At 65.4% G+C, this 55292-nt stretch carries 55 protein-coding genes, 1 tRNA gene and 1 pseudogene (1 of these 57 running past the window's edge); 25 read left to right on the forward strand and 32 right to left on the reverse strand.

The window, feature by feature from the left end:
* Positions 1-203: 203 nt before the first annotated feature.
* The gene (locus C722_RS0117385; protein WP_017641737.1) at positions 204-485 is read right to left on the reverse strand and encodes a pyrimidine/purine nucleoside phosphorylase; all 282 of its coding nucleotides are present in this window, start codon (positions 483-485) and stop codon (positions 204-206) included.
* 83 nt (positions 486-568) lie between these two features.
* Positions 569-1120, reverse strand: coding sequence for an exonuclease domain-containing protein (locus C722_RS0117390; protein WP_017641738.1), 552 nt, complete (start codon positions 1118-1120; stop codon positions 569-571).
* 185 nt (positions 1121-1305) lie between these two features.
* Here C722_RS0117390 and C722_RS0117395 point away from each other — a divergent pair, with 185 nt between their 5' ends.
* Together C722_RS0117395 and C722_RS0117400 are read left to right on the forward strand one after the other, a co-directional pair.
* Entirely contained in the window at positions 1306-1560 is a 255-nt protein-coding gene (locus C722_RS0117395; RefSeq protein ID WP_026083919.1) for a YkgJ family cysteine cluster protein, read from the forward strand.
* 50 nt (positions 1561-1610) lie between these two features.
* Positions 1611-2210, forward strand: a complete 600-nt coding sequence (locus C722_RS0117400; protein WP_017641740.1) for an START domain-containing protein — start codon at positions 1611-1613, stop codon at positions 2208-2210.
* 167 nt (positions 2211-2377) lie between these two features.
* Here C722_RS0117400 and msrQ read toward each other — a convergent pair whose 3' ends face one another.
* Both msrQ and msrP read right to left on the reverse strand, forming a co-directional pair.
* Complete coding sequence (gene msrQ / locus C722_RS0117405; RefSeq protein ID WP_017641741.1) at positions 2378-2989, reverse strand: protein-methionine-sulfoxide reductase heme-binding subunit MsrQ; 612 nt, start codon at positions 2987-2989, stop codon at positions 2378-2380.
* Entirely contained in the window at positions 2989-3999 is a 1011-nt protein-coding gene (msrP, locus tag C722_RS0117410; RefSeq protein WP_017641742.1) for a protein-methionine-sulfoxide reductase catalytic subunit MsrP, read from the reverse strand. The genes msrQ and msrP overlap by 1 nt, the downstream gene beginning before the upstream one ends.
* Before the next feature lie 211 nt (positions 4000-4210).
* Between msrP and C722_RS0117415 the strand changes: the two genes are divergently transcribed.
* The gene (locus C722_RS0117415) at positions 4211-5908 is read left to right on the forward strand and encodes a dihydroxyacetone kinase family protein (protein WP_017641743.1); all 1698 of its coding nucleotides are present in this window, start codon (positions 4211-4213) and stop codon (positions 5906-5908) included.
* Here C722_RS0117415 and C722_RS0117420 read toward each other — a convergent pair.
* Entirely contained in the window at positions 5905-6558 is a 654-nt protein-coding gene (locus C722_RS0117420; protein ID WP_017641744.1) for a DUF2238 domain-containing protein, read from the reverse strand. The two genes, C722_RS0117415 and C722_RS0117420, sit on opposite strands and share 4 nt — an antisense overlap.
* Before the next feature lie 199 nt (positions 6559-6757).
* Here C722_RS0117420 and C722_RS0117425 point away from each other — a divergent pair, with 199 nt between their 5' ends.
* Positions 6758-8020, forward strand: coding sequence for a cytochrome P450 (locus tag C722_RS0117425; protein WP_017641745.1), 1263 nt, complete (start codon positions 6758-6760; stop codon positions 8018-8020).
* 53 nt (positions 8021-8073) lie between these two features.
* Here the strand turns inward: C722_RS0117425 and C722_RS0117430 are convergent, their stop codons facing one another.
* From C722_RS0117430 to speB, 3 genes are all read right to left on the reverse strand, one after another.
* Positions 8074-9453 (reverse strand): sodium:solute symporter, encoded by a 1380-nt coding sequence (locus C722_RS0117430; RefSeq protein WP_017641746.1) that lies wholly within the window; start codon positions 9451-9453, stop codon positions 8074-8076.
* A 63-nt stretch (positions 9454-9516) separates the two neighbouring features.
* The gene (locus C722_RS0117435) at positions 9517-11022 is read right to left on the reverse strand and encodes a cytosine permease (RefSeq protein ID WP_017641747.1); all 1506 of its coding nucleotides are present in this window, start codon (positions 11020-11022) and stop codon (positions 9517-9519) included.
* A 137-nt stretch (positions 11023-11159) separates the two neighbouring features.
* Positions 11160-12110: an agmatinase gene (gene speB / locus C722_RS0117440; protein WP_017641748.1), complete on the reverse strand. Its 951-nt coding sequence runs from the start codon at positions 12108-12110 to the stop codon at positions 11160-11162.
* 136 nt (positions 12111-12246) lie between these two features.
* Between speB and C722_RS0117445 the strand changes: the two genes are divergently transcribed.
* From C722_RS0117445 to C722_RS26465, 5 genes and pseudogenes are all read left to right on the forward strand, one after another.
* A complete protein-coding gene (locus tag C722_RS0117445) occupies positions 12247-13149 on the forward strand; it encodes a LysR family transcriptional regulator (protein ID WP_017641749.1) in 903 nt (300 codons plus the stop codon).
* Between the two features lie 104 nt (positions 13150-13253).
* Positions 13254-13535, forward strand: a pseudogene (locus C722_RS27140) (PAS domain-containing protein); the annotation flags it as partial.
* Positions 13536-13688: 153 nt separating this feature from the next.
* Positions 13689-14819: a methyl-accepting chemotaxis protein gene (locus C722_RS0117450; RefSeq protein WP_371099813.1), complete on the forward strand. Its 1131-nt coding sequence runs from the start codon at positions 13689-13691 to the stop codon at positions 14817-14819.
* A 62-nt stretch (positions 14820-14881) separates the two neighbouring features.
* Positions 14882-15493, forward strand: coding sequence for a tRNA-uridine aminocarboxypropyltransferase (locus C722_RS0117455; RefSeq protein WP_017641751.1), 612 nt, complete (start codon positions 14882-14884; stop codon positions 15491-15493).
* 57 nt (positions 15494-15550) lie between these two features.
* Positions 15551-15727 carry a hypothetical protein gene (locus C722_RS26465; protein ID WP_017641752.1) on the forward strand — a complete coding sequence of 59 codons (177 nt, stop codon included), beginning with the start codon at positions 15551-15553 and terminating at the stop codon, positions 15725-15727.
* A 63-nt stretch (positions 15728-15790) separates the two neighbouring features.
* Here the strand turns inward: C722_RS26465 and C722_RS0117465 are convergent, their stop codons facing one another.
* Together C722_RS0117465 and C722_RS0117470 are read right to left on the reverse strand one after the other, a co-directional pair.
* On the reverse strand, positions 15791-16189 hold the full coding sequence (locus tag C722_RS0117465; RefSeq protein WP_017641753.1) for a YbaN family protein: 399 nt from the start codon (positions 16187-16189) through the stop codon (positions 15791-15793).
* A 3-nt stretch (positions 16190-16192) separates the two neighbouring features.
* Positions 16193-16777, reverse strand: coding sequence for a YecA family protein (locus C722_RS0117470; RefSeq protein WP_017641754.1), 585 nt, complete (start codon positions 16775-16777; stop codon positions 16193-16195).
* A 162-nt stretch (positions 16778-16939) separates the two neighbouring features.
* Between C722_RS0117470 and recQ the strand changes: the two genes are divergently transcribed.
* The 3 genes from recQ to C722_RS0117485 all read left to right on the forward strand — a co-directional run bounded on the left by recQ (position 16940) and on the right by C722_RS0117485 (position 22034).
* Positions 16940-19078, forward strand: coding sequence for a DNA helicase RecQ (recQ, locus tag C722_RS0117475; RefSeq protein ID WP_017641755.1), 2139 nt, complete (start codon positions 16940-16942; stop codon positions 19076-19078).
* Positions 19079-19151: 73 nt separating this feature from the next.
* The gene (locus tag C722_RS0117480) at positions 19152-19586 is read left to right on the forward strand and encodes a MarR family transcriptional regulator (RefSeq protein WP_017641756.1); all 435 of its coding nucleotides are present in this window, start codon (positions 19152-19154) and stop codon (positions 19584-19586) included.
* Positions 19587-19826: 240 nt separating this feature from the next.
* A complete protein-coding gene (locus tag C722_RS0117485; RefSeq protein WP_017641757.1) occupies positions 19827-22034 on the forward strand; it encodes a FimV/HubP family polar landmark protein in 2208 nt (735 codons plus the stop codon).
* Here C722_RS0117485 and C722_RS0117490 read toward each other — a convergent pair whose 3' ends face one another.
* Positions 22035-24233 carry a patatin-like phospholipase family protein gene (locus C722_RS0117490; RefSeq protein ID WP_017641758.1) on the reverse strand — a complete coding sequence of 733 codons (2199 nt, stop codon included), beginning with the start codon at positions 24231-24233 and terminating at the stop codon, positions 22035-22037. It abuts the gene before it with no gap.
* Between the two features lie 71 nt (positions 24234-24304).
* Here C722_RS0117490 and C722_RS0117495 point away from each other — a divergent pair, with 71 nt between their 5' ends.
* Positions 24305-24625, forward strand: coding sequence for a SelT/SelW/SelH family protein (locus C722_RS0117495; RefSeq protein WP_017641759.1), 321 nt, complete (start codon positions 24305-24307; stop codon positions 24623-24625).
* A 2-nt stretch (positions 24626-24627) separates the two neighbouring features.
* Here C722_RS0117495 and cspD read toward each other — a convergent pair whose 3' ends face one another.
* Positions 24628-24903, reverse strand: a complete 276-nt coding sequence (gene cspD, locus C722_RS0117500; protein WP_017641760.1) for a cold shock domain-containing protein CspD — start codon at positions 24901-24903, stop codon at positions 24628-24630.
* 221 nt (positions 24904-25124) lie between these two features.
* On the opposite strand from cspD, the gene clpS reads away from it, so the two are divergent.
* Complete coding sequence (clpS, locus tag C722_RS0117505) at positions 25125-25481, forward strand: ATP-dependent Clp protease adapter ClpS (protein ID WP_017641761.1); 357 nt, start codon at positions 25125-25127, stop codon at positions 25479-25481.
* A gap of 48 nt (positions 25482-25529) precedes the next feature.
* Entirely contained in the window at positions 25530-27800 is a 2271-nt protein-coding gene (gene clpA, locus C722_RS0117510; RefSeq protein ID WP_017641762.1) for an ATP-dependent Clp protease ATP-binding subunit ClpA, read from the forward strand.
* 71 nt (positions 27801-27871) lie between these two features.
* On the opposite strand, the gene infA is transcribed toward clpA, so the two are convergent.
* The 3 genes from infA to aat all read right to left on the reverse strand — a co-directional run bounded on the left by infA (position 27872) and on the right by aat (position 29617).
* Positions 27872-28090 (reverse strand): translation initiation factor IF-1, encoded by a 219-nt coding sequence (infA, locus tag C722_RS0117515; RefSeq protein ID WP_002553999.1) that lies wholly within the window; start codon positions 28088-28090, stop codon positions 27872-27874.
* Positions 28091-28184: 94 nt separating this feature from the next.
* Positions 28185-28892, reverse strand: coding sequence for an arginyltransferase (locus C722_RS0117520; protein ID WP_017641763.1), 708 nt, complete (start codon positions 28890-28892; stop codon positions 28185-28187).
* Positions 28893-28927: 35 nt separating this feature from the next.
* Positions 28928-29617: a leucyl/phenylalanyl-tRNA--protein transferase gene (gene aat, locus C722_RS0117525; protein WP_017641764.1), complete on the reverse strand. Its 690-nt coding sequence runs from the start codon at positions 29615-29617 to the stop codon at positions 28928-28930.
* Between the two features lie 255 nt (positions 29618-29872).
* On the opposite strand from aat, the gene C722_RS0117530 reads away from it, so the two are divergent.
* The 5 genes from C722_RS0117530 to cysG are packed head-to-tail and all read left to right on the forward strand — an operon-like array spanning position 29873 to position 37054.
* Positions 29873-32356: a DNA translocase FtsK gene (locus C722_RS0117530; RefSeq protein ID WP_017641765.1), complete on the forward strand. Its 2484-nt coding sequence runs from the start codon at positions 29873-29875 to the stop codon at positions 32354-32356.
* Between the two features lie 17 nt (positions 32357-32373).
* The gene (gene lolA / locus C722_RS0117535; RefSeq protein WP_007162303.1) at positions 32374-32997 is read left to right on the forward strand and encodes an outer membrane lipoprotein chaperone LolA; all 624 of its coding nucleotides are present in this window, start codon (positions 32374-32376) and stop codon (positions 32995-32997) included.
* Between the two features lie 9 nt (positions 32998-33006).
* The gene (locus C722_RS0117540) at positions 33007-34335 is read left to right on the forward strand and encodes a replication-associated recombination protein A (RefSeq protein WP_017641766.1); all 1329 of its coding nucleotides are present in this window, start codon (positions 33007-33009) and stop codon (positions 34333-34335) included.
* Positions 34336-34382: 47 nt separating this feature from the next.
* Positions 34383-35660 carry a serine--tRNA ligase gene (gene serS, locus C722_RS0117545; RefSeq protein ID WP_017641767.1) on the forward strand — a complete coding sequence of 426 codons (1278 nt, stop codon included), beginning with the start codon at positions 34383-34385 and terminating at the stop codon, positions 35658-35660.
* Complete coding sequence (gene cysG / locus C722_RS0117550; protein WP_017641768.1) at positions 35660-37054, forward strand: siroheme synthase CysG; 1395 nt, start codon at positions 35660-35662, stop codon at positions 37052-37054. Before serS ends, cysG begins: the two co-directional genes overlap by 1 nt.
* A 3-nt stretch (positions 37055-37057) precedes the next feature.
* Here cysG and C722_RS0117555 read toward each other — a convergent pair whose 3' ends face one another.
* From C722_RS0117555 to C722_RS0117585, 7 genes are all read right to left on the reverse strand, one after another.
* Complete coding sequence (locus C722_RS0117555; protein WP_017641769.1) at positions 37058-38059, reverse strand: glutathione S-transferase family protein; 1002 nt, start codon at positions 38057-38059, stop codon at positions 37058-37060.
* A gap of 65 nt (positions 38060-38124) precedes the next feature.
* Positions 38125-39108, reverse strand: coding sequence for a glycosyl transferase family protein (locus tag C722_RS0117560; protein WP_017641770.1), 984 nt, complete (start codon positions 39106-39108; stop codon positions 38125-38127).
* Positions 39105-39419, reverse strand: a complete 315-nt coding sequence (locus tag C722_RS0117565) for a TusE/DsrC/DsvC family sulfur relay protein (protein ID WP_037064277.1) — start codon at positions 39417-39419, stop codon at positions 39105-39107. The genes C722_RS0117560 and C722_RS0117565 overlap by 4 nt, the downstream gene beginning before the upstream one ends.
* Positions 39420-39421: 2 nt before the next feature.
* Entirely contained in the window at positions 39422-39721 is a 300-nt protein-coding gene (gene tusB, locus C722_RS0117570) for a sulfurtransferase complex subunit TusB (RefSeq protein WP_017641772.1), read from the reverse strand.
* On the reverse strand, positions 39718-40074 hold the full coding sequence (gene tusC, locus C722_RS0117575; protein ID WP_017641773.1) for a sulfurtransferase complex subunit TusC: 357 nt from the start codon (positions 40072-40074) through the stop codon (positions 39718-39720). The genes tusB and tusC overlap by 4 nt, the downstream gene beginning before the upstream one ends.
* Position 40075: 1 nt before the next feature.
* Entirely contained in the window at positions 40076-40471 is a 396-nt protein-coding gene (gene tusD / locus C722_RS0117580; RefSeq protein ID WP_017641774.1) for a sulfurtransferase complex subunit TusD, read from the reverse strand.
* Positions 40472-40520: 49 nt separating this feature from the next.
* Positions 40521-41189 carry a Bax inhibitor-1/YccA family protein gene (locus C722_RS0117585; protein ID WP_017641775.1) on the reverse strand — a complete coding sequence of 223 codons (669 nt, stop codon included), beginning with the start codon at positions 41187-41189 and terminating at the stop codon, positions 40521-40523.
* Positions 41190-41316: 127 nt separating this feature from the next.
* Here C722_RS0117585 and C722_RS0117590 point away from each other — a divergent pair.
* Positions 41317-41404, forward strand: a tRNA-Ser gene (locus C722_RS0117590).
* 447 nt (positions 41405-41851) lie between these two features.
* Here C722_RS0117590 and C722_RS26275 read toward each other — a convergent pair.
* From C722_RS26275 to C722_RS0117640, 10 genes are all read right to left on the reverse strand, one after another.
* The gene (locus tag C722_RS26275; RefSeq protein WP_143075217.1) at positions 41852-42073 is read right to left on the reverse strand and encodes a hypothetical protein; all 222 of its coding nucleotides are present in this window, start codon (positions 42071-42073) and stop codon (positions 41852-41854) included.
* Between the two features lie 395 nt (positions 42074-42468).
* Positions 42469-43050 (reverse strand): hypothetical protein, encoded by a 582-nt coding sequence (locus tag C722_RS0117600; RefSeq protein ID WP_017641777.1) that lies wholly within the window; start codon positions 43048-43050, stop codon positions 42469-42471.
* A 267-nt stretch (positions 43051-43317) separates the two neighbouring features.
* Positions 43318-43581 (reverse strand): hypothetical protein, encoded by a 264-nt coding sequence (locus tag C722_RS0117605; RefSeq protein ID WP_017641778.1) that lies wholly within the window; start codon positions 43579-43581, stop codon positions 43318-43320.
* A gap of 112 nt (positions 43582-43693) precedes the next feature.
* Complete coding sequence (folE2, locus tag C722_RS0117610; RefSeq protein WP_017641779.1) at positions 43694-44593, reverse strand: GTP cyclohydrolase FolE2; 900 nt, start codon at positions 44591-44593, stop codon at positions 43694-43696.
* A gap of 14 nt (positions 44594-44607) precedes the next feature.
* On the reverse strand, positions 44608-45843 hold the full coding sequence (gene zigA / locus C722_RS0117615) for a zinc metallochaperone GTPase ZigA (RefSeq protein WP_017641780.1): 1236 nt from the start codon (positions 45841-45843) through the stop codon (positions 44608-44610).
* A 199-nt stretch (positions 45844-46042) separates the two neighbouring features.
* Positions 46043-46777, reverse strand: a complete 735-nt coding sequence (locus C722_RS0117620; protein WP_017641781.1) for an SDR family NAD(P)-dependent oxidoreductase — start codon at positions 46775-46777, stop codon at positions 46043-46045.
* Positions 46778-46905: 128 nt separating this feature from the next.
* Entirely contained in the window at positions 46906-47859 is a 954-nt protein-coding gene (locus C722_RS0117625) for a LysR family transcriptional regulator (RefSeq protein ID WP_017641782.1), read from the reverse strand.
* A 92-nt stretch (positions 47860-47951) separates the two neighbouring features.
* Positions 47952-49472: a tripartite tricarboxylate transporter permease gene (locus C722_RS0117630; protein WP_017641783.1), complete on the reverse strand. Its 1521-nt coding sequence runs from the start codon at positions 49470-49472 to the stop codon at positions 47952-47954.
* Complete coding sequence (locus C722_RS0117635) at positions 49469-49987, reverse strand: tripartite tricarboxylate transporter TctB family protein (RefSeq protein WP_017641784.1); 519 nt, start codon at positions 49985-49987, stop codon at positions 49469-49471. The genes C722_RS0117630 and C722_RS0117635 overlap by 4 nt, the downstream gene beginning before the upstream one ends.
* Before the next feature lie 28 nt (positions 49988-50015).
* Complete coding sequence (locus C722_RS0117640; protein WP_017641785.1) at positions 50016-51014, reverse strand: tripartite tricarboxylate transporter substrate binding protein; 999 nt, start codon at positions 51012-51014, stop codon at positions 50016-50018.
* 291 nt (positions 51015-51305) lie between these two features.
* Between C722_RS0117640 and C722_RS0117645 the strand changes: the two genes are divergently transcribed.
* From C722_RS0117645 to C722_RS0117660, 4 genes are all read left to right on the forward strand, one after another.
* Entirely contained in the window at positions 51306-52628 is a 1323-nt protein-coding gene (locus C722_RS0117645) for an MFS transporter (protein ID WP_017641786.1), read from the forward strand.
* Positions 52621-53571 carry an amidohydrolase gene (locus tag C722_RS0117650; protein ID WP_017641787.1) on the forward strand — a complete coding sequence of 317 codons (951 nt, stop codon included), beginning with the start codon at positions 52621-52623 and terminating at the stop codon, positions 53569-53571. The genes C722_RS0117645 and C722_RS0117650 overlap by 8 nt, the downstream gene beginning before the upstream one ends.
* Positions 53568-54581, forward strand: coding sequence for a 4-hydroxythreonine-4-phosphate dehydrogenase PdxA (locus tag C722_RS0117655; RefSeq protein WP_017641788.1), 1014 nt, complete (start codon positions 53568-53570; stop codon positions 54579-54581). Before C722_RS0117650 ends, C722_RS0117655 begins: the two co-directional genes overlap by 4 nt.
* Positions 54582-54673: 92 nt before the next feature.
* Positions 54674-55292: the 5' portion of an L-rhamnonate dehydratase gene (locus C722_RS0117660; protein ID WP_017641789.1), read on the forward strand. The gene runs 557 nt beyond the window's last position; 619 of the gene's 1176 nt are visible here — the first part of the coding sequence; the start codon lies at positions 54674-54676; the stop codon falls past the right edge of the window.

A 55292-nucleotide genomic window follows, 5' to 3' on the forward strand; every position in this document is an offset into this window, starting at 1 on the left:
CCCATGCGTCGGGAGATTCCGGGGCTGCTGCTCGAAGGGGCGGGTGTGGCTCGGCTGGCGAGTGCCCTGGGCTGCGACTGGCGACATGGCGACGACTCCGAAAGCGGCGGTGTCGCTTAGGACCGAGGCGGAGCGGAAGCGTTCAGGCAGGACAGCGGCCCCCGCCAGTCGGCCTGGATGGCCGAGAGACGGGACGCGCGAAATCAGTGGTATTCGCAGAGGTAGGCGGTGTCTTCCGCGACCTTGAGCTGGAACTTGGCGTTGGCCGGCACGGTGAACTGGCTGCCCGCGGCGAAGGTTTCCCAGCTCTCGCTGCCCGGCAGCTTGACGGTCAGGGCGCCGGCCACCACATGCATGATCTCCAGCTGGCTGGTGCCGAATTCGTATTCGCCAGGGGCCATGACGCCGAGGGTGGCCGGCTTGGACTTGAGGCTGAAGGCGATGGATTTGACGGTGCCGTCGAAGTATTCGTTGACCTTGAACATCGGATTTCCTTGTGCGAGAGCGGTTAGAAGCGTCCGCGAGTATGCCCAAGGCCGTCCCCGGCTGTCACCGGTCCACACGGCGACTAGCGAGCGAAGGCGGGCAGGCTGGCCGGCAGCAGCTTGGCGGTATTGCGCGCATCGGTCTCGGCACGGTGCAACACGCCGGTAAAGGCCAGCCCCGCCGACTCCAACGCGGCGGTGAGACCCAGCGGGCGCGCCAGGCCGCGGGCCTTGGCGAAGGCCTGTTTGAGATTGCGGTGCGGTACCCGCGCCAGATGGGTGTGCAGATCATGCTCGCGCCAGGCGCGCTCCAGCAGGCGGCGGTCGAAATCGCCCCAGCTGCACCAGCCGGCCAGGGTGGTTTCATAGGCGCCCAGCCAGCGCTCGAAGCCCAGCCAGGTGCCTGCCAGCGGCTCGGCGCCATCGACATCCGCCTGGCTGATGTGGGTGAGGTTGCGGCAAAAGGGCGTCAGCAGCGGCAGGCGCTCGGGCTGGACGAAGCTCTGGTAGCGATCCAGCTCCTGCCCCTCGGCGTTCACCATCACCGCGCCGATCTCGATGATTTCCATCAACTCCAGCGGCCAGCCGCCCTCGTCGGTGGTCGCCTCCAGGTCCAGCACCAGCCAATGCTTCATCGTCACGCCCTCGGGCCAGCCGCCCCGCTCATCGCAGATATGACGGCCGAAAAATCTCTGGGTTGCGTAGCATCGTGCGAATGAATGTTACATTCATGACTCGATAGCGACATCTGGTCACGATTTGCTTGTGAGGCGCCAGCCTTGCTTTTAAGCTTCAAGCCTCTTCTCCAGCGAGTTTCACCATGGAATGCCGTCCGGGCTGTGGCGCCTGTTGCATCGCGCCGTCGATCTCCTCACCGCTGCCACGCATGCCCCAGGGCAAGCCTTCCGGCGTGCGCTGCGCCCACCTGGACAGTACCAATCGCTGCGATCTGTTCGGCTCTCCGCTGCGCCCGGCGGTGTGCGGCGGCTTCCGGGCCGAGCTGGCCTTCTGCGGCAGCAACAGCGCCGAGGCCATGGCCATCCTCTTGCGCCTGGAGGGTGAAACCGCCGCCTGATCCGGTTCTGAACTGCGCTCTCCGACAATCACAACAACAAGGGACGTCCCATGCACAAGCCGCTTCGCTCCATCCTCGCCCTGACCCTGCTCGTCGCCACTGGTCTGGCCCAGGCCGAAGACTGGCAACTCGCCAAGCAGGAAGACGGTATCCAGGTCTATACCCGCGCCGTCGCTGGCTCCAAGTACAAGGCCTATCGCGGCGTGGTCCAGATCAAGGCCGATCCAGCCACCATCGCCAAGCTGCAGGACGATCCGGTGGGCTCCTGCAAATGGATCTTCCGTTGCCAGTCGCTGCAGGTGCTCAAGCGGCAGGACAACCAGGCCTGGACCTACATGCGCATCGAGATGCCCTGGCCGGTGACCGCGCGCGACGTGGTCTTGCATATCACCGAGCAGAAGACCCCCGACGGCGGCTTCACCCGCACCCTCGAAGGCCAGCCCGACTATCGTCCTGCCGCCGATGGCTATGTGCGGGTGGCGAGCTTCCAGGGCCAGTGGCGCGTGGTGCCGAAGAACGGTGGCTCGGAAGTGACCTACGAGGCCCAGAGCGAGCCCGGTGGCAACGTGCCGTCCTGGCTGGCCAACAGTTTCGTGGTGGATGCCCCGCTCAACACCCTGAAGGGTCTGCGCCAGGCCGCGCAGCGCTGATCCGGCGTCTCTAGGCAAAAGGCCTGGCTCCCATGGCGCCAGGCCTTTTTTATACCACCCCTGTGCCGGATCTTGCCGGCCCAAGGTATTCCCTGGTAGCCTTTTTTAATACCACCCCTATAGCGCTGAAGCAGAGGGGATTCACCTCTCTGCTTCAGCGGTGGTAATCAACGAGCCGGGTTGGCTGCCGAATGACTGCGTTTCTTGCGCCGCCAGCCGTCCACCAGGCGGAAGGCCAGCAAGGCGGCGCCGATGGCTGCGTAGATCGACCACTCTTCGAGATCCGAGCGCACGATCCAGAGATAGTGCAAGAGCCCCAGGCCCAGCACCAGGTAGGCCAGCCGATGCAGTTCCTTCCAGCGCTTGCCCAGGCGGCGCATGGCGGGGCGGTTGGAAGTGACGGCCAGGGTCAACAGGATCAGCAGCGCTGCGGCACCCACGATGATGTAGGGCCGGCGCTGCAACTCCACTCCCAGTTGCGACAGGTCGAAGCCCAGCACGAACGCCAGGTAGCCGAGGAAGTGCAGCAGGGCATAGGTGAAGGTCCAGAGGCCGAGCTGGCGGCGGATCACCGGCCAGAGCTTCCAGCGGGTGAGGCGCGACAGCGGCGTCAGACTCAGCGTCAGCAGCAGCAGCACCAGGGCGCCGGTCCCCAGCTTGTCCACCAGCGCCTTGCCCGGATCCGGACCGAGGGCGAAGATCCAGGCCAGGTACAGCCACCACAGCGGCGGGCAGAGTGCGGCGACAAACACCGCGACCCGCCAGAGCAGCAATCCCATCAGTAGTTTCTCCGCAGATCCATGCCGCTGTAGAGCGAAGCCACTTCCTCGTCATAGCCGTTGAACATCAGCGTCGGCCGCACGTTGGGGCTGAACAGGCCACTGGGCAGGCGCCGTTCGCGGGCCTGACTCCAGCGCGGGTGGTCCACTTCCGGATTGACGTTGGCATAGAAGCCGTACTCGTTGGGCGCCATGCCCTGCCAGGTGGTGCGTGGCTGCTCGGCCACCAGGCTGATGCGGACGATGGACTTGATGCCCTTGAAGCCGTACTTCCAGGGCACGATCAGCCGCAGCGGCGCGCCGTTCTGGTTGGGCAGCACGCGGCCGTACATGCCCACCGTCATCAGCGTCAGCGGATGCATGGCCTCATCCAGGCGCAGGCCTTCCACATAGGGCCAGTCCAGCAGGGCGAAGCTGGAGTTCATGCCGGGCATGTGCTGCGGGTCCTTGAGCGTCTCGAACTTCACGTAGCGCGCCTTGCCGGTGGGTTCGACGCGCTTGAGCAGGCTGGCCAGCGGAAAGCCAAGCCAGGGGATGACCATGGACCAGGCCTCGACGCACCTCATGCGGTAGATGCGCTCTTCCAGGGTGTCGGGGCCGAAGAGGTCTTCCAGCCCGTAGGTGCCGGGCTTGCCCACCTCGCCATCGACTACCACGCTCCAGGGCTGGGTGGGCAACTGCGCAGCATGGGCGGCGGGATCGCTCTTGTCCGGCCCGAATTCATAGAAGTTGTTGTAGTGGGTAGCGTCCTTGAAGGGCGTGATGTCCTCGCCCTTGACCGTGGCCGCCTGCCAGCGGGTATCAGGCAGCTTGCGTTCGAACCAGTCCGGGCCCTTGGCGGCTTCGACGTCGCCATAGCTGGAAGCGGCCGCCAGCGCCCAGCCGGGCAGGGCGGCGCCGGCGAGCAGGGCGCCGCTGGCACCGAGCAGCTGGCGCCGGGACAGGTAGACGGCTTCGGGGGTGATCTCCGACCCACGACAGGCAGAGCGTGGAACGATCTTGATCGGCATGACGGACCTCGACGGGGAGCGCGCAGGAGCGCGGCTGGCTAACAGCGTGAGACATCCCGGTCGTGAAAAGCTTCCCGGGCCAACGATAGCCTGCCGTCCCGGTCCGGCGGAAGGCCGTTGCGCGCCTGTCAGCCGGCCGTTCAGGTCGCTGCCAGGCAGGCACGGGACCCCGTGCCATACTGCGGCGACCTCTCGCCCTCAGGAGTCCCCGATGAAGAAGCTGATCAATAGCCCCACCATGGTGGTTCGCGAACTGCTCGAAGGTCTCGTCAGCCTGGATCCCGGCCTGGCCCTGCTGGCCGAGGAGCAGGTCATCCTGCGCCAGCCCCTGGCCGCAGCGGGCGAGCGCCCGGTGGCGGTGATTTCCGGCGGCGGCAGCGGCCACGAACCGGCCCATGCCGGCTATGTCGGCGAGGGTATGCTAACCGCGGCAGTGGCGGGAGACGTCTTCACCTCGCCGAGCGTGGATGCCGTGCTGGCCGCGATCCGGGCCGCGGCCGGTCCTGCCGGCGCCCTGCTGGTGGTCAAGAACTACACCGGCGACCGGCTCAACTTCGGCCTGGCCGCCGAACTGGCGCGCAGCGAAGGCATTCCGGTCGAGACGGTGCTGGTGGCGGACGACGCGGCCCTCCGGCACACCGTGGCGCCGGAAAGGCGCCGCGGCATCGCGGGCACCGTGCTGATCCACAAACTGGCGGGCGCGGCGGCCGCCGCCGGACGTCCCCTGGCCGAGGTGGCCGCCCTGGCCCGCGCCGCGAGCGCCGAGGTGCGCAGCATGGGCGTGGCCCTGGGCGCCTGTACGGTGCCGGCGGTAGGCTATCCGGGTTTCCAGCTGGCGGACGACGAGGTGGAATGGGGCCTCGGCATCCATGGCGAGCAGGGCGTCGAGCGCGGCCCCCGGCTGGGCGCCGACGCCACCGTGGCGCGGCTGCTGGATACCCTTATTGAAGACGGCGGCTATCCAGAGGGCACGCGCCTCGCGCTGCTGGTCAATGGCCTGGGCGCGACGCCGCCGCTGGAACTCGCCCTGGTGGCGCGGGCGGCAGTGAGTCAGCTGCGCCAGCGCGGTCTGGTGGTGGAACGCGCCTGGACCGGTACCTTCCTCAGCGCCCTGGACATGCCCGGCTGTTCGCTGTCGCTGCTGCCGGTGGATGAGGCGCGCCTGGCGCTGCTCGATGCGCCGACCCAGGCGCGGGCCTGGCCGGGTGAAGGCCGGGTCCCGGCGGCGCCCACCCTGTTGCCCGCACCCGCGGCGGCAGCCGAAACGATCCCTCGCACCCCTGGTCCCCTGGCCGAGCGTCTGCAGGAGGCGGCAGATGCGATCATCGCCAGCCTGCTGGCCAACGAAGCTCGCCTCACCGATCTGGACAGCCGCGCCGGGGATGGCGATCTCGGCACCAGCCTGGCCCGTGGCGCCGAAGCGATGCGCGCCTTGCCAGCCAGCGCCTGGTACGCCCCGGCCAGTGCCCTGGCAGCCATGGGGCAGGCTCTGCGCCGCGCCATCGGCGGCAGCTCCGGACCCTTCTACGCCTGCGCCCTGGTCCGCGCCGCCCAGGTGCTGGACGGGGTGGAGCGACCCACGCTGGCTCAATGGGCCGAAGCGTTCGATGGCGGCGTCCAGGCCCTTGCCGAACTCGGCGGCGCCCAACCGGGCCAGCGCACCATGCTCGATGCCTTGCGACCGGCAGCGGATGCCCTGTCGGACGGTGCCCGGGCTGGTGCCAGCCCGGCGCAGGCCTTTGCCACGGCCCTCGCTGCCGCTCGCGAGGGCGCCGCGGCTACCGCCGAGATGCTGCCGGCCCAGGGTCGCGCCAGTTACCTGGGCGAACGGGCCCGCGGCATTCCCGATGGCGGCGCCGTGGCGGTGGTCTGCTGGCTGGAAGCCCTGGAACCCGTGATCGCCCGCTAGGGCGAGTCAGCGCCATGGCCGGTCCCGCGGCGACCGGGCCAGCCATGGCGGCAGACCAGCGACAGCAGGGCGCCAACGAAGGCCAGGGCCATGTCCTTTTGCGCGTCCCAGGGGTCGCCCTGGGCGCCGACGAAGGCTTCCGCGGCGTCGCCCGCCAGCAGATCGGCGCCCAGCCATTCCATCAATTCGTAACCGGCTGAGGAGGCCAGGATGAATTCCAGGGCCACATAGGCGCTCCGCCAGCCGCGCAGCCCGGTCAGGCCCTGGACCACTTCCCGAATTGGCCGGGCCAACAGCAGGCCATAGGCGAGGTGGACCAGCCGGTCGTAGTGGTTGCGCTGCAGATCCAGGACCTCGGTCAGCCGGTAACCGGTCAGGGCCTGCCAGGCGTCGTCGTAGGGCACCCGGGAATAGGTGTAGTGGGCGCCGATCTGGTGCAGCACCAGAAAGCCGAAGAGTTGCAGGCTGGCGCTGGCCGACAGCCGAAGCCGTCGCTGGACCAGGGCCACGCCCAGCACGGCGATGATCACCAGTAGCTGCTCGATCGTCCAGGTGAAACGGTCCAAGGGGGACCAGCCGAGCGCCAGGGTAAGGACGGCCAGGGTCAGCAGAAGAAGGAGTTGCAGACGGGAACGACGGGTGGGGTTCAAACGCGAGAGCCTTGTCCGGAATGCGGAGCGTCGCGACGACGGCCCCTGCTGCGTGGACCTCCGCTCGACCGCCAGCGTTCGAATGCGGCGACCCGATATCGTCGCGGCGTCGCTGCAAAAACAGCAAGCGCAGCGGAGGCACCGGCGCCGCTTGCCCGCGGTCCCACGGGCAGGACCTTTCCCTCCCCTGGAGCTCTCGATGTCCATCCTGCCACCGCTCTCGGCTTTCGATTCGAGCCTGGCACTGTTGCGCGAAGGCTATGCCTTCATCAGCAATCGCTGCGATCGCCTGGATAGCGATGTCTTCGCCACCCGGCTGTTCCTGCAGCCCATCCTCTGTCTGCGTGGCCAGGCGGCGGTGGAGCTCTTCTATCGTGAGGAACGTTTCACCCGAGTGGATGCCGCGCCCCGGTCACTGCGCCAGACACTGTTCGGCGAAGGCGGCGTCCAGGGCCTGGATGGTGCGGCTCACCGCCAGCGCAAGGCGCTCTTCCTTGAGATTACCCGGCCGGCGCGGGTGGAGGCCTTGATCACCCGGGTGGAACGGGAGTGGCGCGCCAGGCTGCCCAGCTGGCAGAGCCGCGGCGAGATTATCCTGCTGGACGAATTGCATCGCCTCTATACCCGCGCGGTCTGCGACTGGGCGGGCGTCACCCTGGCCCCGGAAGAGGAGGGGCAGCGCTGTGCCGACCTGGTCGCGCTGCTCGAAGGCGCCGGCAGCCCAGGCCTGGCCAACCTGGGCGCTCGCCGGGCACGTCGGCGGCTGGAGCGCTGGCTTGGCGGGCAGGTCGAGCAGGCCCGCAAGCAGCCGGCACCGACTGGCAGCGCCCTGGCGCTGATCGCGCAGCACCGGGAGCCGGATGGTCAGCCGTTGTCGCCACGGGTGGCCGCGGTGGAGCTGCTCAATGTGCTGCGGCCAACGGTGGCCGTAGCACGCTTTTCCACCTTTGCCGCCCTGGCGCTTTACAAGCAACCGGCCTGGCGCGAACGGTTGCGGGCCGATCCCGCCGCCCGGTTGCCTTTCGCCCAGGAGGTGCGACGCTTCTACGCCTTCTTTCCCTTCACCGTGGCGCGAGTACGGGAAACCTTCGAATGGCACGGCGTCGCCTTCCGCCGCGGCACCTGCGTCCTGCTGGATCTCTATGGCACCAATCGCGATCCGCGCAGCTGGGAGCGTCCCGAGGTGTTCGAGCCCACGCGCTTTGTCGCCGAGGCGATCCCGGCCGCCGCCTTCGTACCCCAGGGCGGCGGCGATGTGGCCCATCAGCACCGCTGTCCGGGCGAAGGCATCGCCCTGGCGCTCATGACCTCCGCCCTGCGCCTGCTGCTGCAGGACATGACCTACCAGGTGCCAACCCAGGATCTGCGCATCGATCTGGCGCGGATGCCGATGCGCCCCGCCAGCGGCCTGATCCTGAGCGAGGTCCAGGCAGTGCAGCGCACCCGCAGTTCGGTGGCCTAGCTTGCCACAGGTGTCAGAGCGCCTCGTCATGGCGCTCGCGCAGCAGCGGTCGATCACGCAGGCCGCGGCGCCACCTGGGTACGCGCCGTGAGCAGACTCACCAGCACGAAGCTGACCAGACTCAGGCCGAGGCTGAAATAGATCGGCGTATTCGCCTCCAGGCCGTCCTTGAGCATGAAGACGATGGCCGCGATCGAGCCCAGCAGCATGCTCGCCAGCGCTCCGGCCGTGGTCGCGCGCGGCCAGAGGATGGCACCGAGCAACGGCACCAGGATGCCGCCCACCAGCAGGTTGTAGGCCAGGGTCAGGGCGCCGATGACGTCATTCACCAGTAAGGCGACGGCGAGCACGGCCAGGCCGGTCAGCAGGGTGAAACCACGTGCCATGCCCAGGGTCGAGGCCTTGCCGCCACGCAGCCGGGGCAGGAGGTCCTCGGTCAGGGTAGTGGAGGCCGCCAACAGTCCGGCACTGGCGGTGGACATCATGGCGGCCAGCGCGGCGGCGATCACCAGGCCGCGGATGCCGTCCGGCAGGGTACTGCGGACGATGGCGGCGAAGGCGTTGTTGGCATCGCCCAGGTCCGGCAGCAGCACCCGGGCGCACATGCCGATCAGCGCACCTACCAGACCATAGAGTACGCAATAGACGCCGGCCAGGCTGCCCGCCACTCGCGCCACGCCTTCGCTGCGCGCGGTGAAGACGCGCTGCCAGATGTCCTGGCCGATCAGGATGCCGAAGAAGTAGATCAGGAAATAGGTGAAGATGGTGTCATAGCCAAGGGTGGTCAGGGCGAAGGCGCTGGCCGGCAGCTTGGCCACCAGGGCGTCCCAGCCGCCGACCCGGGTCAGGCAGATGGGCAGCAGCACGAACATCAGGCCTGCGGTCTTGATGACGAACTGGACGATGTCGGTCAGCGTCAGGGACCACATGCCGCCGATGCTGGAATAGATCACCACCACGCTGCCACCGAGCAGGATGGCGCTCCAGAAGGGCAGCTCGAACAGCACCTGGATCACCGTGCCCATGGCCAGCACCGAGACCACGCTCAGCATCAGCGCATAGACGAACATGATGGCGGCGCTGGCCTGCCGGGCCAGGGGCGTATAGCGCCGTTCCAGCACCTGGGTCACGGTGTAGATACGCAACTTCAGCAGGGGTTTGGCGAGAAACAGATTGAGCACCAGGATGCCACCACCCAGCATGGCGCACAGCCAGAAGCCGGACAGCCCGTGGACGTAGCCCAGGCGCACCGTGCCCACGGTGGCGGCGCCACCCAGCACCGTGGCGGCCATGGTGCCCAGGTAGCAGGCCGGGCCGAGGTTGCGACCGGCGACGAGGAATTCTTCCTGATTACGGGCGCGGCGCATGCCGTACCAGCCGAGCAGAAGCATGGCCAGGGCGTAGGCCAGGACGACGGAAATATCCAGGATCATTGACGGGATCTCTTGTAGGGCTGAGCAAGGCCGGGCGCGCTGGCCCCGTGACAGGGTTCGGGATCAGGCGGCGCGGATGCCTGGAGGTGTTGCGCGGGCACGCCGGCGTCTGGGGCGTCGCGGGCCGGTCGGGCCATAGACGGCCGCCGGTTCCGGGAACAGCAGGAGCAGCAGCAGATAGAGCAGGGCGGCGCTGCCCAGGGCCAGCGGCAGGCTCAGGTCGATGCCGCCCGCCAGCTCACCGAGGGGCCCAACGAACTGACCGGGCAGATTGACGAAGGCGAGGCCGAGCAGGGCGCTGGGAATCCAGGCGCCCATGCCGCGCCAGTTCCAGCCATGGTGGAACCAGTAGCGGCCACCCTGCTCGCCCCGGGTGAACACCTGCAGATCGTCCGGGCAATAGAAGCCGCGGCGGACCACCAGCCCGAGGATCATGATCACCATCCAGGGGCTGGTGCAGGTCACGATCAGCACGGCAAAGGTGGAGACGCTCTGCACCAGGTTGAAGCTGAAGCGCCCGACGAAGATGAAGGCGATGGCCGCCAGCCCGATCAGCAGGGTCGCCCGCACCCGGGTCAACAACCGGGGCAGCACGCTGGAGAGATCCAGGCCGGTGCCATAGAGCGCCGTGGTGCCGGTGGACAGGCCACCGATGACCGCCAGCAGGCACACCGGCAGGAAGTACCAGGTGGGGCTTATGGCCAGCAGGCCACCCACATAGTTGTTCTGCGCGATATAGGCGGGGGCCTGCACCGCCACCAGGGAGGCGGTGGCCAGGCCGAACAGGAAGGGAATCAGGGTGGCGGTCTGAGCCGCGATCACCGCCAGCAGGATGCGTCGGCGCGGCGTCTGCCGGGGAATGTAGCGCGACCAATCGCCGAGAAAGGCGCCAAAGGACACCGGATTGCTCATGGCCACCAGCGCCGCGCCGATGAAGGCGGCCCAGAAGCCCGGTTGGCCCAGTTGCAGGGTGCCTTCGTAAGCGGCGTCGAAGCTGCCGGCGAAGGCCGGGATGCCGAGCAGGAACAGCAGGCTGGCACTGATCACGGCGATCTTGTTGACCCACAGCATGAAGCGAAAGCCATAGAGGCAGACCGTCAGCACCAGCACGGCGAACAGTCCGTAGGCCAGGCCCAGGGTCAGGGCGTTCTCCGGCAGCCCGACCAGGCGCTGCGCCCCGCCTATTAGGGCATCGCCGGAACTCCACACCGACAGCGAGAAGAAGGCGATGGCGGTGAGCAGGGAGAGAAAGGAGCCGACGATACGCCCATGCACGCCGAAGTGAGCGCCGGAGGAGACGGCATTGTTGGTGCCGTTGAGCGCGCCGAACAGACCCATGGGCGCCAGGATCAGCGCCCCACACAGGACCCCGCTCGCGATGGCCAGCACCCCGGCCTGGAACGACAAGCCAAATAGGATCGGAAAACTACCCAGGACGGCGGTGGCGAAGGTGTTGGCACCGCCGAAGATCAGGCGGAAGAGATCGAAGGGGGTGGCATGGCGTTCGTGGTCGGGAATCTGCTCGACCCCGAAGGTTTCGATACGGGTGATGCCGTCATGATGGTCCATGGATGACGCCTCGACACGGTTATACGCAGGCTGAACCCGCGTTCTTGTTGTCGGCAGACCAGGCGATCCGCCGGTGTTCGGCAGCGAAAAGACAGCGGGTGGGTGACCGTCATGGCGGGTCACCGCACCTTGGAGGGTCAGCGGTAGGCGACCCCCGGCAGCACACAGAGCATCTCGTAGAGCAGATTGGCGCCAAGCAGGGCGGTATTGCCGGTGGTGTCATAGGGCGGCGACACCTCCACCAGGTCGCAGCCCACCAGATCGAGGCCGCGGCAGCCGCGGATGATTTCCAGCGCCTGGATGGTGGTCAGCCCGCCGATTTCCGGCGTGCCGGTCCCCGGTGCCCAGGCCGGATCGATGCTGTCGATGTCGTAGGACAGATACACCGGCCCGCCGCCCACCCGCTCGCGCACCTCGGCCATTAGCGGGGTCAGGGACTGATGCCAGCACTCCTCGGCCTGCACCACCCGAAAGCCCTGTTCGCGGCACCAGTCGAAGTCGTCGGCGGCATAGCCCTGGGCCCGCAGGCCGATTTGCACCACCCGGTCGCAGTCCAGCAGGCCTTCTTCCACGGCGCGGCGGAAGGTGGTGCCATGGGCGATCTTCTCGCCGAACATGTGCTCGTTGACGTCGGCATGGGCATCCACGTGCACCAGGCCGATCTTGCCGTATTTCTTCTTCATGGCCCGCAGGATGGGCAGCGTCAGGGTGTGATCGCCGCCCAGGGTGAGGGGGATGACATCGTGCTCCAGCACCCGGTCGTAGTGCTCCTCGATCAGCCGCACCGTGTCCAGCAGGTTGAAGGTGTTGATGGCGACGTCGCCCAGGTCGGCGACGCTCAGGGAGTCGAAGGGCGCCGCGCCGGTGGCCATGTTGTACGGACGGATCATCACCGATTCGCTGCGCAGCTGCCGCGGACCGAAGCGGGTGCCGGAGCGGAGTGAGGTACCGATGTCCAGCGGTATGCCGATGAAGGCGGCGTCGAGTCCGGCCGGGGAAGCGAGGTGGGGCAGCCGCAGCATGCTGGCGATGCCGCCGAAGCGGGGCATCTCGTTGCCGCCCAGCGGCTGGTGCAGGATCTTTTCCACGGGTCATCCTCGTTGTGCTGATGACCCGATTGTGCAAAGTCCCTGACAGGCGAAGAATCGGCGCGGGCAAAAAATCACTTCAGAGATTTCTGAACTGATGGCTAGACTGCCGGGCCGCGTCCACCGGGAGTCCGCCATGGCCAATGCCCTCCACGACATCCGCCTGCTCAAGCTGTTCGCCTGCGTGGTACGCCACCAGGGCTTCGCCGCGGCGCAGCAGGAACTGAACCTGTCCACCTCGGCCATCAGCACCTACATGAGCCAGCTGGAAGGTCAGCTCGGGGTCACCCTCTGTCATCGCGGCCGTGGCGGCTTCGCCCTGACCAGCAAGGGCGAACTCTTTCACCAGGAGACGCTGCGCATCCTGGGCGAGATCGAAGGCTTCGAACGCTATGCCACCACCCTCAAGGGCGAGTTGAGCGGCACCCTCAACCTGGGCGTGCTGGATTCACTGTCCAGCGAGCCGGCGCTGCCGCTGGCCGATGTGATCGGCAGCTATACCCACGACTATCCCGGCGTCCACCTGCATCTGGCGGTGACCAGTCCCTACGAGTTGCAGCTGGGCGTGCTCGAAGGACGGCTGGACCTGGCGGTGGGTGCCTTTTCCGCGCGCATGAACGGGGTGGTCTACCAGCCACTGTATCGCGAGCAGCACTGGCTCTACTGCAGCGATCGTCATCCGCTGTTCCCGGAACGGCGCATTCCCGCCGAGGTGATCACCCGCCAGCGCATGGTGCGGCGCGGCTACTGGAGCCAGGCTGAGCTGGCACGCCATGGCTTCAAGGAAAGCGCCGCCACCGTGGAAAGCATGGAGGCCCAGCTGATCCTCATCCTCTCCGGCGCCTATATCGGCTACCTGCCGGAGCACTATGTCCATGCCTGGGTCGACCAGGGGCGCCTCAAGGCGCTGCAACCGGCGACCTTCGGCTATCAGGCGCCGTTCTCCCTCATCACCCGCCGAGGGCGGGGTCGCGAGCCACTTATCCAAAGTTTTCAACGCATCCTTAAAGCCCAGATGCAACATGCCGATAGCGACTAGGACGATAACCAAGGGGTTACCGTTTTCACCTGTGCGGGCAATTAGCCACCATTTAAATGGTTGATGTCCCACGGAGTAGATAACCTGCTAGATAAGGCACCCGCATGCGCACGAATTTGCCGGTCACCCAACAGGGCCGTACCTTCAAGGAAGAAGAACGACTCATCTCCACCACCGACCTGCAGGGGAACATCACCTACTGCAACGAAGCGTTCATCGCCATCAGTGGCTATACGCGGGAGGAGCTGATCGGCAGTCCGCACAACCTGGTGCGTCATCCCGACATGCCGCCGCCCGTATTCGGCCACATGTGGGCGACCCTCAAGGAGGGCAAGCCGTGGATGGGCATCGTCAAGAATCGCTGCAAGAACGGCGACTTCTACTGGGTCAGTGCCTACGTCACGCCGATCCTGGAACAGGGGCGGGTGATCGGCTACGAATCCGTGCGTTCCCTGCCTAGTGCCAATGAGGTGCGCCGCGCCGGCGAGCTCTATGCCCGGATCAATGCCGGCAAGGCACCCGTGCCCCGGATCCGTCGCCTGACCAGCGCCATCTCCGCCTGCTGGTCGACCGTGGCGGCCGCCGGCGGCATCCTGGGCGGTCACTTCCTCCTGGACGACACCGCTCAGGTAGCCCTTATCGTCGCCGCCCTGCTGGGCGTCAGTGCCCACCAGCTGTATCGCCAGCGCGCCAGTATCGAGCGCATTCTCGCGGATCATCCCAAGATGTTCTCCAGCGATGTGGTCGCGCCGACCTACAGCGACCAGATCGGCGCCCCGGCGCGTCTGGATCTCGCGTTGCACAGCGAAGCCGCGCGCCTGCAGACCGCCTTGACGCGTCTGGCCGACGTTGGCGACAGCGTACGCCAGAAGGCCCGCGAGTCTTCCCAGCTGTCCCAGTCCGGGGCCGAGCTGCTGGAACAGCAGCGCCACGAGACCGACCAGTCCGCCGCCGCCATCACCCAGATGACCTCCACCATCCACGAGGTCTCGCAAAACGTCCAGGAGACCGCCCAGGCCGCCGCCAACGCGGAGAACATGGTGCATTCCGGACGCGACAAGGCTGAAGAAAGCCTGATGTCCATGCGCGAACTCGGCACGGCGGTCAGCGACATCGGCCAGGCGGTGGGCGAGCTGGCCAGCTCGACCCAGAGCATCGGCAGCGTCGCCGACGTCATCACCGCCATCGCCGAACAGACCAACCTGCTGGCGCTCAACGCCGCCATCGAGGCCGCCCGCGCCGGTGAGGCCGGTCGCGGCTTCGCCGTGGTGGCCGACGAGGTGCGCTCGCTGGCCTCCCGTACCCGCGAGTCCACCGAGCAGATCCACCAGATCATCGCCAATCTGCAGGCCAATGCCGACCGTGCCGTGGCCACCGCCAGTCGCGGCGAGGAGACCTCGCGCCAGAGCGAACGCCATTCGGCAGCGGTACGCGAATCCCTGGAAGGCATCAGCGAATCGGTCAGCCTCATCACCGCCATGAGCCAGCAGATGGCCACCGCGGTGGAAGAGCAGAGCCACGTGTCCGAAGACATCAACCGGCAGATCAGCCGCATCGCCGATCTCTCGGACCACAGTTCCGCCCAGGCCCGGCGCGGCTCGGAACTGAGTCGCGAGCTGGAAGGCATGGCCGACTACCTGCACGATCTCACCGCCCGCTTCAATCGCTGAGTCGCGGGGAGGGCGGCGGCGATCCGGTATGATCGCCGCCTCGATTCGCTCTGGAAGCCCTGATGTCCCGTCCCGCTTGCGCGCGCTGCCAGCGTCCCCTGTCGCTCTGCCTGTGCGCGCTGATCCCTGCGCTGGCCAGTCGCACGCGGGTGCTGTTGCTGCAGCATCCCAGCGAGCGGCGCCATCCCCTCAACACCGCACGTCTGGTCGCCCTCGGGCTCAGCAATGCGCAACTGGAGATCGGCGAGACCTTTGCCGACCTGCCGCTCTGGCTCGCCGATCATGATGCCTGGCTGTTGTTTCCCGGCCCCGAAGCGCTCACGGTGAACCTCGTGCCACCCCCGGCTAAGATCGAGTCGAAACGGCTGCTGGTGATTCCCGACGGCACCTGGCGCAAGGCACGGCTGCTGCTGCACGCCAATCCGCTATTGGCCGCGCTGCCCAGGCTCACCCTGCCGCCTGGCGCCCCTTCGCGCTACCGGGTGCGCAAGGCCCCGGCGCCGGATGCGCTATCGACCGTGGAGGCCGTGGTGACGGCGCTGAATGCGCTGGAGGCTCCACGCCGCTTCGATGCGCTGCTCGCGCCTTTCGAGGCGCTGATCGACGGCCAGATCGCCGCCATGGGGCCGGAAACCTTTGCACGCAATCATGGCGGACCGGAGCAGCGTGACTAGGGGAATTACCCGGGTGTCGGACCACTCTACCTAGAGAGTCAGCAGAGGAGTCACGCCATGTCCCGCTTCCCGATCCATTCGCACGACGAATTCGCCAGCCTTGCCGCCTTTGGCCTGCCCCGCGCGGGCGGCGAGCCCGATCAGCCCGATCCGGCGCCCATCCAGCCCAGCGAGCCGGGCGAGCCCACCGTCCCCGATCAGGCGCCGCCAACCCCCATGGCCAGCGCCGCCTGACGCCACGGCGTCACCCATGAAAAAGGGCGATCATCTCTGATCGCCCTTTTTCATGCCTATCGGCTAGCGCCGGGTCTTCTGCTTGAGCAGGTAGACCGTTACCGCCGCACAACTGGTGAAGGCCGCCACCCGTGCCCAGACATAGGGCACCAGCCAGCAGGAAAACCCCACGCTGATCCACATGGCGACGATGGCGTAGACCTTGCCCTTGAGCGGGATGCCGTCGCCTTCCAGGTAGGGTTTGACCCAGGGTCCCAGCCACCTGTGGTTGATCAGCCACAGGTAGAAGCGCTCCGAACTGCGCATGAAACAGGCCGCGGCCAGCAGCAGGAAGGGCGTGGTGGGCAGCAGCGGCAGAAAGGCGCCGATGATGCCCAGCGCCACGCTGAGCCAGCCGAGGCCCAGCAGCAGGTAGCGGACCCAGCCCTTGCGCTGGCGGGGTCTGGGAGTGGCTTGGTCCATCGCTCAGTGACGCGGCTTGAGCAGCGCCGGCTTTTCTTCGGGGGAATGGCAGAGCAGGAACAGCTGGGTCAGCAATTCCGGAATCTGCACCATCATGTCGGCCACCAGGCGGCGGTCCTGGGCGATCTCGGCGAATTCCGGCTGTTCATCGAACAGGCCCGAACCGACCATGATCGGCAGCAGCAGCTCGCTGACCTCGTCTTCGGCGTCTTCGAACCACACGGCTTCGCGCAGGAACACGCCTTCCATGAAGCCGATGCACCAACCGCGCAGCTCGGATTCGTCCGGCTCGGGGCCGAGATCCAGGTCGCAGGGCAGGTCCAGCTCTTCGTCACTGCCCAGCACGCGCAGGATGTGCGCCTTGAGCTGCACCAGGGCGCGCTCGATCTCTTCCTGCTGGGCGGCATCGCGATACTGCGGCGGTTCGGCGAAGAGGGCATCGATCCACTCGCGTTCGGGAACCTCTTCCGGGCAAATGGACAGGGCGGTCAGGTAGCCATGGGCGGCTACGTAGTCGAGCGCTTCTTCGTGCAGATCGTCTGCATCGAGAAAATCGCGCAGACGGGTCAATTGTTCGGCGAAGGACATCGGCTACTTACCTCGGAAAGGATTCGAAAGGGCAGAACGGCCGGAATTGTAGACGAGCGCCCGGGTCACGTCGAACCTGACGGCCCGGGGCCGGCCGACGGAAAAGCACCGCCGCAGCGACCTCGGCATCCGTATAATGGCCTTTCCATTCGAGGAGGCTTCATGTCAGAACCTGCGCTGCGCATCCTTAAAGACGTCTTTGGCTACGACGCGTTCCGTGGCAACCAGGCCCGGATCATCGAGCGTGTGGCCAGCGGTGGCGATGCGCTGGTGCTGATGCCCACGGGCGGCGGCAAGTCCCTGTGCTACCAGGTGCCGGCCCTCCTGCGGCCCGGCGTGGCCGTGGTGGTCTCGCCGCTGATCGCGCTGATGGACGACCAGGTCGCCACCCTGCTGGAACTGGGCGTGTCAGCGACCGCGCTCAACTCCACCATGACCGGCGAACAGCAGAGATCCGTCGCCGCGCAGCTGGAGCGCGGTGAGATCAAGCTCCTCTATCTAGCGCCCGAGCGCCTTGTGCAGCCGCGCATGCTGGATTTCCTCAAGCGCCTGCCCATCGCCCTGTTCGCCATCGACGAAGCCCACTGCGTGTCCCAGTGGGGGCATGACTTCCGCCCGGAATACATGCAGCTCGGCCAACTGGCCGAACACTTCCCCGACGTGCCGCGCCTGGCGCTCACCGCCACCGCGGATTCCCGCACCCGTGAGGAGATGGCCAGTCGCCTGCACCTGGAAGAGGCCGAGCGCTTTCTCTCCAGCTTCGATCGCCCCAACATCTTCTACCGCATCGTGCCCAAGGAAGCGCCGCGCAAGCAATTGCTGGCCTTTCTCGCCGAGCGTCGCGGTGATGCTGGCATCGTCTACTGCATGTCGCGCAAGAAGGTGGAGGAGGTGGCCGAGCAGCTCAGCAATCAGGGCTTCCCCGCCTTGCCCTATCACGCTGGCCTGCCCAACGACGTCCGCGCCGCCAACCAGAAGCGTTTCCTCAACGAGGAAGGGTTGATCATGGTGGCCACCATCGCCTTCGGCATGGGTATCGACAAGCCCAACGTGCGCTTCGTCGCCCACCTCGATCTGCCCAAGAGCCTGGAGGCGTACTACCAGGAAACCGGTCGCGCCGGGCGGGATGGCCTGCCCGCCGACGCCTGGATGGCCTACGGCCTGCAGGACGTACTGCTGTTGCGGCAGATGATGCAGAACTCCGAAGGTGACGAGCGCCACAAGCGCATCGAGCGGCACAAGCTCGAAGCCATGCTGGCCCTGTGCGAAGAAACCCGCTGCCGGCGCCAAGTGCTGCTGGCCTATTTCGACGAGCACCTGCCGCAGCCCTGTGGCCATTGCGACAACTGCATCGACACCGTCGAGACCTGGGATGCCACCGAGCCGGCGCGCCAGGCGCTGTCGGCCATCTACCGCAGCGGTCAGCGCTACGGGGTAGGGCACCTGGTCGACATCCTGCTCGGTCGCGAGACCGAGAAGATCGTCAGTCTCGGCCATCAACGCCTGGCGGTCTTCGGCCTGGGCAAGGCGCGCGGCGAAGACGAGTGGCGCACCCTGTTCCGCCAGTTGGTCGCCCGTGGCCTGGCCGAGGTGGACGTCGACGGCTATGGCGGCCTGCGCCTGACCGAAAGCTGCCGACCCCTGCTGCGCGGCGAAGTCCGCATCGAATTGCGTCGTGATCCCAAGCCTCAGCGCGGGCGTGGCACGAGCAGCGGCTCTTCGGCCAGCGCCGCCAGCCAGCTGGTACGTGCCGACGAACGCGAGCAGTGGGAAGTGTTGCGCACCCTGAGACGCAAGCTGGCCGAAGAGCACTCGGTACCGCCCTATGTGATCTTTCCCGACGCCACCCTGCTGGAGATGCTGCGCAGCCAGCCGCGCTCGCTGGACGAGATGAGTCGCGTCAGCGGTGTGGGTGCCCGCAAGCTGGAGCGCTATGGCCAGGCCTTTCTCGACGCTCTCAATGACGGTGGCGCGGCGCCGGCTCCGGTCGCCGACGTGCGTCACGAGGTGCTGACGCTGGTACGCGCCGGCATGACCCCGGAGCAGGCCGCGCGCCAACTGAATTGCTCTGAAAAGAATGTCTATGCACTATTGGCCGAAGCCATTGCCCAACAGCAGATCGCTCTGGAGCAGGCCCTGGACCTGCCGGAGGAGCTGCTGGCGGAAATCCAGGATGCCTTCCTCGAAGACGAAGGCGAATTGCCGCCGGTAGCCCAGATCGCCCCGCGTTTCGAAGGGCGGGTGACCAGTGGCGCGCTGTACTGTGTGCGGGCTGCCCTGCAGGCCGAGTTGGCCGACTAGCTGAGGACGGCGGTTGCTCCGCAGGGCCTACACCCAGAATAATGAGAAAATCCAAGTACAAGGTTTAGCCTGAATGACTACCGATCCACACCTGTTCGGCCGCCAGATCTTTCATGTCTCCCGTGCCTGGCGCGCCGAGCTCGACCGTCGCCTGAGTCACCTGGGGTTGTCTCAGGCGCGCTGGCAGGTGTTGCTGAACCTGGCGCGGATGAAGGGGGTCCAGCCCACCCAGCGTGAACTGGCCCAGAGCATCAGTATCGAGGGGCCGACCCTGGCCCGCTTGCTGGATGGCCTGGAAAAGCAGGGGCTGGTCAAGCGCCTGGCGGTCACCGAGGACCGTCGTGCCAAGCGCATCATGCTGACCCAGGAAGCCGGTCCGCTGATCGAGAAGATCGAGACCATCGCCGAGGCCCTGCGCAAGGAGCTGCTCAGTGGTCTCGACGATGAAGAGATCGCCATCTGCCAGCAGGTGCATCAGCGCGTCCTCGCCAATCTCGAGCGCGGCTGACCGCCGTCTGGCGGCTCGCTCCGTCCGGGTACCTCCACCCAGCACAGGTACTGGATCTGGCCGGAGCGTCTGGCATCGCCGCTAGCGCTCCATCCCATCCGCAGCCGTCCTTTTCGCGCTGCTGGTCATCGGTTTGCCGTCTGTCGGTATCGATGCTACGTTCCAGCGTGGCGGAGGCGATTTTTGTGAGCCACCGCGCTAAAACACCGGTTTCTTCGAATACCTGACGCAGCGGTATCCATGGTCGCGAAACGCCGTCCCCTTGCCTTTGTCATCCTGTCGGCCGCTGCGCTGACCACTCTTCCTCAAGCGGCGCTCGCGCTCGGCCTGGGGGGCATCACCCTGCAGTCAGCTCTCAACGAACCCCTGCGTGCACGGATCGAGCTGGTCAACCTCGGCGATGCCGATGCCGGGGACTTCCGCATCCACCTTGCGGCGAACGAGGCGTTCGCACAAGCCGGTGTGGATCGTACCCAGTTCCTCGACGATCTGAAGTTCACTCCGCACCTGCGCACGGCGGCGGGCAGCTATGTCGAAGTGACCTCCCGCCGCTCACTGGTCGAGCCCTATCTGGGCTTCATCGTTCAGCTCGAGCAGCCGGGTGGCAAGCAGCTGCGCGAATTCACCCTGCTGGTGGATCCACCGCGCAGTGGTGGCACGCCCACCAGCGTCGCCAGTACCGCCCCGGCGCGCGTCCAGGCGGCGTCCGCTCGCGCCGCTGCCCCGGCCGCCGATCCGGTGGTCCGCCAAACCGTATCTGCACCGCGCCAGGGGCTGGCGCCCTCGCCAGACCTATCCGCTGGGGAGGGCGTTTACCAGACGCGTCCCAGGGATACCCTCTGGAGCATCGCCAAGCGCCTGGGGCCAATGGCCAATCGATCGGTCGAGCAGCTCATGGCCGATCTGTTCGCCCTCAATCCGGCGTCCTTCGCCAACAATGATCCCGGACGACTCAAGGCCGGTCAGCGCCTGCGCCTGCCCGTGGGTGTCAGCGAACCTGCGCCGCGGCAGCGGGTAGTCGCCAGGACCACGCCGCCCGCACCCAGCCCGGTACCCGCCGCACCAGTCGCCACGGCGCCCGCCCTGGCACCGGGACCTGCACCTGCTGCGCCAGCACCGGCCGCAGCACCCGTCGCTGCGCTGGCACCGGCACCGGAATCAGTGGCGCCTCCAGTAGCGGCGCCGCAGCCGGCCGGAAGCTCTGCCGAAGACACCAAGCCCCTGCTGGTGACGCAGGACCTCGGGCGTCAGGTTGGCGACCTGGAAGGTCAGCTGACCCAGCTGCAGGAGCGTTACGACGCATTGCTGGCACAGAAAGAGGTGATGATCGAGCAGCTCCAGCAGGACCGTGAAGGTCTGCAGCAGCAATTGAAGCAGGCGCGTTCGGTGGCCCTGGCCACGCCGACGCCCGTACCCGCGACGCCGGCACCGGAAAGCCCTGCCGCTCAGGCGGCGCCCGTCGCCTCCAGTCCTACCGCGGGCAGCACCGACGAAGGTCTGTTGTCACTGCGCTCGCTGTTGTTAGCGGGTGGCGCGGCCCTGCTGGCCCTGGCCGGTGTGCTCTGGTGGCGCCGGCGGCAGACGGAAGACGTCGTCTTCGACGACGCGGGTGACGTCGAAAGTGTCGAAATGGTCGAGCCCTTGCCTGAGCCTGTGCTGGCCGCTACTCAGCCGGTGATCGCCAAGTCGAAGGCCAAGCCCACAGCCGTCGCCGCCAGCCCGGCGCCGGTCGACGATCATGCCGGTCGTGCGGAGATCTACATCGCCTATGGCCGCTACGGCCAGGCGCGGGAAGTGCTGGAAAGCGGCCTGGCCGAAGATGATCGGCGCCAGGATCTGCGGCTGCTGCTGCTCCGGGTGCTGGCCACCCTGGGCGAGGCTCCGGCATTCAGGGAGCACGAACAGCGTTTTCTGGCGCTGGGAGGCGTGGCGGCGAGTCTGGCGGTCCTGCATGCCCAGTTTCCCGGGATGTCCGCCGATCCGGTGGAGCCCCTGCTAGAGGACGATCTGGACCTCGACCTGCCAGCCTTCGATGCGCCGGCCAGCGAATGGTCGGCGGAATTGCAGTTCGCCGAGCCGGCGGTACCCGCGCCGGTGACCGAGGAGCACTACGATCTGGATCTGGCCGACCTGAGCCTCGACGAAGCCATCGCCCTAACCGAGGAGCTGGACGCCGATTCCGGCTGGAAGCAGGCCGATGCCCTGGAGATCACCCTGGAAGACGACTTTCCTGAGGGGCTGGGCGAGTTGCCGGCGGTCTTGGAGCTGGACATGAGTCTCGACGAGCACTTCATGACCGACGACATCGCCCGACGCTTCGCCGAGGCCGAGGCCTGTCTCGACCAAGGCGACCTTCAGCATGCCACCTCGCTGCTGCAGGAGATCGTCAGCGAGGGCAGTGACAGCCAGCGCGAGCGAGCGGAAATGCTGCTCTCCCGTATCGCGTGATCAGAAGCTGTTGCCCAGGTTGATGTAGAACGCATGCTCGCCCTGGTCGCTCAGGCCATAGGTGAACTTGAGCGGTCCCAGTGGCGTGTCCAGGCCCAGGAACAGGCTGGCGGCGCTGATGTTGCCGCTGTCATAGTCGTCGTCTCGATTCCAGATGCGCCCCTGTTCCAGGCTGCCGCCTAGGTAGACCGGGGTGTCCAGCGGGAATAGTGAACGCTGGGTGAGCTGGTGGTAATAGATCAGCCGCGCCAGGCCGTAGTTCTGGCCAGACAAGGCGTCCTGGCGATAGCCCGAGAGCTGCCAGGCGCCGCCCAGCAGGAAACTGCTGGTCACCACATTGGTATCGCTGTCGGTCGACAGGGTGCGGCCCAGGCCGCCCCCGATCACGAAGGTGTTGTAGCCATAGCTGAGCGCCTTGTTCAGGTGCAGGTCCAGCTGCCGGTAGCGGGAGTCGGAGCCCAGACTGGGATCGAATTGCTTGAGTGTCAACGCCAAGTCCTGGCCCTCACGTGGGAAGTTCACGTCGTCCAGATCGTCCAGGGAATAGCGCAGCTCATAGAAGCTTTCGGTGAAGGATTCCTCCGGGGTGTCACGCGGTCCGACATGCACCTTGGTACTACCCCAGTCGTGGCCGATGCCCAGCCGCACCTCGGCCTTGTTGCCGATCTGCCGGCCCAGGTTCAGGCCGAAGCCATAGCGTTCACGACGGTACTCGGCGATGGGGTGATTGCGCTCCAGCTGTTCGATATTGCGTGCCTCGCCACCGACGTAGGGCGCGATGAAGTAACGTGAACCGACATCCAGAGGTTGGTAGAACTCGCTGTAGAGCTCCTGGTGATCGCCGATCTGGGCCCGCGTCAGCCATTCGCCGCCCAGGCGATTGAGGCCGTTGATGCGATAGCTGGCGCCGAAGTTGAAGGCGCTGTCGCCCCGCAGATCGTCCGACAGGTTCAGGCCCAGCCGCAGGAAGTCCGTGCCGCTGCGCTTGCCGCGGGCATAGATCATCAGCACATTGTCACCGGGCCCGTCCCGACGGATGCGGTATTCCACCTGGTCGAAGTAGTCCAGGCCGTAGAGCGTGCTCATGTCGTCCTGGAGGCGTTCGACATTGAGCGGCTCTCCCAGCTGCTGACGGATGTAGTGACGGATGACCTCGTCCTCTACCTTGGAGTCGTTCTCGATGCGGATGGCATCAATGACCGGGGTCCGGCTGCTGGGCGACCGGGCGGCAGCCACCGCCGAGGACGGCTCGCTCGGCGCATTCCTGCGCAGTACCGCCAGTTCGCTGGCCATGGCCATGGTAGCCCGATAGCCCGCATCGATCAGTGCCTTGACCTCGCTGAAATCGGCGCTGGTATAGCTGGCCAGCGGCGGCTGGATGAGCAGGTCCTGCTTGCCCAGCGTCGCCAGCTGCGCCTGGGAATTGTTGCGGGTCATCAGGGTGGTGGATTGATTGAGCACGTCCAGTACCGTGGTCAGGTCCTTGCGCTTGAGCAGGGGGGTGCCGATGTCCACGACGACCACTCGTTGCGCACCCATTTCACGGGCGACATCGATGGGAATGTTGTCGACCATGCCGCCATCCACCAGCAGGCGGCCATCGATCTCCACCGGGGCGAACACCGCCGGAATCGACATGCTGGCGCGAATGGCCCGGGGCAGGTGGCCATGGTCGAAGACCACCTTCTCGCCGCTGGTGATATCCGTGGCCACGGCGCGAAAGGGGATAGCCAGCTGATTGAAATCCCGGGTGTCACTGGTATGTACGAACAGCTTTTCCAGCATCATCCCCAGGTTCTGCCCTTGGATCACGCCGATGGGCAGGCCCAAGGTGCCGTCGTCACGAAAGCTGAGCTTCTGCTTGATCAGGAAATCCCGGTCGTCCTGCTTGCGGCGAAAGGGCACGTCCTTGCGCGGTGGCTGGTCGGAAAGCACCTGGCCCCAGTCCATTTCCAGGGCGATGCGTTCCAGCTCCTCGGCGCTGTAGCCTGCCGCATAGAGTCCGCCGATCACCGCACCCATGCTGGTGCCAGCGATGGCATCCACCTGAATGCCCTGTTCTTCCAGGGCTTTGAGCACGCCGATATGCGCCAGTCCCCGCGCGGCACCGCCGGACAGCACCAGTCCGACCTTGGTCGGCGGCGCGCTCCAGGCCAGAGTGGACAGCAGAAGGCAGGCAACCAGCAGCAACGGGCGCATAGGATGGACCACATGGCGGACAGGATCGGGGGCTGCGTATTATAGGGAACCCAGGCCTTGCGAGGTGTACCGTGGCGGACGCCAAACCCTTCATCACCATCCACTACTGTACCCAGTGCCAATGGTTGTTGCGCTCGGGCTGGCTGGCTCAGGAACTGCTCAGCACCTTCGGTACCGATCTGGGTGGGGTGACGCTGCTACCGGGAACCGGTGGCGTCTTTGAGATCGCCTGTGGCGGGGAGGTGCTCTGGGAGCGCAAGAGAGACGGCGGCTTTCCCGACGCCAGAACGCTGAAGAACCGGGTCAGGGACCTGATGTTTCCGGAACGCGATCTGGGTCACGGCGAAGGGCAGCGGCGCGACGGGGGAGATGGCGCCCCCGAGGGGGCGTGAGATCAGGCTTCCGTACTGACCGTGTCCCGTACATCGAGAGCGTTGGTGGCCGGCGTAGCGGCAGGTGCGCTCACTTCGGCCGCGCGTATCTCGACGGCGTGCAGGCCCTTGGGGCCCTGAACGATATTGAAGTTGACCGCCTGGCCCGCCTTCAGTGTGCGGTAACCGTCCATCTGAATGGCCGAGTAATGAGCGAATAGGTCTTCATCACTGTTATCTGCAACGATGAAGCCATATCCTTTGGCGTTGTTGAACCATTTGACCTTGCCACTGAGCATACCGGCTCCCTCTGCAAAGGACTCCAAGCCTGGAGTATCATTCGACTACAGTTCCAGTGAATCCACACAGACGCCACTACAACGGAACCCTTGGTACCTCGTCGGTACAGGATGTTTGTAACACCCTTTCAGCCTTAGTCAAGGCGAGGCACTAGGCGGCTGAGACGTGGATCAAGCTCTTTTTTTCCTGCTATTCATCCCGTAATTCGGAATCGATCAGAATGCGTGTAATCGACCCCATCCGACTGGCGGCGGACGACAACCAACATCAGGACGGCGACAACGGTGGCCTGGCGGTGCAGGAGGCAAAACCTGCGCTAAAACGGCCAGCCAGATATCGCGTTCTGATGTATAACGATGACTACACCCCCATGGAGTTCGTCGTAGAGGTGCTGGAGAGCTATTTCAGCATGAACCGCGAGGCCGCTACCCAGGTGATGCTTACCGTGCATACCCAGGGAAAGGCGGTCTGCGGAACATTTACTCGCGATGTCGCTGAAACCAAGGCCATGCAAGTCAATCAATATGCGAGGGAGTGCAACCACCCGCTGTTGTGTGAAATCGAAATCGAAAGTTAGATCTGTGCTGCTTGGGCTACTGTGCTGCTTGGGCTATGAGGTGAAGCTATGTTGAATCGTGAGCTCGAAGTCACCCTGAATCTCGCCTTCAAGGAGGCGAGGACGAAGCGTCATGAATTCATGACCGTTGAGCACCTCCTGCTGGCGCTGTTGGATAACGAAGCGGCCGCCACCGTGTTGAGAGCCTGCGGCGCCAACATCGATCGCCTGCGCCGCGATCTGTTGGAATTCATAGATTCCACCACGCCCCTGATCCCACAGCAGGATGACGAGCGCGAGACCCAGCCGACGCTGGGCTTCCAACGCGTCCTGCAACGCGCAGTCTTTCATGTGCAGAGTTCGGGCAAGCGCGAAGTGACCGGCGCCAATGTGCTGGTGGCGATCTTCAGTGAGCAGGAAAGCCAGGCGGTGTTTCTGCTGAAGCAACAGAGCGTGGCCCGGATCGACGTCGTCAACTTCATCGCCCACGGTATTTCCAAGGTCCCCGGCGCTGCGCCCGAAGCCGAGCAGGACCAGGATGCGGCCGAAGAGGAGGGTGCCGAGCCCAGCTCCTCCAACAATCCGCTCGAAGCCTATGCCAGCAATCTCAACGAGCAGGCCCGTCAGGGTCGTATCGATCCGCTGGTCGGTCGCGAGCAGGAAGTCGAGCGCGTCGCCCAGATCCTGGCCCGTCGCCGCAAGAACAATCCCTTGCTGGTGGGTGAGGCAGGCGTCGGCAAGACCGCCATCGCCGAAGGCCTGGCCAAGCGCATCGTCGATGGCCAGGTGCCTGACCTGCTGGCCGACAGCGTGGTCTATTCCCTGGATCTTGGCGCCCTGCTGGCGGGTACCAAGTACCGCGGCGATTTCGAAAAGAGATTCAAGGCACTGCTGGCGGAACTGAAGAAGCGCCCCCATGCGGTGCTCTTCATCGACGAGATCCACACCATCATCGGTGCCGGGGCTGCCTCGGGTGGGGTGATGGACGCCTCCAACCTGCTCAAGCCGCTGCTGTCCTCCGGTGAGATCCGCTGCATCGGCTCGACCACCTTCCAGGAATTCCGCGGCATCTTCGAGAAGGACCGGGCACTGGCGCGGCGCTTCCAGAAGGTCGATGTCGTCGAGCCGTCGGTGGATGACACCTACGGCATCCTCCGTGGCCTCAAGGGGCGCTTCGAACAGCACCACCACATCGAGTACACCGATGAGGCGCTGCGCGCAGCAGCCGAGTTGGCCGCGCGCTACATCAACGACAGGCACATGCCCGACAAGGCCATCGACGTCATCGACGAAGCCGGTGCTTACCAGCGCCTGCAGCCCGAAGACCGGCGTGCCGAGCGCATCGATGTCCAGCAGGTCGAAGACATCGTCGCCAAGATCGCACGGATTCCCCCCAAGACCGTCAACAGCTCCGACAAGGAGCTGCTGCGCAACCTGGAGCGCGATCTCAAGCTGACCGTCTTCGGTCAGGATCTGGCCATCGAATCCCTGTCCACCGCCATCAAGCTTTCTCGTGCCGGTCTGAAATCGCCGGACAAGCCGGTCGGCTCCTTCCTCTTCGCCGGGCCTACGGGTGTCGGCAAGACCGAGGTGGCGCGGCAGCTGGCCAAGGCCATGGGTGTGGAGCTGGTACGCTTCGACATGTCCGAGTACATGGAGCGGCATACCGTGTCCCGTCTCATCGGTGCACCTCCCGGTTATGTCGGTTTCGATCAGGGCGGTCTGCTGACCGAGGCCATCACCAAGACCCCCCACTGCGTGCTCCTGCTCGACGAGATCGAGAAGGCTCACCCGGAAGTGTTCAACCTGCTGCTGCAGGTCATGGACCATGGCACCCTGACGGACAACAACGGCCGTAAAGCCGACTTCCGTAATGTGATCCTGATCCTGACCACCAACGCTGGCGCCGAAACCGCTTCACGCGCGTCCATTGGCTTCACGCTGCAGGATCACACCACCGATGCCATGGAAGTCATTAAGAAGAGCTTCACGCCGGAGTTCCGCAACCGTCTGGATACCATCATTCAGTTCGGCCGCCTGAGCACCGAGGTCATCAAGAGCATCGTCGACAAGTTCCTCACCGAACTCCAGGCGCAACTCGAAGACAAGCGTGTACAGCTCGAAGTCAGCGATGCTGCCCGTGGCTGGCTGGCGGAACGGGGTTATGACGTGCAGATGGGCGCTCGTCCCATGGCGCGGCTCATCCAGGACAAGATCAAGCGGCCGCTGGCCGAGCAGATCCTGTTCGGGGAACTGGCTGACCATGGCGGCATCGTTCATATCGATGCGGTGGATGACGAGCTGGAATTCGAGTTCGAGACCACGGCCGAACCTGCCTGAGGGCAGGTCGCGATTTACAATCGCTCATGAAAAAGCCCGGCATAGCCGGGCTTTTTCATGAAAGGATCCGCTTAGCGCGCGCGGTAGGTGATCCGGCCCTTGCTCAGATCGTAAGGCGTCAGTTCCACGCGAACCTTGTCGCCCGTCAGGATGCGGATGTAGTTCTTACGCATCTTTCCGGAGATGTGCGCGGTGACGACGTGCCCATTTTCCAACTCCACGCGAAACATGGTGTTGGGAAGGGTGTCGACGACAGTACCTTCCATTTCGAAGCTGTCTTCTTTCGACATATATAGAAAAGCCCTCGGTGACAAGATAGGCCCAGAGCAGTCCGGGCGAAAAAGGCCCATATTCTGACAGAAATTCAGAAAAAGCGCTATTTCATCAGGCCAGGGCGACCCAGCGTTGGTTGACGAAGAGCTCTATGGGGCGATACTCGGTCTTATAGGACATCTTGCGACACCCTTTGATCCAATAACCGAGATAAACCGCATTCAGCCCCAGGCGGCGGGTTTCGGCGATCTGCCAGAGGATGCCGAACACGCCCAGGCTGCGCTTTTCTTCGCTGGGGTCGTAGAAGGTATAGACCGCCGACATGCCATTGGGCAGCACGTCGGTGACGGCAAGACCGATCAGGCGGTCCTCGACGCGCATCTCGTAGAAGAAGGCGTAGGGCAGATGGCTGACCAGGAAGGTGGAGAACTGGCCTCGACTCGGCGGGAACATGTCACCGTCGGCGTGGCGTTCGCTGATGTAGCGGGCGTACAGCTGGTAACGCTCCTCGGTAAAGCCCGGGTCGCAGCGGGTGACCTTGATGTCGAGGTTGCGCTTGAGCACTCGACTCTGCTTCCGGCTAGGGCGGAAACGAGCGACGGGAATGCGCGCGGGAACGCAGGCTTTGCAGAGCTGGCAGTGGGGGCGGTAGAGATGATCGCCGCTGCGGCGAAAGCCCAGCTCGGACAGCTCGGCGTAGATCTGACCGTTCATGGGCTGCGAGGGGTCGAGAAACAGCGTGGTCGCCTGCTCGTTGGGCAGGTAACTGCAAGCGTGAGGCTGGGTTGCGTAAAACTTGAGTCTCGCCAGCTCGGTCATGTCGAATCTCTACATAAGCCTGGCCTGAGTGTAAGTCACCCGCAGGAGGTAGGCCAGGCGGCCATGCTGGCCTGATCCAGGTATTTGGCCAGGTAATCGGCAAAGCGTTCCCGTGACAGGCTGCTCGCGCCCAGGCTCTGCAAATGTGCGGTTTGCATCTGGCAGTCGATCATCACGAAGCCCCAGGCCGCCAGATCCCGTACCAGGGTCACGAAGCCGATCTTGGAGGCGTTGTCGACATGGCTGAACATGGACTCGCCAAAGAATAGCTTGCCCATGGCGATGCCATAGAGCCCGCCGACGAGCTGATCGCCGTCCCAAACCTCCACGGAATGGGCCCAGCCTTGGGCATGCAATTCCTGGTAGGCCTGGCGCATTTCCGCGGTGATCCAGGTGCCGTCGGCATCGCGTCGCGGACCGGCGCAGGCCAGGATCACCTGAGCGAAGGCCTGGTCGTAGGTGACGCGTAGTGGGGTCTTGCGCAGGGTCTTCGCCAGACTGCGGGAGACATGCAGGTCCGGCGGGAAGAGCACCGTACGGGGATCCGGCGACCACCAGAGTAAGGGTTGGCCAGCTTGATACCAGGGAAAGCAGCCGTGACGATAGGCATTGACCAGACGCGCCGCGCTCAGGTCGCCGCCGATCGCCAGCAGGCCGTTGGGTTCGCGCAACGCCTGCTGCAGGGGCGGGAAGTCAGGGCTTTCGCGGGTCAGCCATTTCACCATGGTAGGGGAGGGCGCCTTCTGATACAGGAAGCTGAGGGTATGAGCTTGTGCGTAACAAGCTCAAGAAATCGTCATAACTCTTTGTCAGGACAACGAAAGAATGCTCCAATGTTGTGCCTGAAGGCGGTTCCGGTACGACCGTCCGCTATCGTGCCATGTTTCGTTGCGGGACTGTAGAACCAGGGCCCGGACGATCTAGAATGGCGCACTGTTTTTGATTCACGGTCACACGTTCCGTGTGCGGGAAAAGCGCGCTTGAAGCAATCCAGTTCTGTCAGCCACGTCAACCAATGGCGTGAGCATCTGCATTATCGTCTCAAGGAGGTGGTGCTCATCGCACTGGCCGCCTTGTGCCTGTATCTACTCATGGCTCTGCTGAGCTACGACCCTTCCGATCCGGGCTGGACCCACACCAGTCGCATCGACCAGGTCCATAACACCGCTGGCCGCGCCGGCGCCTGGCTGGCCGATGTGCTGTTCATGGCACTCGGCTATTTCGCCTTCGTGTTTCCCGTCCTGCTCGCCGTCAAGACCTGGCAGATCTTCCGTAAGCGGCATCTGCCCTGGGAGTGGAGCGGCTGGCTATTTTCCTGGCGCCTGACCGGCCTGGTGCTGCTGGTGATCTCGGGTTCGGTGCTCGCTTACATTCATTTCCATGCCGTGTCCGCCCTGCCGGCATCGGCGGGCGGTGCCCTGGGCGAGAGCCTCGGGCAGCTGTCGGTCGCCGCCCTGAATGTCCAGGGCAGTACGCTGCTGTTCCTCGCGCTCTTCCTGCTGGGACTGACGGTCTTTACCGATCTGTCCTGGTTCAAGGTGATGGATTTCACCGGCAAGGTGGTGCTGGATCTCTTGGATCTGGTGCAGGGTGGCTTCAGCCGCCTGGCCGGCGGTCGCCGTCAGGCCCCGGAGCTGGACACCTTCGACGAGCCGGTGTCGCCGCCGGTTGCGCGCAAGAGCAAGGCCCGCGAAGTGCCGGTTCCGGTCGCCGACGAAGACCTGGATGACCTGCTCGACATCGCACCGCCCCCACGGGTGGAGCGCGCCGCGCCGCGCATCGAGATGCCCGCGGCCAGTCGCTTTGTCGCCGAAGCACCCGAGTCCGCGCCTGTGGCTGCCGCGCCTGTCCCAGCGCCTGCCAATGTCGCCGCGCCCACGCCGCCGCCACGCAAGACGGTGCCAGCACCGGCCCCCGCGCCCTATTCGCCGGCGGCTGCCGTGGTCCGGGTCGACGCGGATCTGGAAGGTACGCTGCCGCCGCTGTCGATCCTGGATCGCGCCGAGAAGAAACAGCAGAGCTATTCGCCGGAATTCCTCGAGAACATGTCGCGCCTGCTCGAGGTCAAGCTCAAGGAGTTCGGCGTCGAGGTGATCGTGGAGAGCGTCCATCCCGGTCCGGTGATCACCCGCTTCGAGATTCAGCCGGCGGCCGGCGTCAAGGTCAGTCGTATTTCCAACCTGGCCAAGGACCTGGCGCGTTCGCTGGCCGTGTTCAGTGTGCGGGTGGTGGAGGTCATTCCCGGCAAGACCACCGTGGGTATCGAGATTCCCAACGAAGATCGCCAGATGGTGCGTTTCTCCGAAGTGCTCGAGTCGCCCGAGTACGCGGCGGCCAAGTCGCCCGTCACCCTGGCCCTGGGTCATGACATCGGTGGCAAGCCGGTCATCACCGACCTGGCCAAGATGCCACACCTGCTGGTGGCCGGTACCACCGGCTCCGGTAAGTCGGTGGGCGTGAACGCCATGCTGCTGTCGATCCTGTTCAAGTCGAGTCCGGAAGACGCGCGCCTGATCATGATCGACCCCAAGATGCTGGAACTCTCGATCTACGAGGGCATTCCACACCTGCTCTGCCCGGTCGTGACCGACATGAAGGAAGCCGCCAACGCCCTGCGCTGGAGCGTGGCGGAGATGGAGCGGCGCTACAAGCTGATGGCGGCCATGGGCGTGCGTAACCTGGCCGGCTTCAACCGTAAGGTGAAAGACGCCGAGGAAGCGGGTACGCCGCTGACCGATCCGCTCTATCGTCGCGAGAGCATGGACGACGAGGCGCCGCTGCTGAAGACACTGCCGACCATCGTCGTGGTGGTGGACGAATTCGCCGACATGATGATGATCGTCGGCAAGAAGGTCGAAGAGCTGATCGCGCGGATCGCGCAGAAGGCGCGAGCGGCCGGTATCCACTTGATCCTGGCCACCCAGCGCCCCTCGGTGGACGTCATCACCGGTCTGATCAAGGCCAACATCCCCACGCGGATGGCCTTCCAGGTGTCGAGCAAGATCGACTCCCGGACCATTCTCGACCAGGGCGGCGCCGAACAGCTGCTCGGTCACGGCGACATGCTCTATCTGCCGCCGGGTACCGGTCTGCCGATCCGGGTCCATGGCGCCTTCGTGTCCGACGACGAGGTCCATCGCGTGGTCGAGGCCTGGAAGGAGCGGGGCGCACCCGACTACATCGAAGACATCCTCAGCGGCCCGGACGAGGGCGGTGGTGCGGGCTTCGACGGTGGTGGCGGCGAAGGCGGGGAGAGCGACGAGGACGATCCGCTCTATGACGAAGCGGTGCGTTTCGTCACCGAGAGCCGGCGGGCGTCCATCTCCGCGGTTCAGCGCAAGCTCAAGATCGGTTACAACCGGGCGGCACGGATGATCGAAACCATGGAAATGGCCGGTGTCGTATCGCCCATGAACACCAACGGTTCGCGCGAGGTCACAGCGCCTGCTCCGGTGAGAGACTGACATCCATGAGGACTTCGATGCACAAGCTGCGTTGCTTCGCCTTGGCCGCCTTGGCCGCTGTAAGCTTTTCCGCCCATGCCGACCAGGCGTCGGTGGGTCGCCTGTCGCAACTGCTGGACAAGGCCCAGACCCTGACCGCGCGTTTTTCCCAGCTGACCCTGGATGGTTCGGGTACCCGGCTGCAGGAAACCGCCGGCAACATGAGCCTCAAGCGTCCCGGGCTGTTCCGCTGGCATTCCGATGCGCCCCAGGAGCAACTGCTGGTGTCCGACGGCAAGCAGGTCTGGCTGTACGACCCGGACCTGGAGCAGGTCACCATCCGCAAGCTGGACCTGCGCCTGACCCAGACGCCGGCGCTGCTGCTGTCGGGTGACATCTCCAAGATCGAAAGCAGCTTCGACGTCACCAGCAAGGACGCCGGCAACGTCGTCGACTTCGTGCTCAAGCCCAAGACCAAGGACACCCTGTTCGACAGCCTGCGGCTGTCCTTCCGCAATGGCGTGATCAACGACATGCAGTTGATCGACGGTGCCGGTCAGAGAACCAACATCCTCTTCTTCAACGTCAAGCTCAACGAGCCGGTGGCCGCGTCCCAGTTCACCTTCCAGGTGCCCAAGGGAGCCGACGTCATCCAGGAGTGATCGCACCTCATGGATCTCTTCAGCACCGCACCCGTCGGGCAGCCCTTGGCTGCCCGCATGCGTCCCGAGACCCTCGATGAATACGCGGGTCAGCAACACCTGCTGGCGCGGGGCAAGCCCCTGCGCGAGGCGCTGGAACAGGGTGCGCTGCATTCGATGATCTTCTGGGGGCCGCCCGGGGTGGGCAAGACCACCCTGGCGCGGCTGCTGGCCCAGGTTTCCGATGCCCACTTCGAAACGCTCTCGGCGGTGCTTTCCGGGGTTAAGGAGATCCGCCATGCGGTGGAGGTGGCCAAGCAGCAGGCTGCCCAGTATCGCCGGCGCACCATCCTCTTCGTCGACGAAGTGCATCGCTTCAACAAGTCGCAGCAGGATGCCTTCCTGCCCTATGTCGAAGACGGCACCCTGATCTTTATCGGGGCGACCACCGAGAATCCCTCCTTCGAGCTCAACAACGCGCTGCTGTCGCGGGCCAGGGTCTATGTGCTCAAGAGTCTGGACGACGAGGCGCTCGGCGGCCTTGCGCAGCGCGCCCTCACCAGCGCCAAGGGCCTGGGCGATCGGCGCCTGAGCCTGCCCGACGATGCCCTGGCGCTGCTGCTGGCGGTCGCCGACGGCGATGGCCGGCGGCTGCTCAATCTGCTGGAGAACGCCGCGGACCTGGCCGAGGACGGTGGCGTCCTGGATGCCGAGCTGTTCCAGAGTCTGCTCGGCGATCAGCGCCGGCGTTTCGACAAGGGCGGCGAGGCCTTCTATGACCAGATATCCGCGCTGCACAAGTCGGTGCGGGGCTCGAATCCTGATGGCGCTCTCTATTGGTTCGCTCGGATGATCGACGGTGGCTGCGATGCGCTGTACATCGCCCGGCGGGTGGTGCGCATGGCCAGCGAAGACATCGGCAATGCCGATCCCCGCGCCCTGAGCCTCTGCCTGGACGCCTGGGATGTCCAGGAGCGCCTGGGCAGTCCGGAAGGCGAGCTTGCCATCGCCCAGGCGATCGTCTATCTGGCCTGCGCGCCCAAGAGCAATGCCGTCTATATGGGCTACAAGGCCGCCTTGGCCGATGTGCGCCAGAACGGCTCGCGCGAGGTGCCGTTGCACCTGCGCAATGCGCCGACCAAGCTGATGAAGAACCTCGGCTACGGCGACGAATACCGCTATGCCCACGATGAACCGGAAGCCTATGCCGCGGGCGAGGACTACTTTCCCGAAGAGCTGGAGCCGCGCCGTTACTATGAGCCGGTTCCCCGTGGGCTGGAGCTGAAGATCCGCGATAAACTGCAGCACCTGGCGGACCTCGACCGGTCCAGCCCGCGCCAGCGCCGGCCGCGTTCCTGACGCCTGGCCGGCGCGGCTGCCCCCATTCCTAAGCAAGAGACACGGACATGCTTGATTCGAAACTGGTTCGCACCCAAACCGAGGAGGTGGCCGCACGCCTGGCGACCCGTGGCTACGTCCTCGACGTCAGCCTGGTGGAGTCGTTGGAAGCTCGTCGCAAGGCCGTGCAGACCCGCACCGAGACCCTGCAGGCCGAGCGCAACGCCCGCTCCAAGGGCATCGGCCAGGCCAAGGCGCGCGGTGAAGACATCGCGCCGCTGCTGGCCGAAGTCGATCGCATGGGCAGTGAGCTGGAAGAAGCCAAGCGTGAGCTGGATCTGGTCCAGGGCGAGCTGGATGCCCTGCTGTTGGGCCTGCCCAACCTGCCCGACGCCTCGGTGCCGGTCGGCAAGGATGAAGACGACAACGTCGAAGTCCGGCGCTGGGGCACCCCGCGCGACTTCGACTTCGAGATCAAGGACCACGTCGCCCTGGGCGAGACCCACGGCTGGCTGGACTTCGAGACCGCCGCACGCTTCTCCGGCGCTCGCTTCGCCGTCATGCGCGGTCCCATCGCCCGTCTGCACCGTGCCCTGGCGCAATTCATGCTCAACCTGCACACCGGTGAGCACGGCTACGAAGAGACCTATACCCCCTACCTGGTGCAGGCCGAGACCCTGCAGGGCACCGGTCAGCTGCCCAAGTTCGAGGAAGACCTGTTCAAGATCGGCCGGGAAGGCGAGAGCGATCTCTACCTGATCCCCACCGCCGAGGTCACTCTGACCAACCTGGTCGCTGGCCAGATCCTCGACGCCAAGCGCCTGCCGCTGAAGTTCACCGCCCATACCCCCTGCTTCCGCAGCGAAGCCGGGGCCTCGGGTCGCGACACCCGCGGCATGATCCGTCAGCACCAGTTCGACAAGGTGGAGATGGTCCATATCGTCGAGCCGAGCACCTCCTTCCAGGCCCTGGAGGAGCTGACCGGCCACGCCGAGACCGTGCTGCAACGGCTGGAACTGCCCTACCGGGTGCTTTCGCTGTGCACCGGCGACATGGGTTTCGGCGCCACCAAGACCTACGACCTGGAAGTCTGGGTGCCGAGCCAGGGCAAGTATCGCGAGATCTCGTCCTGCTCCAACTGCGGTGACTTCCAGGCGCGCCGCATGCAGGCCCGCTACCGCAACGCCGAGGGCAAGCCCGAGCTGGTGCACACCCTCAACGGCTCCGGCCTGGCCGTGGGTCGTACGTTGGTCGCCGTGCTGGAGAACTATCAGCAGGCTGACGGCAGCATCCGCGTCCCCGAGGTACTCAAGCCCTACATGGGTGGCCTCGAGGTCATCGGCTGATGGATTACCTGCCGCTCTTCCACAAGCTCGATGGCCGTCCGGTGCTGGTGGTCGGCGGGGGCGACATCGCCCTGCGCAAGAGCGTGCTGCTGGCCGAAGCCGGTGCCCGCATCACCCTGGTGGCGCCGGAGATCGAGCCGGAGGTACGTGCCTTTGTCGAGGCGCGGGGCGGTAGTTGCCGGGTCGAGCGCTATGCGGCGGACCAGCTCGCCGGGCATTGCCTGGTGATCGCAGCCACCGATGACGACGCGGTCAACGAGGCGGTGTCCCACGATGCCCAGGCCCTGGGCCTGCCGGTCAACGTGGTGGATGCGCCCAAGCTGTGCACCGTGATCTTCCCGGCCATCGTCGATCGTTCGCCGCTGGTGATCGCCATTTCCAGTGGCGGAGATGCTCCGGTGCTGGCCCGCCTGGTACGGGCCAAGCTGGAGAGCTGGATCCCCGCTACCTACGGTCAGCTGGCGCAACTGGCGCAGCGCTTCCGCGCCCGGGTCAAGACGCGTTTCGCCGATCTGCAGGCGCGACGCATCTTCTGGGAAGAGGTGTTCCAGGGCGAGGTTGCGGAAAAGGTCTTTTCCGGCCAGCCCCAGGCCGCCGAACAACTGCTGGAATCCAAGCTGACCAGCGAGACGGCCACCTTTCGCGGCGAGGTCTATCTGGTCGGCGCCGGTCCCGGCGATCCGGATCTACTGACCTTCCGCGCCCTGCGGCTGATGCAGCAGGCCGACGTGGTGCTCTACGACCGCCTGGTAGCGCCGACCATCCTCGACATGTGCCGGCGCGATGCCGATCGCATCTATGTCGGCAAGCGCCGCGCCGAGCATGCGGTACCCCAGGACGATCTCAATCGCCTGCTGGTCAAGCTGGCCCAGGAAGGCAAGCGGGTCCTGCGGCTCAAGGGCGGCGATCCCTTCATCTTCGGCCGTGGCGGCGAAGAGATCGAAGAGCTGGCGGCCGAAGGCATTCCTTTCCAAGTGGTGCCGGGCATCACCGCGGCCAGTGGCTGTGCGGCCTATGCCGGCATTCCCCTGACGCACCGCGACCATGCCCAGTCGGTACGCTTCGTCACCGGTCATCTCAAGGACGGCTCGGCCGATCTGCCCTGGACCGATCTGGTGGCACCGGGGCAGACCCTGGTGTTCTACATGGGACTGGTGGGGCTGCCGACCATCTGCGAGCAACTCATCGCCCACGGCAAGGACCCGGCCACGCCTGCTGCGCTGGTGCAGCAGGGCACCACGCTCAATCAGCGGGTGTTCACCGGTACCTTGCAGGATCTGCCGCAGCTGGTCGCCGAGCATGAGGTGCATGCGCCGACCCTGGTGATCGTCGGCGAGGTCGTGGCGCTGCGCGAGAAGCTGGCCTGGTTCGAAGGTGCTCAGACGGCGGTGTGATCCTCAGGCCGCACCCTGGATGCCGGCACTGCTCAGGGCCTCGCGGCCATGGGGCAGATCCAGCTCCAGGGCCGGTCCCTTGGGCACGATGCCGGTCGGATTGATCTGGGCATGGCTGCCGTAGTAGTGATGCTTGATGTGCTGGAGGTCGACGGTCTCGGCGATCCCCGGCCACTGATACAGTTCGCGCAGCCAACCCTGTAGCGCCGGATAATCCCGAATGCGCCGCAGGTTGCACTTGAAGTGACCGTGGTAGACGGCATCGAAGCGAATCAGGGTGGTGAACAGGCGCCAATCGGCTTCGGTCAGCCATTCGCCGGTCAGATAGCGCTGGGTCTGCAGCAGCTTTTCCAGGTCGTCCAGGGTGGCGAAGACCTCGTCGAAGGCCTCTTCATAGGCCTCCTGGGTGGTGGCGAAGCCAGCTCGGTAGACGCCGTTGTTGACCGTTGGATAGATGCGGTCGTTGAGGGCGTCGATGCGACTGCGCAAGGCCTCTGGGTAGAGATCCAGGCGATTGCCGGTCAGCTCGTCGAAGGCGCCATTGAACATGCGGATGATCTCGGCGGATTCGTTGCTGACGATGCGTTCTTCCTGGCGGTCCCAGAGCACCGGTACGGTGACCCGGCCGGTGTAATCGACCTGGTCGCGTTGATAGAGCTGGTAGAGGCGGTCGAGGTGATAGAGCTCGTCGCCACTGGAGCCCTTGGCTGTATCGAAGGTCCAGCCTTCCTCGCGCATCAACCAGCTGACCACTGAAACGCCGATCAGCTCTTCGAGGCCCTTGAGCTTGCGGTAGATCAGGGTGCGGTGAGCCCAGGGGCAGGCCAGGGACACATAGAGGTGGTAGCGACCGGCCTCCGGTGCGTAGCGCGAGACCCCTTCGGGAATGGCCTGCTCGATGCGAGCGATCCAGTCACGACGCTGGGCCTCTTCTCGCTTGAAATGGCCATCCTTGCCATTGTCGTACCAACGGTCCTGCCACTGTCCATCGACCAACAAGCCCATATCGTCATCCTCCGCTGCGTTGCGGTTAGGAACCCGGGGAGCCGCTCCGGGTTCCTGAGGCGACGTCAGAGCGAGCGGTCGCGCGCTTCCCAGCGGCGTTCGGCTTCGCTTTGGGCGCTGACTTGATCCTGACCCAGGGCGCGGAGGGCCACGGCCAGGGTGGCGATGACCGCCAGACGGCCATAGGGGTCTTCTGCCTCGCCGCGCCAAGTGGTGGCCAGCAACGCCGGGTCGAGGCGCTCCGGCTTGACCTGGCGGCGCTCGGTCAGCGCCGGCCAGCTTTCGTCCCAGGCTTCACCGCCACGAGTGCCATAGAGATGGGCGATGACATCGGGATTGCGCTCGACTTCGCCGCCTTCGCCCTTGATGACGATGCTGTCGTCACCCAGCAGGCGACTGGCCTCGCGATGGACCTCCTGGTAACCCGGATGGAAGATGCTCTGCAGGATGCAACGCGCCTGGCTGGGATTGAGCAGCCGGACCAGGGAGTGGATCGGCGAGCGCAGGCCGAGCTCGGCCTTGAGATCGATCATCCGCTGCAGTTCGGGCATCCAGGCCGCCAGGGGTAGGAAGGCCGGCTGGCCCCGGTCGAGCAGGGTGCCGGCGTCCTGCCAGCTAGCGACCCTCTGCATGCCCAGGTCGGGCAGGCATTGCTCGGTATAGAGACGGCCCGCGGTATGGGTGCCGCCGCCATGCATGACCACCCGCACGCCACTGCCGGCCAGGCACTTCACCGCCAGCAGGTACCAAGGCAGGTGACGCTTCTTGCCGGCGTAGGAGGGCCAGTCGAGGTCGACGGCGAAACCTGGCGGCTGCAGCCGCGCCCTGACGGCACGGGTGAAGCCGGCCAGCTCTTCGGCGCTTTCTTCCTTGTGCCTCAGCAGCATGAGAAAGGCACCGAGCTGGGCATCGGTGACCCGACCGTCGAGAATCAGGCCCATGGCCGTTTCCGCCTCGGCCTCGGTCAGGCTGCGGGCGCCGCGCTTGCCCTTGCCCAGGGCTCGGACATAGACGGCGAAGGGATGCTCTTCGGGCGTGGTGAAGGTCATAGGCAATTATCCGGTTTCGGCAAGCCGGCCAGTTTGGCGCCGAGCTTGGCTGGCGCGCCCTTGAACAGCAGGTTGAGCTGGAGGCTGGTACCCAGTTCCGGGCCCAGTGTCTGGGCAATGTACTTGATCAGCGGCCGGTTGGCCGGCGAAAGCTGGAATTGGGCGTAGAAGTCGCGTAGCGCCTGCAGCACCTGCCAGTGGCGATCGGTCAGCTCGATGCCCTCCTTGAGTGCCAGGTGCTGGGCCACCTCGGGACTCCACTGGGAGAGATCGCGCAGGTAGCCTTCGGCGTCGAGGTCGAGAGGGGCCATGCTCAGGTCCAACTGATGACCTTGGCGCAGCTCACGCTAAGGTCGACGAAAGTGGGATAGTCGATCAGGGTCACGGCTCGTTCGGGGTGTAAGCGACGGGCCTGGACATCCTCCGCCAGGGCATAGAGGGTCGTCTTGGCGGGAAGCTGTATCAACAGCGCTGCCGCGACGCTGCCTGGGCGCAACGCTTCGACGGCGCCTCCCGTCAGCAGGACGGCGTCCTCGTCGCGCACCCAGGTGAGCCCATCTAGCGCGTCGGCATCTAGCAGCGGCGAACGGGAAAACAGGTGCAGAGTAGTCAAATGGAGATCACCTGATCATGGTCATGGATCAGCGCCGCCAGGGCTTCGGGCTGCAGTAGCGTCACCCAGGCGGGCAACTGCTCGGGCGTGATGCCCAGACGTTGCAGGGCGGTGGCTTCGGCGTAGATGGCCTCGACACCGAACAGCGGCAGCGCGGAGAGATTGGCACTCAGATCCTTCTGCTCCAAGGCAGCGCTGTCGGCTGCCAGCAACTGGGTCACGCCAGGACCGGCGAACAGCAGCGCCAGGGGCAGTTCGAAGGCACCGCCGGCCAGCACGATATCCAGGGCCTCGCGCGGACCGGGGCCGCTCAGTGCCGACTGGCGGGAGATGACGAGGGTGCTCTTGGCCATGCTAGTCGCCTCCAAAGCAGAGCAGGCGATCGGCGTCCTGCACCGCCTCATGCAGTTGGCCCAGACCGGACAGCTGCCAGGGCGCCCGCACGTTCACCGCGCCCTCACGTTCATAGCGCCGTGCCTCGTTTTCATCCAGCAGCCCACGTTTGAGGGCGGCGGCGATACAGACCACGGCGTCGATCTGGTGACGTTCGATCAGCTCACGCCAGCGAGCGGGTAGATCCGACTCGTCCTGGCCACTGACGGTGGCGTGGGAGGCGTTATGAACGCCATCGCGATAGAGAAAAAGTCGCGACAGCTCATGACCCCCGGCCAGCAGTGCCTCACAGAAGCGCAGGGCCCGACGGGCCGAAGGCGCCTGGGGTGGGGAAAGGATAACGATGGCAAATTTCATGGATGTAAAAAGGCCCGCCGAAGCGGGCCTCTTGGGCTACCGCCGATGATCAATCGTTATTGCTTGCGAATCCAAAGATCTGCAGCAAGCTGATGAACATATTGTAGATCGAGACGTACAGGGTGATGGTAGCCATGATGTAGTTGTCTTCACCACCGTGCACGATGGCGCTGGTCTGGAACAGGATGGCCGCGGCGGCGAACAGCACGAAGCCCGCGCTGATGGCCAGTTGCAGACCACTGATCTGGACGAAGAAGGACAGCACCACGGCGCCCAGCAGGATCCAGAAGCCCGCCATCAGGAAGCCACCGAGAAAGCTCATGTCCTTGCGACTGATCAGCGCGTAGGCCGACAGACCGAAGAAGGCCAGGGCGGTCATGCCGGCAGCCGAAGCGATCACGCTGCCGCCGTTGGGCAGACCCAGGTACATGTTCAGGATCGGGCCCAGGGTGTAGCCCATGAAGCCAGTCAAGGCGAAGGTGCTGACCAGCCCCCAGCCGCTGTTACGGGTCTTCATGGTCAGGAAGAACAGGCCGTAGAAGCCGATCAGTACCACGAAGATGTTGGGGTAGGGTAGCCGCATCTGCTGCGAGACGAAGGCAACCAGGCCACTGAATGCCAGGGTCATGGCCAGCAGGGCGTAGGTGTTGCGCAATACACGGCTGACGTCCCGCGGTTGCGCGATGGCAGGGTTGTAGGCGTATTGACGCTCGTTCATGGTGTACTCCAAAGCTAATTTAACGGTGTGATGTACCGTACGACCCCGAAGATAGCAAATGTTGCTTAAGGATCGCTTGCGAGTGTTTGACAGTGTGTTGCCATCAGGTACTATGCGCCCCTCTTACGGAAGTGTGGCCGAGTGGTTTAAGGCAGCGGTCTTGAAAACCGCCGACTCGCAAGGGTCCCAGAGTTCGAATCTCTGCGCTTCCGCCATCTTCGAAGCCCCGTTCCTACGGGGCTTTTTGCTGTCTGCAGGGTCGGATTTCAAGACCGGTTGGGCGAGTGAAAAGGAGGAGTTCCAAAGTTCTTTCGGAACAGCGCCGAGGCCTGACCTTCTATAGCACTCGCCCCGATGAGGTTGGGCATCGCGGCAACCCAGGCCCCGCACGAGAGCGAGGGCTGAGCTGAGTGCGATCGTTGGAAACTGCCTTGTGAGATGAGCAGGCAGGACGGCTTGAGTCAGGGCGTGCAAAGCATCGCCAAACTATCGGTTACCCACCGAAGCTACCGACCCTGGTCAAGCACCATCGTCAGCCGGCTACCATGGCCACCACGAAGATGGTTGCCAGCCCAATACACATGGCGCCCAGGGTGAGCGCCAGTAGGCCCTGATCGCTGGTGAGCGATCTCGGACGAATGAGTGCAGATTTAAGCGGGACGCTATTTAGCCGGCCGTGGGGCCTCGACTCGAAGAGCGTCACTGTCCTTGTCAATTGATAGCGCAACTGAAGTATCCTTTTCAGTTTCGGTATTGGGCTGCGGTACCCAGCTATTGGCCGCGATTGTGGCTTCAGCGAAGCTCAACAGCAAGACCATTGCTGCTACGCAGGTTCCTATGGCAATCGCATTGATCACCTTCTGTTCTTTCACAGGTGCATTCATGTTGCTTGCCTAGCAGGGTCACGTCGAATGAGGTGGTCTGACAACTGCAGGCGGCAGAAGTGCGGAGGTTGTTGGCTTCTCACGATCAACCAAGGCCCGTAACTGCAGTAAGGCGTCGCCCAGCGCGATGTCGCAATCCACAGCCTGAGCGTTGCGTTCGGGGCGGTTGAATACTGGTTTAGCCTGATCCTGTCTGACTACTTTGTACCCCGGTCTTCCTGCTCCGACAGGCTGTAGCCGCTGATCGCTGCAGCCTGGCTGAAACCTTTCGTGCGCCTTGGCGCTCGTCTCGATGGCCGTGCGATTCGCTCTGCTGCGTATCTTGCCCCAGCACCTGTGGGCATGAAAAAGCCCGCGCGAAGCGGGCTTTTTCATGCCGAGGTGCGGCGTCCCAATCAGGGCGTGTTGCCCTTGGCCAGGGCGGCAGCGATGGCTGGTGCATCGATGGCGTTGGCCAGGACCTGGGTGCCCGAGAGGATGACATTGTTGGTCGGGCCGCTGCCTTTGATCTCGTCGCTGGCGAGCACCTTGCCCTGGTCGTCGAGGACCTGGGTGATGACGTCATAGTCGAAGCGGACGCGCATGTAGGCGTCGGATTTCCATTCCCGCAGTTTCAGCACCAGCAGCTTCTGACCCTGGGGCGCGCGGTCGCTGGCCTGGCTGGGCATGGCGGTTATGGCGGCGCGGGCCAGGGCCTTTTGCACGGCGTCCTGCAGGTCGGCGGAAAGGGGGCTGCCGCTGTAGGTGCGGACGCTCCAGGGATTGTAGTAGAGGCCGCGGATGTTGCCGACGTAGGTGGCGTCCTTGTCTTGGGCGACCACATAGGGACGCTCATCGAGTACCGCGACGGCAACCGGCTTGTCGGCCTTGACGCTGAGTTGCGGGGCGGTCTGGCGGTAGTCGATCTTCTGGCCGATGGCGCAACCGGCGAGTTGCAGCGTGGCGAAGGCGATGAACAAGAGATGAGATGGCTTCATGCGAAACTCCTTTTTCGAGAGGCGCGCAGTCTAAGCCATCAGACTCCTCATGCCAAAATAATGTGATTCAGGTCACCAAATTTATGGGGGAGCGAGTCGGTTGCCGGGCTCTGCAGCCGGGCGGATGCCCCTGACACACTCATCAGTTGGGTAGGCAGGCCAGAGGGTTGCCTGCGTTCAGTGGTTGAAATTCACGCAGCCTGTGGGGCGTGAAGGGAAGGGGCAGAGTCGGAGGACAAGACCGTCCTTGGGCTCTGCCCGCGAGGGTTACAGCGTCTTCTTGTATTCCTTGTCCGCCTTCTTGTCTTCGCGGTGGCGTTCCTTGTCCAGCTCGGTATCGATGCGGTCGGCTTCGTCAGCGGCATGGGCCGCACCCTTGTCGACTTCCTTCCGATCGTGGCGCGCGTCTTCGCTCACGTCACGGCCGTCCTGGCGGACGCTCTTTTCCAGCGGGCTTTCGGCCAGCGCGACCCCCGTGCTGAGGACGCTTAGCAAAACGGTCAGGGTTGCTGCGGTAAGGCGTGACTTCATCGGAGGCGCTCCTGAGTCGAGACAGCGGGAGTGGTCGACCAAAGCGACCGCTTCGTTTGCAGTAAAGCGCTAAAGCTGGCATTGGAAAAGGAGAGCTGCCGAAGCGTCTTGGTCAAGCGGGCGAGCTAGAGGCCCAGGCGGAGGCGTCGTGCGGGTGCAGACTCTCCAGATGGCGCACGTGGATGCGCACTTCCTGGTGGCTATCACGCAGGGCCACCAGCAGGCGGCGGGCGGCGTCCTCGACGAACATCAGATTGCTGCCGTTGAGGGCGGCGAAGGCCTGTTCATCGGCGCGCTTGACGGCGGTTTGCACCGGGGTGCCCAGGGCCCTTTCGCACTGGTCGATCAAGGGCAGCAGGTTGAGGTCGACGGCGCCTGCCGGAATGCTGACCTGCACCTGTGCCAGGCTGCGCTGACTGTGCGGGGTGGCCAGGGAGGCGTGGCGGCGTAGCCAGCTGGCGACGGTGACCGGATCCACGTGCTCGGCGGTCCCGTGCTCTTCGAGAAAGGCCCGTTCGACCAGTTGGCGGGCCAGGGAGGCGGAGCAGGGGCAGGTGGATGAGTAAGGAATTTGGACGCGGGCGCTGAGCTGGAAGACGCCGGCAACCCAACTGGCTTCCAGGCGCACTGGATAGCGCTTCCAACCGCTCAGCTCGGCGGTCACCAGGGCTGGGCGACGAACCAGCAGGGCGAAGTCGAGGCGCAGCCGGGCGGCGCGGGAGTCGCAGCTGCGGTGGCTGGTGACCATGTCAGCCAGCAGCGAGCGCAGGCGTTCGGGCGTGAGCGGCTCGCCCAGGCGGTCCAGTAACCGGTAGAGCCGGGACATGTGGATGCCCTTGGCGGTGGCCGCGGGCAGATCGACCTGAACGTCGGCCCTGGCAGGCACGAAGCTGTCGAGATCGCCTTCGCCGAGACGGATGGGCAGGTCGATGCCCTGCATGCCGACCCAATCGAGGGCGGCGGGCAGGGTGGCGGTCTCGCTAAGGGAGACGTCGGGGAGGATGGCGTTCATGGGCAGGGCTTGGCTCAGTGGGGATCGGCGGCCGGGGGCCAGTCGCTGAAGGGGTTGTGCAGGCGCATCCAGGCCGAGGGGCCAGCGGCGAGTTCGGTGTCGGTCAGCAGGCAGGCATCCAGGCGGGCACGCAGTGCGGCTTCGTCCATATCCATGCCGATGAGGACCAGTTCCTGGCGGGCATCGCCGACACCCTCGTGCCATTTCTCCTTGATGATGGCGACGGTTTCTTCATCGTCGGGCCATTGCTCGGGCGGTACCGCGGCCCACCAGCGCCCGGCGACACCATGGCGGGCGACGGCGCCGGCCTGGGACCAGGTGCCGGCATGGGCGGGATGGCTGGCCAGCCAGAAGTAGCCCTTGGAACGGACCACGCCTGGCCATTCCTGCTCGACCAGGGCGAAGAAGCGCTCGGGATGAAAAGGGCGACGCGCCTGGTAGACGAAGCTTGCGATGCCGTACGCCTCGGTCTCGGGGGTGTGCTCGCCGCGCAGCTCCTGCAGCCAGCCCGGCGCCTTGGCGGCTTCGTCGAAGTCGAAGAGACCGGTCTGCAGCACCCGCTCCAGGGGGACGGCGCCGAAGCTCGCCAATTCCAGCCGCGCGCGAGGATTGAGGCTGCGCAGGATGGCCAGCAGGCGATCGCGTTCGGCCGGTTCGACCAGGTCCAGCTTGTTCACCACCAGGACGTCGCAGAATTCGATCTGCTCGATCAGCAGGTCGACCACGGTACGTTCGTCTTCCTCGCCGAGAGACTCGCCACGGGACTCTAGGGAGTCGCTGGAGGCGTAGTCGCGCAGGAAGTTGAAGGCGTCCACCACGGTGACCAGGGTGTCGAGCTGGGCGACGTCACCGAGGCAGCGACCGTCTTCACCGGCGAAGGTGAAGGTCTCGGCCACCGGGAGCGGCTCGGAGATACCGGTGGATTCGATGACCAGCTGATCGAAGCGGCCGTCCTGGGCGAGCCGCTCCACCTCGAGCAGCAGATCTTCACGCAGGGTGCAGCAGATGCAGCCGTTGCTCATCTCGACCAGCTTTTCCTCGGTGCGCGACAGCTCGGCGCCGCCGTCGCGGACCAGGGCGGCGTCGATGTTGACCTCGGACATGTCGTTGACGATGACCGCCACCCGGCGGCCTTCGCGGTTATTGAGAATATGGTTGAGCAGCGTAGTCTTGCCGGCGCCGAGAAAGCCGGACAGTACGGTGACGGGGAGTTTCTGGTTGGAAAGGCTGGCTTGGGTCGTCATGGTCATCACGGGTAGAAGAAGTCGTAGGACGGATGCATCCCTGTGATATGGGCATCGGGATGTATATACACGTTATAACATAACATTAACGGCACGTTAAGAAGGCGTCTCTGCCTGGCGCTGAAGCGCCACCCGGAACGTTGATGGTGGTGGCCTGACTGCCCGTTCCCAGTCTGTGCGGGCAGGCTTCAGAGGCGGGCGCCGCCTAGACGTGTTGACCGCCATTGATATGGATTTCGGCGCCGTTGATGTAGCAGGAGCGTTCGCTGCAGAGGAAGTAGATGGTCTCGGCGACTTCGTCGGGAGTGCCCAGGCGCTTGAGTGGGACTTCGGCTTCCACCAAGCCGTCGGTACCGGGCGAAAGGATGGAGGTGGCGATCTCGCCGGGCGCTATGGCGTTGGCGCGCACGCCCCGGGGACCGAATTCATGGGCCAGTTCGCGGGTCAGCGCGGCGAGGCCCGCCTTGGAGGCGGCATAGGCCACGCCCGCGAAGGGATGCACCCGGGAGCCCGCGATGGAGGTGACGTTGACGATGCTGCCCTGGGCCGCTTCCAGCTCCGGCAACAGGGCGCGCGCGAGCAGGGCGGTGGACACCAGGTTGACGTTGAGCACCTGGGTCCAGGTGTCGGCATCGGAAGCCAATACCCCGAGGCGGCTGCCATCGGGCCCCTTGGGTGAGATGCCGGCGTTGTTCACCAGGGCGTGCAGCTTGCCACTGGGCAGGCGCTCGCGGACAGTGGCGACCAGGCGGTCGATCTGGGAAAGGTCGGCGAGATCGGCCTGGATGTGCGCATCGCGGGCTTCCGGCCAGGCGCACTCTGCGGAAAACGGCTGGCGGGAAACGGTGAGCAGCCGCCAGCCCAGGTTGCGGAACAGCTTGACGGTGGCATGACCGATCCCGCGGCTGGCGCCGGTGAGCAGCATGATGCGCTGGGTCATGGGCGGCCCCGGCGGGAAGCAGTGTAGGCGAGAAGCGACAAGGCGAGCATGGTGGTTGGCTCCGGCGTCTGGCAGGCCGCTTCACTATGCCCAAGCTGGGAGCCAGCAGCAATCCGCGGCCAAGGTGCTTAGGCGTCGTCCTGGCGCAACCGGCCATGCTCGGTGCGCACCGTGGCCATGAAGGTCTGCATGGCCGACGACTGCACCCGATGCCGGCGCCGGATCAGCCCGTAGGGCGGCAGCCGGGGTTCGAAGGCGATGGGCAGCACCGCCAGGAGGTGGCGACCAGGGTAGTCGTTGACCACTGACAGCGGGGTCACCCCGAGCATGTCGGTCTGCTGCAGCAGTGCCAGCAGGGTCATGATGGAGGTGGTCTCGACGATGCTGCCGGGAATATCGACCCGGGCGTCGTGAAAGGCCTGGTTGATGATGGCGCGCATCGGACTGGGGTGCTGCTGCAGCACCCAGGTGTGCTCCTGCAACTCGCCCCAGGTCAGGTGCGTGGCCTGGGCCAGGGGGTTCTGCGCGCCGGCGATCACGCAGAGCACCTCTTCGCCCAGGCTGTCGAACAGCAGCTCCTCGGCGCGGGCGCCGGTGGGAATGCGCCCCAGCACCACGTCCAGCTGGTCCTGCAAAAGCGCCTGGACCAGCACATCGCTGGTATCCACCTGGATCGACATGGACAGCCGCGGATGACTCTGCTTAAGGGTGGCGATGGTGCGGGTCAGCAGCCCCGAAGCCAGCGCCGGAATGGCGCCCACCGCGACCCGGCCGAGATTGCCCGATTCCAGCGCGACCAGCTCCTCGCGCATGCCCGACAGCTCGGCGAAGACCATGCGCGCGTAGTAGATCACCGTCTCGCCGAAGGCCGTGGCGCGCATGCCCCGTGGCAGCCGCTCGAACAGCCCCACGCCCAGCAGGCTCTCGATCTCGTGGAGCATCTTGGTGGCGGCCGGCTGGGTCATGCCGATGTCGTCGGCGGCGCGGCGCAGGGAGCCGAATTCCGCCAGTGCCAGCACCAGCCGCAACTGGCGCAGGCGCAGACGGCTGTGGATGGTGTGGGCATCGGGAATGCGCGTCATGCTGGCGGACCTTGGGGCAGGGGAGCCCGCTAGGGTAGCGCATGAGCCCGGGCCCGGCGCAGCTGGGGTGCGTCCGCGCCAGGCCGGGGCATTCACGAGGGCCGTACCTTGACCCGCGGCTGGCCTGGGCGTAGGGCCTGCAGTCCGCGCGCCAGCAGCGGCCAGCAGAGCATCAGCAGCGCCGCGGTGGTCAGGCTGCCCACCAGGGGATTGGACCAGAAGATGCCCAGTTGGCCGTCGGAGAACAGCATCGACTGGCGAAAGGCGTCTTCGGCCTTGTCGCCCAGCACCGCCGCCAGCACCAAGGGGGCGATGGGATAGCCGAGCTTCTTGAAGGCATAGCCAAGGACGCCGAAGCCGAGCATCAGCCAGACGTCGAACAGACTGTTGTGCACCGAATAGGCGCCGATCACGCAGACGGTGAAGATGATGGGCGCAATGATGCAGAAGGGAATGCGCAGGATGGCGGCGAACAGTGGCACCGTCGCCAGCACCACGATCAGGCTGACCACGTTGCCCAGGTACATGCTGGCGATCAGGCTCCAGACGAAGTCGTGCTGTTCGGCGAACAAGGTCGGCCCCGGGTGCAGGCCCCAGATCATCAGGCCGCCGAGCATCACCGCGGCGGTGGCCGAACCGGGGATACCCAGGGTCAGCATGGGCAGCAGGGCACTGGTACCGGCACTATGATCGGCGGTCTCCGGCGCTATCACCCCCTCCAGTTCGCCCTTGCCGAAGCCCTCGCGATTCTTCGAGAAGCGCCGCGCCAGGCTATAGCTCATGAAGGAGGCGGCGGTAGGGCCGCCCGGGGTCACGCCCATCCAGCAGCCGACCAGGGCGCTGCGCAGCCAGGTCAGCCAGTAGCGCGGCAATTGCTTCCAGGTGGCGAGCACCGTACGCAGGGTGATGCGCGCCTGCTCGCCGCGAAAGACCAGGCCTTCCTCCACCGTGCAGATGATCTCGCCGATGCCGAACAGGCCGATCACCGCCACCTCGAAGCTGATACCCGAGAGCAGCGCCGGTTGATCGAAGGTCAGGCGCAGATTGCCGGAGACGGTATCCATGCCTACCGCGGCCATGGCGAAGCCGATCATCATGGCCGCCACCGTCTTCAGCGGCGGATTCTTGCTCATGCCGATGAAGGTGCAGAAGGCCAGCAGATAGACGGCAAAGAACTCCGGCGAGCTGAATTCCATGGCGAAGGCGGCGATGCGGCTGGAGAGGAAGGTCAGTAGCAGCACCCCGACCAAGGCGCCCAGCAGCGCCGAGGTGAAGGCCGCGGTGAGGGCCTCGCCAGCACGGCCCTGGCGCGCCAGTGGGTAGCCGTCGAAGGTGGTGGCTACCGATGAGGGTTCGCCCGGGATGTTGAACAGGATAGAGGTGATGGAGCCGCCGAACAGCGCGCCCCAGTACATGCAGGAGAGCAGGATGATGGCCGAGGTCGGGCTCATGGTGAAGGTCAGCGGCAGCAGCAGGGCGACGCCATTGGGCGCGCCCAGGCCGGGCAGCACCCCGACCAGGATGCCGAGCAGCACACCGATCACCATCAGGGCGATGTGATGGAAGGACAGGATCAGGCCCATCCCGTGCATCAAGGAATCGAATTCGCTCATGACAGGCTCCTCAGCAGGCGGGCGAGGTCGGCCAGGGGGCCGGCATCCAGTGGCACCTTGAACCAGAGGGCGAAGATCAGATAGCTGGCGAGGCTCACGCCGCCGGCGGTGGCGAGGATCTGCCAGGCGCCGTAGCGCCTTTGCCGCTGGCGATCGCGCGCCATGAACCAGGCGATGAACAAAAAGGCCGTGACATAGAGGCCCAGCAGGGGCAGGGCGACGACGAAGGCCAGCATCGGCAGGAATACCCGCAGCACCTGGCCGAAGGCGGCGCGCTCGACGAAGCCCGTGCGCAGCGCCTGCCAGCGCCACAGGGTCTGCAGCGCCGTGGCCAGGCTGGCCAGGGCAAGCAGCAGGCCGATGTAGAAGGGGAAGTAGCCCGGCTCGGGGCCGGCATCGCCCCAGCCGATACCCTGCTCCAGACTGCCCATCATCACGATGCCACCGAGGCCGGCGGTGAACGCCGCCACGCCCAGTTCCACCCAGCGGGTGGTGATCAGGGAATCTCCGGCCATGGCCGTCTCTCCTGTGTCGGTGCGCCGATCAGCGCTTGAGCCAGCCTGCGGCCTCGAACACCGGGGTGACCCGGGCGGTGTCCTGGGCGATGTAGTCCTGCAGCGCCTGGCCTTCGAGGAAGGTCGGCACCAGGGCGTTACGCTCGATATAGGCCTTGAATTCGGGCGTCTGACTCACTTTGCGCATGAGCTCCACATAGAAGGCACGCTGCTCCTCGCTGACGCCGCCCGGCAAGAGCACGGTGCGCGGGAAGCGGTATTGATCGATACCCAGGCCCTGCTCCTTGCAGGTGGGTACGTCCGACCACGCCTGGGTCTCGGTGACCTTGGCGGTATAGGCCATGCGGCTCTGGCTGAACACGCACAGCGGCACTACCTGTCCACCGCGCCACTGGCTCAGGCTCTCGCTGGGATTGTTGACGTTGGAGGTGATGTGCTTGCCAGCCAGCTGGGTCGCCGCCTCGCTGCCGCTCTTGAAGGGGATGTAGGTGAGCTTGGTGCCCTCGGTGCGATTGAGCAGCAGGGTCAGGGTCTGGTCGACGTCCTTCGACTGGCTGCCACCCATGCGTTTGCCAGCCGGGTCCTGCTTGATGGCGTCGATGTAGCCGCGGGCATCCTTCCAGGGCGCGTCGGCGTAGCTCCAGAGGATGAAGTCATCCTCGGCGATGGCCGCCACCGGGGTGAGATCGCTCAACTGGTAGCCGAGCTTGGCGGTCAGGGGCAGCAGATAGACGTTGTTGGTGGCGATGACCAGCTTGTCCGCCTCGCCCTTGGCCAGCTTCATCTCCAGAAAAGCCTCGGCGCCATTACCGCCTCCCTTGTTCATCACCACGGTGCTGGCATCGAGCAGCTTGTGCTGGGTGATGATCGACTGGATCAGCCGGCCGAGTTGGTCGGTGCCGCCACCGGGGCCACCGGCGACCACGATCTCCACCTTGCCATCGGGCTGCCAGGCGGCCTGGGCCAGGGGAGCCACCGCAGCGGCCAGACACAGGGGGAGGGCGGCGAGCAGGGAGGTGCTGCGCATGGGACTACCTCTTTCTTGTCGTTGTTTTGGGTGGACCGAGTGTGCGCAGCCCCGGGCAATCCTGACCACTCAAAAAAAGGCATGCACCGATAGCCTGAGGTTATGTCGTAGCGGGTGAGCGTGCGGAGACCTCGGCGCCAAGGGCTCTCCAGCGAAACACTGAAAGGCACCTATATCCTCAGGCTATACACCTATGTGCAGATTTGATTAGACGGTTATCGAACTGGCAGCCGATAGTCGACCTCGCCAGCCGGCTGCTGAACGCCCATAACAATAATCAGGGGTCACGCCATGCTCTCGACGTCCCGCGCCAACCACCTCGACGAAGCCGCCGCCATACCCACGGCCCTGCAGGCCTCCCGCGTGCGTTGGCGCATCTTCGCCATCATCTTCGGCCTCACCGTCATCAACCTGGTGGACCGCGTCTCCCTGTCCATCGCCATGCCTACCATCGCCCGCGAATTCCAGCTGACGCCGGCCATCCAGGGGCTGATTCTCAGCAGCTTCTTCTGGGCGTACGCCCTCCTGCAGATTCCCGGTGGCTGGCTGATCGATCGCTACGGTCCGCGCCGGGTCATCGGCTGGTCCACCGGCCTCTGGGGCGTATTCCAGACCCTGGCCGCCTTCGCCACCGGCGGCCTATCGCTGATCTTCGCCCGGGTCGCCCTGGGCGCTGCCGAAGCACCGCTGTTCCCCGCCGGTGGCAAGCTCAATTCGCTCTGGCTGGCCTCCAGTGAACGTGGCCGGGGCGCGGTGCTGATGGATTGCGGCGGTCCCCTGGGCGTGGCCCTGGGCGGTCTACTCATCGCCTACCTGATCGCCGTCTTCGGCTCCTGGCGCACTGCTTTCTTCATCGCCGGTATCGCCACCCTGGCCATGGCCTGGCTCGCCTGGCGCTATCTCCGGGACGACCCGGCGACCCACCCCGGAGTCAATGCCGCTGAACTCGCACGCATCAACGAAGGCCGCACCACCTCGGTGGCCCAGGCGGCCAAGGCAGGCGCCCGGGGCCTGGGCATCGCCCGTCGCTCCCTGGCCGGCATCCTCATCGGTCGCGCCAGCTGGGCCATGGTCTTCTTCGGCCTGCTGACCTGGGGGCCCAGCTACCTGGCCCAGGCCCGTGGCTTCGACATCAAGGGCATCGGCGCCGCTACCTTCGTCATCTTCCTCTGCGGAGCCGTGGGCTCGCTGGTGGGTGGCTTCCTCTGCGACCTGCTGGTGCGCAAGGGCGTGCGCCGCGGCCTCGCCGCCAAGGGACTACTGTCCTGCTCCGGCCTGGTGGCCCTCGTAGCCTTTCTGCTGCTGCCGCACCTCACCGATCCCTACGCTGCCGTGGCACTGCTGTCCCTCACCGCCTTCTTCCTCATGTGGGGCAGCCTCTATTGGAGCTTCCCGGCGCTGCTGGCGGCGCCGGCACGGGTGGGTCTGATCGGCGGGGTGATGAACCTGGCCGGTAGCCTGGGTGGTATCGCCGTGCCCATTCTGGTCGGCCTGCTGCTGCAGCACCTGGGTGGCTATCCGGCGGTACTGGGCTTCTTCGCCCTCTGCTCCGGCCTATTCATCATCGGCACCCTGCTGATCGTCCTGGACCAGCGGGAGGTGCAGCATGACTGAGCGCTATAGCGGCCCCATCATCGACGCTCACCACCACTTCTGGGAGCCCCGGCGCAACTTCCACCCCTGGCTGTCCGGCGCGGAAACCATTCCCTTCCGTTATGGCGACTACAGCGCCATCAAGGGCGACTACCTCCCCGAGCACTACTTCACCGATGCGGCCGGTCATGACGTGGTCCAGACCGTCTACGTCGAGACCGAGTGGGATCCCCGCGATCCCCTGGGCGAGACCCGCTACGTCCACGAACTGGCGCGCCGCCATGGCGTACCCAACGCGATGGTCGCTCAGGCCTGGCTGGATGCCGAAGACGCCGCCGAGCTGCTCGCCGCCCAGGCCGCCTTCGCGCGGGTGCGTAGCGTAAGACACAAACCGGGCGGTCCTGGTCGTCCGGAGGAGGTCGGCAGCCAGCGCACCCTGATGAGCGATGACCGCTGGCGCCAGGGCTACGCCGAACTGCAGCGCCACAGCCTGCACTTCGACCTGCAGACGCCCTGGTGGAATCTCGACGAGGCCTGCCGCCTGGCGCGGGACTTCCCGGCCATCCAGTTGATCCTCAACCACACTGGCCTGCCGTCCGATCGCCGTCCCGAAGGCCTGACCGCCTGGCGCGCCGCCCTGGCCCGCCTGGCCGAATGGCCCAATGTGGCGCTGAAGATCTCCGGTCTGGGCCTCGCCGGCCAACCCTGGCGCGCCGAGGACAATGCCTGGATCGTCCGCGAGGCCATCGCCGTCTTCGGTCCCGAGCGGGCCATGTTCGCCAGCAACTTTCCCGTCGATCGCCTGTGCGGCAGCTACGCCACCATCTTCGGCGGCTTCAAGCGCCTGGTGGCCGACTTGCCCATCACGGCCCAACGCCAACTCTTCCATGACACCGCCCAGCGTCTGTATCGCCCGGTGGCCGACGTCATCCGCCTGGACCCCTACCTGAGGACTTCCGCATGAGCAATTCCACGCTTCCCCGCCTGGCCCTGGTGCTGGGTGACCCGGCCGGTATCGGCCCCGAACTCATCGCCCGCCTGCTGGCCGATCCCGAGGTGCGCGGTCGTGCCCGGATGGTGCTGATCGCCGACGAGGACGAAGCCCGCACCGGCATGCGCATCGCCGGTTGCGAGTATCCCTATCGCCGCATCGACAGCCTGGATGCCCTCGACTTCCAGGACGACGTGCCGCTGCTGTATCCCTATCGCGGGGCCGCCGAGGGTGCATTCCCCCGTAGCGAAGCCAGCGTCGTCGGTGGTCGCTACAGCCTGGACACCCTGGCCGTCGCCCTGGACCTGACCGAGGCCGGCCACACCGATGCCATCCTCTTCGGTCCGCTGAACAAGACCTCGCTGCACCTTGCCGGCCTGGGCCACAACGACGAGTTGCACTGGTTCGCCGAGCGCCTGGGGTACACGGGACCGTTCTGCGAATTCAACGTGCTGGACGATCTCTGGACCTCGCGGGTGACCTCCCATGTCGCGCTCAAGGACGTCCCCGGTCTGCTCAGCCAGGAACGGGTGATCGAAGCCATCGAGCTGATCGACAATGAACTCAAGCGCAGCGGTTTGGCCCGGCCGCGCATCGGTGTCTGCGGCCTCAATCCCCACAATGGCGACAACGGCAGCTTCGGCCGCGAGGAGCTCGACCTCATCGGCCCGGCCGTGGAGCGCGCCAAGGCGCTGGGCATCGCCGCCGACGGTCCCTATCCGGCGGACACCATCTTTCTCAAGGTCCAGGGGGATAACCGCGCCTTCGACGCCGTGGTGACCATGTACCACGACCAGGGCCAGATCGCGATCAAGCTGATGGGCTTTTCCCGCGGGGTGACGGTGCAGGGTGGCCTGCCCATTCCCATCGCCACGCCCGCCCACGGTACCGCCTTCGACATCGCCGGCCAGGGCCGCGCCAACGTCGGCGCGACCCGTCAGGCCTTCGAGATCGCCTGTCGCCTGGGCGCGTCTCGCCACTGATAGCTACCGGGGCGCTCCAGGCGCTACCTGAATTCGCCGAACCGGCTCGTGGAGCCGGCCGGCCTGACTCATGCTCGAAAAAGGAAAGTCCGATGAAAATCACCAGCGTCCGCACCCGCGTCTTCGAATGGAAAGGCAAGGTCGTCCCGCCCCAGGCGCACTTCTGCACCAACGCCACCGACATCCTCTATGAGCGCGGCGACGCCATGGGCTCCTTCCGCTTCCACGGCTGGCTCGTGGTGGAGATCGAGACCGACAGCGGCCTGGTCGGTCTGGGCAACTGCGCCCTGGCGCCGCGAGTGGCCAAGGAGATTATCGATCTGTACCTGACCCCCATCGTCATGGGCCAGGATCCCTTCGATAACGAATACCTCTGGCAGAAGATGTATCGCCGCACCCACGCCTGGGGCCGCAAGGGCATCGGCATGGCCGCCATCTCCGCGGTCGACCTGGCGCTCTGGGACCTGATGGGCAAGGCCGTGAACAAGCCGGTATTCAAGCTGCTGGGCGGCCGTACCAAGGAAAAGATTTCCTGCTACGCGTCCAAGCTCTACGCCAACGACAACCTGGACCTGTTCCTGGAAGAAGCCCAGGGCTATCTCAGCCAGGGCTTCGACGCCCTCAAGATGAGATTTGGCTATGGCCCCAAGGACGGCCCCGCCGGCATGCGGCGTAACATCGAACAGGTCCGCGCCTTGCGCGAACTGGCCG

Source organism: Pseudomonas sp. 313 (assembly GCF_000316965.1).
Lineage (GTDB): Bacteria > Pseudomonadota > Gammaproteobacteria > Pseudomonadales > Pseudomonadaceae > Chryseomonas > Chryseomonas benzopyrenica.

What these genes read in the sequence shown, in the direction of transcription:
- msrQ (WP_017641741.1), bottom strand. Translation starts at nt 2,989, where the DNA reads ATGGGATTGCTGCTCTGGCGGGTCGCGGTGTTTGTCGCCGCACTCTGC.
- C722_RS0117605 (WP_017641778.1), bottom strand. Translation starts at nt 43,581, where the DNA reads ATGAAGTCACGCCTTACCGCAGCAACCCTGACCGTTTTGCTAAGCGTC.
- C722_RS0117455 (WP_017641751.1), top strand. Translation starts at nt 14,882, where the DNA reads ATGTCCCGTCCCGCTTGCGCGCGCTGCCAGCGTCCCCTGTCGCTCTGC.
- infA (WP_002553999.1), bottom strand. Translation starts at nt 28,090, where the DNA reads ATGTCGAAAGAAGACAGCTTCGAAATGGAAGGTACTGTCGTCGACACC.
- C722_RS0117635 (WP_017641784.1), bottom strand. Translation starts at nt 49,987, where the DNA reads ATGGCCGGAGATTCCCTGATCACCACCCGCTGGGTGGAACTGGGCGTG.
- C722_RS0117445 (WP_017641749.1), top strand. Translation starts at nt 12,247, where the DNA reads ATGGCCAATGCCCTCCACGACATCCGCCTGCTCAAGCTGTTCGCCTGC.
- zigA (WP_017641780.1), bottom strand. Translation starts at nt 45,843, where the DNA reads ATGACCATGACGACCCAAGCCAGCCTTTCCAACCAGAAACTCCCCGTC.
- C722_RS0117520 (WP_017641763.1), bottom strand. Translation starts at nt 28,892, where the DNA reads ATGACCGAGCTGGCGAGACTCAAGTTTTACGCAACCCAGCCTCACGCT.
- C722_RS0117465 (WP_017641753.1), bottom strand. Translation starts at nt 16,189, where the DNA reads ATGGACCAAGCCACTCCCAGACCCCGCCAGCGCAAGGGCTGGGTCCGC.
- folE2 (WP_017641779.1), bottom strand. Translation starts at nt 44,593, where the DNA reads ATGAACGCCATCCTCCCCGACGTCTCCCTTAGCGAGACCGCCACCCTG.
- C722_RS0117565 (WP_037064277.1), bottom strand. Translation starts at nt 39,419, where the DNA reads ATGGCCCCTCTCGACCTCGACGCCGAAGGCTACCTGCGCGATCTCTCC.
- tusD (WP_017641774.1), bottom strand. Translation starts at nt 40,471, where the DNA reads ATGAAATTTGCCATCGTTATCCTTTCCCCACCCCAGGCGCCTTCGGCC.
- recQ (WP_017641755.1), top strand. Translation starts at nt 16,940, where the DNA reads ATGTCAGAACCTGCGCTGCGCATCCTTAAAGACGTCTTTGGCTACGAC.
- C722_RS0117480 (WP_017641756.1), top strand. Translation starts at nt 19,152, where the DNA reads ATGACTACCGATCCACACCTGTTCGGCCGCCAGATCTTTCATGTCTCC.
- C722_RS0117435 (WP_017641747.1), bottom strand. Translation starts at nt 11,022, where the DNA reads ATGGACCATCATGACGGCATCACCCGTATCGAAACCTTCGGGGTCGAG.
- C722_RS0117620 (WP_017641781.1), bottom strand. Translation starts at nt 46,777, where the DNA reads ATGACCCAGCGCATCATGCTGCTCACCGGCGCCAGCCGCGGGATCGGT.
- C722_RS0117630 (WP_017641783.1), bottom strand. Translation starts at nt 49,472, where the DNA reads ATGAGCGAATTCGATTCCTTGATGCACGGGATGGGCCTGATCCTGTCC.
- C722_RS0117470 (WP_017641754.1), bottom strand. Translation starts at nt 16,777, where the DNA reads ATGTCCTTCGCCGAACAATTGACCCGTCTGCGCGATTTTCTCGATGCA.
- C722_RS0117585 (WP_017641775.1), bottom strand. Translation starts at nt 41,189, where the DNA reads ATGAACGAGCGTCAATACGCCTACAACCCTGCCATCGCGCAACCGCGG.
- C722_RS0117385 (WP_017641737.1), bottom strand. Translation starts at nt 485, where the DNA reads ATGTTCAAGGTCAACGAATACTTCGACGGCACCGTCAAATCCATCGCC.
- C722_RS0117415 (WP_017641743.1), top strand. Translation starts at nt 4,211, where the DNA reads ATGAAGAAGCTGATCAATAGCCCCACCATGGTGGTTCGCGAACTGCTC.
- aat (WP_017641764.1), bottom strand. Translation starts at nt 29,617, where the DNA reads ATGGTGAAATGGCTGACCCGCGAAAGCCCTGACTTCCCGCCCCTGCAG.
- C722_RS0117430 (WP_017641746.1), bottom strand. Translation starts at nt 9,453, where the DNA reads ATGATCCTGGATATTTCCGTCGTCCTGGCCTACGCCCTGGCCATGCTT.
- C722_RS0117490 (WP_017641758.1), bottom strand. Translation starts at nt 24,233, where the DNA reads ATGCGCCCGTTGCTGCTGGTTGCCTGCCTTCTGCTGTCCACTCTGGCC.
- C722_RS0117645 (WP_017641786.1), top strand. Translation starts at nt 51,306, where the DNA reads ATGCTCTCGACGTCCCGCGCCAACCACCTCGACGAAGCCGCCGCCATA.
- tusC (WP_017641773.1), bottom strand. Translation starts at nt 40,074, where the DNA reads ATGGCCAAGAGCACCCTCGTCATCTCCCGCCAGTCGGCACTGAGCGGC.
- C722_RS0117655 (WP_017641788.1), top strand. Translation starts at nt 53,568, where the DNA reads ATGAGCAATTCCACGCTTCCCCGCCTGGCCCTGGTGCTGGGTGACCCG.
- clpA (WP_017641762.1), top strand. Translation starts at nt 25,530, where the DNA reads ATGTTGAATCGTGAGCTCGAAGTCACCCTGAATCTCGCCTTCAAGGAG.
- C722_RS0117600 (WP_017641777.1), bottom strand. Translation starts at nt 43,050, where the DNA reads ATGAAGCCATCTCATCTCTTGTTCATCGCCTTCGCCACGCTGCAACTC.
- C722_RS0117425 (WP_017641745.1), top strand. Translation starts at nt 6,758, where the DNA reads ATGTCCATCCTGCCACCGCTCTCGGCTTTCGATTCGAGCCTGGCACTG.
- C722_RS26465 (WP_017641752.1), top strand. Translation starts at nt 15,551, where the DNA reads ATGTCCCGCTTCCCGATCCATTCGCACGACGAATTCGCCAGCCTTGCC.
- C722_RS0117625 (WP_017641782.1), bottom strand. Translation starts at nt 47,859, where the DNA reads ATGACGCGCATTCCCGATGCCCACACCATCCACAGCCGTCTGCGCCTG.
- clpS (WP_017641761.1), top strand. Translation starts at nt 25,125, where the DNA reads ATGCGTGTAATCGACCCCATCCGACTGGCGGCGGACGACAACCAACAT.
- C722_RS0117395 (WP_026083919.1), top strand. Translation starts at nt 1,306, where the DNA reads ATGGAATGCCGTCCGGGCTGTGGCGCCTGTTGCATCGCGCCGTCGATC.
- C722_RS0117640 (WP_017641785.1), bottom strand. Translation starts at nt 51,014, where the DNA reads ATGCGCAGCACCTCCCTGCTCGCCGCCCTCCCCCTGTGTCTGGCCGCT.
- C722_RS0117650 (WP_017641787.1), top strand. Translation starts at nt 52,621, where the DNA reads ATGACTGAGCGCTATAGCGGCCCCATCATCGACGCTCACCACCACTTC.
- C722_RS0117390 (WP_017641738.1), bottom strand. Translation starts at nt 1,120, where the DNA reads ATGAAGCATTGGCTGGTGCTGGACCTGGAGGCGACCACCGACGAGGGC.
- msrP (WP_017641742.1), bottom strand. Translation starts at nt 3,999, where the DNA reads ATGCCGATCAAGATCGTTCCACGCTCTGCCTGTCGTGGGTCGGAGATC.
- cysG (WP_017641768.1), top strand. Translation starts at nt 35,660, where the DNA reads ATGGATTACCTGCCGCTCTTCCACAAGCTCGATGGCCGTCCGGTGCTG.
- C722_RS0117540 (WP_017641766.1), top strand. Translation starts at nt 33,007, where the DNA reads ATGGATCTCTTCAGCACCGCACCCGTCGGGCAGCCCTTGGCTGCCCGC.
- C722_RS0117485 (WP_017641757.1), top strand. Translation starts at nt 19,827, where the DNA reads ATGGTCGCGAAACGCCGTCCCCTTGCCTTTGTCATCCTGTCGGCCGCT.
- C722_RS0117400 (WP_017641740.1), top strand. Translation starts at nt 1,611, where the DNA reads ATGCACAAGCCGCTTCGCTCCATCCTCGCCCTGACCCTGCTCGTCGCC.
- lolA (WP_007162303.1), top strand. Translation starts at nt 32,374, where the DNA reads ATGCACAAGCTGCGTTGCTTCGCCTTGGCCGCCTTGGCCGCTGTAAGC.
- serS (WP_017641767.1), top strand. Translation starts at nt 34,383, where the DNA reads ATGCTTGATTCGAAACTGGTTCGCACCCAAACCGAGGAGGTGGCCGCA.
- C722_RS0117560 (WP_017641770.1), bottom strand. Translation starts at nt 39,108, where the DNA reads ATGACCTTCACCACGCCCGAAGAGCATCCCTTCGCCGTCTATGTCCGA.
- cspD (WP_017641760.1), bottom strand. Translation starts at nt 24,903, where the DNA reads ATGCTCAGTGGCAAGGTCAAATGGTTCAACAACGCCAAAGGATATGGC.
- C722_RS26275 (WP_143075217.1), bottom strand. Translation starts at nt 42,073, where the DNA reads ATGAATGCACCTGTGAAAGAACAGAAGGTGATCAATGCGATTGCCATA.
- C722_RS0117555 (WP_017641769.1), bottom strand. Translation starts at nt 38,059, where the DNA reads ATGGGCTTGTTGGTCGATGGACAGTGGCAGGACCGTTGGTACGACAAT.